48 protein-coding genes (1 of these 48 only partly in view) are annotated in these 54,811 nt (G+C 65.6%); 23 read left to right on the top strand and 25 right to left on the bottom strand.

The window, feature by feature from the left end; genetic code table 11:
* Positions 1 to 16 precede the first annotated feature (16 nt).
* Positions 17 to 370, bottom strand: a complete 354-nt coding sequence (locus tag PF66_RS18710; RefSeq protein WP_054056376.1) for a YkgJ family cysteine cluster protein — start codon at positions 368 to 370, stop codon at positions 17 to 19.
* A gap of 160 nt (positions 371 to 530) precedes the next feature.
* Here PF66_RS18710 and PF66_RS18705 point away from each other — a divergent pair, with 160 nt between their 5' ends.
* A complete protein-coding gene (locus PF66_RS18705; RefSeq protein ID WP_054056375.1) occupies positions 531 to 1,823 on the top strand; it encodes an NAD(P)/FAD-dependent oxidoreductase in 1,293 nt (430 codons plus the stop codon).
* A 7-nt stretch (positions 1,824 to 1,830) separates the two neighbouring features.
* Here PF66_RS18705 and PF66_RS18700 read toward each other — a convergent pair whose 3' ends face one another.
* Positions 1,831 to 2,076 (bottom strand): DUF1127 domain-containing protein, encoded by a 246-nt coding sequence (locus tag PF66_RS18700; protein ID WP_054056374.1) that lies wholly within the window; start codon positions 2,074 to 2,076, stop codon positions 1,831 to 1,833.
* 181 nt (positions 2,077 to 2,257) lie between these two features.
* Here PF66_RS18700 and PF66_RS18695 point away from each other — a divergent pair, with 181 nt between their 5' ends.
* Both PF66_RS18695 and PF66_RS18690 read left to right on the top strand, forming a co-directional pair.
* Positions 2,258 to 3,691 (top strand): PLP-dependent aminotransferase family protein, encoded by a 1,434-nt coding sequence (locus tag PF66_RS18695; RefSeq protein WP_054063496.1) that lies wholly within the window; start codon positions 2,258 to 2,260, stop codon positions 3,689 to 3,691.
* A 64-nt stretch (positions 3,692 to 3,755) separates the two neighbouring features.
* Positions 3,756 to 5,309, top strand: a complete 1,554-nt coding sequence (locus tag PF66_RS18690) for a phospholipase D family protein (RefSeq protein ID WP_193394215.1) — start codon at positions 3,756 to 3,758, stop codon at positions 5,307 to 5,309.
* Here PF66_RS18690 and PF66_RS18685 read toward each other — a convergent pair.
* Positions 5,306 to 6,454, bottom strand: coding sequence for an MFS transporter (locus tag PF66_RS18685; protein WP_054056371.1), 1,149 nt, complete (start codon positions 6,452 to 6,454; stop codon positions 5,306 to 5,308). The genes PF66_RS18690 and PF66_RS18685 overlap by 4 nt on opposite strands.
* Positions 6,455 to 6,718: 264 nt before the next feature.
* Positions 6,719 to 8,212 (bottom strand): aldehyde dehydrogenase, encoded by a 1,494-nt coding sequence (locus tag PF66_RS18680; protein ID WP_054056370.1) that lies wholly within the window; start codon positions 8,210 to 8,212, stop codon positions 6,719 to 6,721.
* 238 nt (positions 8,213 to 8,450) lie between these two features.
* Here PF66_RS18680 and PF66_RS18675 point away from each other — a divergent pair, with 238 nt between their 5' ends.
* Positions 8,451 to 8,813 carry a cupin domain-containing protein gene (locus PF66_RS18675; protein WP_054063494.1) on the top strand — a complete coding sequence of 121 codons (363 nt, stop codon included), beginning with the start codon at positions 8,451 to 8,453 and terminating at the stop codon, positions 8,811 to 8,813.
* Here the strand turns inward: PF66_RS18675 and PF66_RS18670 are convergent, their stop codons facing one another.
* From PF66_RS18670 to rpmB, 3 genes are all read right to left on the bottom strand, one after another.
* Entirely contained in the window at positions 8,814 to 10,196 is a 1,383-nt protein-coding gene (locus PF66_RS18670) for a hypothetical protein (RefSeq protein WP_054063493.1), read from the bottom strand.
* 161 nt (positions 10,197 to 10,357) lie between these two features.
* Complete coding sequence (gene rpmG / locus PF66_RS18665; protein ID WP_003177274.1) at positions 10,358 to 10,513, bottom strand: 50S ribosomal protein L33; 156 nt, start codon at positions 10,511 to 10,513, stop codon at positions 10,358 to 10,360.
* Positions 10,514 to 10,524: 11 nt separating this feature from the next.
* Positions 10,525 to 10,758, bottom strand: a complete 234-nt coding sequence (rpmB, locus tag PF66_RS18660) for a 50S ribosomal protein L28 (protein ID WP_026144812.1) — start codon at positions 10,756 to 10,758, stop codon at positions 10,525 to 10,527.
* Between the two features lie 452 nt (positions 10,759 to 11,210).
* Between rpmB and PF66_RS18655 the strand changes: the two genes are divergently transcribed.
* Positions 11,211 to 12,800, top strand: a complete 1,590-nt coding sequence (locus PF66_RS18655) for an ABC transporter substrate-binding protein (RefSeq protein WP_054063492.1) — start codon at positions 11,211 to 11,213, stop codon at positions 12,798 to 12,800.
* A gap of 139 nt (positions 12,801 to 12,939) precedes the next feature.
* On the opposite strand, the gene radC is transcribed toward PF66_RS18655, so the two are convergent.
* Complete coding sequence (radC, locus tag PF66_RS18650; RefSeq protein WP_054063491.1) at positions 12,940 to 13,614, bottom strand: RadC family protein; 675 nt, start codon at positions 13,612 to 13,614, stop codon at positions 12,940 to 12,942.
* Positions 13,615 to 13,750: 136 nt separating this feature from the next.
* Between radC and coaBC the strand changes: the two genes are divergently transcribed.
* The 4 genes from coaBC (at position 13,751) to argB (ending at position 19,056) form a co-directional block, all read left to right on the top strand.
* Positions 13,751 to 14,959, top strand: coding sequence for a bifunctional phosphopantothenoylcysteine decarboxylase/phosphopantothenate--cysteine ligase CoaBC (coaBC, locus tag PF66_RS18645; RefSeq protein WP_054056365.1), 1,209 nt, complete (start codon positions 13,751 to 13,753; stop codon positions 14,957 to 14,959).
* Between the two features lie 5 nt (positions 14,960 to 14,964).
* Entirely contained in the window at positions 14,965 to 15,420 is a 456-nt protein-coding gene (dut, locus tag PF66_RS18640; RefSeq protein ID WP_054056364.1) for a dUTP diphosphatase, read from the top strand.
* A gap of 1,292 nt (positions 15,421 to 16,712) precedes the next feature.
* The gene (gene algC, locus PF66_RS33300) at positions 16,713 to 18,098 is read left to right on the top strand and encodes a phosphomannomutase/phosphoglucomutase (protein WP_204375717.1); all 1,386 of its coding nucleotides are present in this window, start codon (positions 16,713 to 16,715) and stop codon (positions 18,096 to 18,098) included.
* 52 nt (positions 18,099 to 18,150) lie between these two features.
* Complete coding sequence (gene argB, locus PF66_RS18630) at positions 18,151 to 19,056, top strand: acetylglutamate kinase (RefSeq protein WP_017901683.1); 906 nt, start codon at positions 18,151 to 18,153, stop codon at positions 19,054 to 19,056.
* Positions 19,057 to 19,123: 67 nt separating this feature from the next.
* Here argB and PF66_RS18625 read toward each other — a convergent pair whose 3' ends face one another.
* Complete coding sequence (locus PF66_RS18625) at positions 19,124 to 19,705, bottom strand: hypothetical protein (RefSeq protein WP_054056362.1); 582 nt, start codon at positions 19,703 to 19,705, stop codon at positions 19,124 to 19,126.
* 6 nt (positions 19,706 to 19,711) lie between these two features.
* Complete coding sequence (pyrE, locus tag PF66_RS18620) at positions 19,712 to 20,356, bottom strand: orotate phosphoribosyltransferase (protein WP_054056361.1); 645 nt, start codon at positions 20,354 to 20,356, stop codon at positions 19,712 to 19,714.
* A gap of 81 nt (positions 20,357 to 20,437) precedes the next feature.
* Between pyrE and PF66_RS18615 the strand changes: the two genes are divergently transcribed.
* Positions 20,438 to 21,217 (top strand): exodeoxyribonuclease III, encoded by a 780-nt coding sequence (locus PF66_RS18615; protein ID WP_017901686.1) that lies wholly within the window; start codon positions 20,438 to 20,440, stop codon positions 21,215 to 21,217.
* 89 nt (positions 21,218 to 21,306) lie between these two features.
* On the opposite strand, the gene rph is transcribed toward PF66_RS18615, so the two are convergent.
* Positions 21,307 to 22,029 carry a ribonuclease PH gene (gene rph / locus PF66_RS18610; protein ID WP_054056360.1) on the bottom strand — a complete coding sequence of 241 codons (723 nt, stop codon included), beginning with the start codon at positions 22,027 to 22,029 and terminating at the stop codon, positions 21,307 to 21,309.
* Positions 22,030 to 22,270: 241 nt separating this feature from the next.
* Between rph and PF66_RS18605 the strand changes: the two genes are divergently transcribed.
* From PF66_RS18605 to PF66_RS18580, 6 genes are all read left to right on the top strand, one after another.
* Entirely contained in the window at positions 22,271 to 23,134 is an 864-nt protein-coding gene (locus tag PF66_RS18605) for a YicC/YloC family endoribonuclease (RefSeq protein WP_054056359.1), read from the top strand.
* Positions 23,135 to 23,146: 12 nt separating this feature from the next.
* Entirely contained in the window at positions 23,147 to 23,767 is a 621-nt protein-coding gene (gmk, locus tag PF66_RS18600; RefSeq protein ID WP_054056358.1) for a guanylate kinase, read from the top strand.
* A gap of 169 nt (positions 23,768 to 23,936) precedes the next feature.
* Positions 23,937 to 24,200, top strand: coding sequence for a DNA-directed RNA polymerase subunit omega (rpoZ, locus tag PF66_RS18595; protein WP_026144814.1), 264 nt, complete (start codon positions 23,937 to 23,939; stop codon positions 24,198 to 24,200).
* Positions 24,201 to 24,260: 60 nt separating this feature from the next.
* Positions 24,261 to 26,366 (top strand): bifunctional GTP diphosphokinase/guanosine-3',5'-bis pyrophosphate 3'-pyrophosphohydrolase, encoded by a 2,106-nt coding sequence (gene spoT, locus PF66_RS18590; RefSeq protein ID WP_054056357.1) that lies wholly within the window; start codon positions 24,261 to 24,263, stop codon positions 26,364 to 26,366.
* A 33-nt stretch (positions 26,367 to 26,399) separates the two neighbouring features.
* A complete protein-coding gene (locus PF66_RS18585; protein WP_054056356.1) occupies positions 26,400 to 26,780 on the top strand; it encodes a RidA family protein in 381 nt (126 codons plus the stop codon).
* A gap of 73 nt (positions 26,781 to 26,853) precedes the next feature.
* Positions 26,854 to 27,588 (top strand): hypothetical protein, encoded by a 735-nt coding sequence (locus PF66_RS18580; RefSeq protein WP_054056355.1) that lies wholly within the window; start codon positions 26,854 to 26,856, stop codon positions 27,586 to 27,588.
* Positions 27,589 to 27,684: 96 nt separating this feature from the next.
* Here the strand turns inward: PF66_RS18580 and PF66_RS18575 are convergent, their stop codons facing one another.
* Positions 27,685 to 28,539, bottom strand: coding sequence for an SDR family oxidoreductase (locus tag PF66_RS18575; RefSeq protein WP_054056354.1), 855 nt, complete (start codon positions 28,537 to 28,539; stop codon positions 27,685 to 27,687).
* A gap of 190 nt (positions 28,540 to 28,729) precedes the next feature.
* Between PF66_RS18575 and exbB the strand changes: the two genes are divergently transcribed.
* From exbB to PF66_RS18545, 6 genes are all read left to right on the top strand, one after another.
* Positions 28,730 to 29,704, top strand: coding sequence for a tonB-system energizer ExbB (gene exbB, locus PF66_RS18570; RefSeq protein ID WP_054063489.1), 975 nt, complete (start codon positions 28,730 to 28,732; stop codon positions 29,702 to 29,704).
* 6 nt (positions 29,705 to 29,710) lie between these two features.
* Positions 29,711 to 30,139, top strand: coding sequence for a TonB system transport protein ExbD (gene exbD / locus PF66_RS18565; RefSeq protein WP_054061276.1), 429 nt, complete (start codon positions 29,711 to 29,713; stop codon positions 30,137 to 30,139).
* Complete coding sequence (locus PF66_RS18560) at positions 30,136 to 30,888, top strand: energy transducer TonB family protein (RefSeq protein WP_054061277.1); 753 nt, start codon at positions 30,136 to 30,138, stop codon at positions 30,886 to 30,888. The genes exbD and PF66_RS18560 overlap by 4 nt, the downstream gene beginning before the upstream one ends.
* 220 nt (positions 30,889 to 31,108) lie before the next feature.
* Positions 31,109 to 32,029: a hydrogen peroxide-inducible genes activator gene (locus PF66_RS18555; protein ID WP_054061278.1), complete on the top strand. Its 921-nt coding sequence runs from the start codon at positions 31,109 to 31,111 to the stop codon at positions 32,027 to 32,029.
* 5 nt (positions 32,030 to 32,034) lie between these two features.
* The gene (recG, locus tag PF66_RS18550; RefSeq protein WP_054063505.1) at positions 32,035 to 34,110 is read left to right on the top strand and encodes an ATP-dependent DNA helicase RecG; all 2,076 of its coding nucleotides are present in this window, start codon (positions 32,035 to 32,037) and stop codon (positions 34,108 to 34,110) included.
* A gap of 78 nt (positions 34,111 to 34,188) precedes the next feature.
* A complete protein-coding gene (locus tag PF66_RS18545) occupies positions 34,189 to 35,589 on the top strand; it encodes an aminoacyl-tRNA deacylase and HDOD domain-containing protein (protein ID WP_054061279.1) in 1,401 nt (466 codons plus the stop codon).
* A gap of 125 nt (positions 35,590 to 35,714) precedes the next feature.
* Here the strand turns inward: PF66_RS18545 and PF66_RS18540 are convergent, their stop codons facing one another.
* The 13 genes from PF66_RS18540 to tagH all read right to left on the bottom strand — a co-directional run bounded on the left by PF66_RS18540 (position 35,715) and on the right by tagH (position 53,737).
* Complete coding sequence (locus tag PF66_RS18540; RefSeq protein WP_054061280.1) at positions 35,715 to 36,092, bottom strand: hypothetical protein; 378 nt, start codon at positions 36,090 to 36,092, stop codon at positions 35,715 to 35,717.
* A gap of 139 nt (positions 36,093 to 36,231) precedes the next feature.
* The gene (gene tagQ / locus PF66_RS18535) at positions 36,232 to 37,185 is read right to left on the bottom strand and encodes a type VI secretion system-associated lipoprotein TagQ (protein ID WP_054063504.1); all 954 of its coding nucleotides are present in this window, start codon (positions 37,183 to 37,185) and stop codon (positions 36,232 to 36,234) included.
* A gap of 84 nt (positions 37,186 to 37,269) precedes the next feature.
* Positions 37,270 to 39,012 (bottom strand): formylglycine-generating enzyme family protein, encoded by a 1,743-nt coding sequence (locus tag PF66_RS18530; RefSeq protein WP_054063488.1) that lies wholly within the window; start codon positions 39,010 to 39,012, stop codon positions 37,270 to 37,272.
* Positions 39,005 to 40,207, bottom strand: coding sequence for an FtsX-like permease family protein (locus tag PF66_RS18525; protein WP_054063487.1), 1,203 nt, complete (start codon positions 40,205 to 40,207; stop codon positions 39,005 to 39,007). Before PF66_RS18525 ends, PF66_RS18530 begins: the two co-directional genes overlap by 8 nt.
* Entirely contained in the window at positions 40,207 to 40,923 is a 717-nt protein-coding gene (locus PF66_RS18520; protein ID WP_054063486.1) for an ABC transporter ATP-binding protein, read from the bottom strand. The genes PF66_RS18525 and PF66_RS18520 overlap by 1 nt, the downstream gene beginning before the upstream one ends.
* Positions 40,923 to 44,024, bottom strand: coding sequence for a serine/threonine-protein kinase (locus PF66_RS18515; protein ID WP_054063485.1), 3,102 nt, complete (start codon positions 44,022 to 44,024; stop codon positions 40,923 to 40,925). Before PF66_RS18515 ends, PF66_RS18520 begins: the two co-directional genes overlap by 1 nt.
* 14 nt (positions 44,025 to 44,038) lie before the next feature.
* Complete coding sequence (locus tag PF66_RS18510; protein WP_054063484.1) at positions 44,039 to 44,767, bottom strand: PP2C family protein-serine/threonine phosphatase; 729 nt, start codon at positions 44,765 to 44,767, stop codon at positions 44,039 to 44,041.
* On the bottom strand, positions 44,768 to 45,421 hold the full coding sequence (gene tagF, locus PF66_RS18505) for a type VI secretion system-associated protein TagF (protein WP_054063483.1): 654 nt from the start codon (positions 45,419 to 45,421) through the stop codon (positions 44,768 to 44,770).
* A complete protein-coding gene (tssM, locus tag PF66_RS18500; protein WP_054063482.1) occupies positions 45,418 to 48,921 on the bottom strand; it encodes a type VI secretion system membrane subunit TssM in 3,504 nt (1,167 codons plus the stop codon). The genes tagF and tssM overlap by 4 nt, the downstream gene beginning before the upstream one ends.
* Positions 48,918 to 50,243, bottom strand: coding sequence for a DotU family type VI secretion system protein (locus PF66_RS18495; protein ID WP_054063481.1), 1,326 nt, complete (start codon positions 50,241 to 50,243; stop codon positions 48,918 to 48,920). The genes tssM and PF66_RS18495 overlap by 4 nt, the downstream gene beginning before the upstream one ends.
* 6 nt (positions 50,244 to 50,249) lie before the next feature.
* Positions 50,250 to 51,584 carry a type VI secretion system baseplate subunit TssK gene (gene tssK / locus PF66_RS18490; RefSeq protein WP_054063480.1) on the bottom strand — a complete coding sequence of 445 codons (1,335 nt, stop codon included), beginning with the start codon at positions 51,582 to 51,584 and terminating at the stop codon, positions 50,250 to 50,252.
* Between the two features lie 15 nt (positions 51,585 to 51,599).
* On the bottom strand, positions 51,600 to 52,097 hold the full coding sequence (tssJ, locus tag PF66_RS18485) for a type VI secretion system lipoprotein TssJ (RefSeq protein ID WP_054061550.1): 498 nt from the start codon (positions 52,095 to 52,097) through the stop codon (positions 51,600 to 51,602).
* 137 nt (positions 52,098 to 52,234) lie between these two features.
* Positions 52,235 to 53,737: a type VI secretion system-associated FHA domain protein TagH gene (gene tagH, locus PF66_RS18480; RefSeq protein ID WP_054063479.1), complete on the bottom strand. Its 1,503-nt coding sequence runs from the start codon at positions 53,735 to 53,737 to the stop codon at positions 52,235 to 52,237.
* Between the two features lie 393 nt (positions 53,738 to 54,130).
* Between tagH and tssA the strand changes: the two genes are divergently transcribed.
* Positions 54,131 to 54,811 carry the 5' portion of a type VI secretion system protein TssA gene (tssA, locus tag PF66_RS18475; RefSeq protein WP_054063503.1) on the top strand. The gene runs 345 nt beyond the window's last position, so the window shows 681 of its 1,026 coding nt (coding positions 1-681); the start codon lies at positions 54,131 to 54,133; its stop codon lies off the right edge, out of view.

Here is a 54,811-nt window from a genome sequence, read left to right as displayed (position 1 = left end):
CGATTTCGTACATAGCCTAGACCAGCACCTGCCGGGTGCTGGCGATGTACTCATGAACCTGTTTCTCGATCCGCGGGTGAATCATCTCCACCGGTCGCCGGCCATTGGGGCATGGCAGGCTCGGCGTGGTGCCGAACAGCCGGCAGATCAACGGCCGCTCGTCATACACCGTGCAGCCATTCGGCCCCAGGTGTACGCAATTGAGTTCGTTCAGTGCCGCTTCCTGCTCGGCAGCGGTCTTGCGGGGCAGGCGGGCCATTTCCTCCGAGGAGGTGGTCACCGGCCCACAGCAGTCATGACAGCCCGGCACACATTCGAAGGACGGGATCTGCTGCCGCAGAAAGCGGATTTTCTGGCTGTTGCAGCTCATCGAGGCCTTACCAAATACCGGGAAAGACCTGGATTCTGCCTGAAAAGGCCCATCCCAGACAGCACCTCCTCTAGCCATGCAGGCCATCAAGTTGCCCGTGCGAGGGGCTGCGGCTTATCCTCCGTCAAATTTTCCAAACACGATCATCAGGACCACGCACATGAACGCCCCTGCCCGGCATACCGCTTCCTACTACGCCGCCAGCAGCCACCCGCAACCGGAATATCCACCGTTGCAGGGCGAGGTGCAGGCCGACGTCTGCGTGGTGGGCGGCGGTTTCTCCGGGCTCAATACCGCCATCGAACTGGCCGAACGCGGCCTCGCCGTGGTCCTGCTGGAAGCCCGCAGGATCGGCTGGGGCGCCAGCGGGCGCAACGGCGGGCAACTGATCCGCGGCGTCGGCCATGGCCTGGAGCAGTTCGCCCCGGTCATCGGCCAGGACGGTGTGCACCGCCTGAAACTGCTGGGACTGGAAGCGGTGGAAATCGTCCGCCAGCGCATCGAGCGGTTCCGGATCGACTGCGACCTGACCTGGGGCTACTGCGACCTGGCGAACAAGCCCCGTGAACTGGAAGGTTTCGCCGAGGACGCCGAAGAACTCCGGCAACTGGGCTACCGCCACGAAACCCGCCTGCTGCAGGCCCACGAAATGCACAGCGTGGTCGGCTCCGACCGCTACGTCGGTGGCCTGGTCGACATGGGCTCGGGGCACCTGCACCCGCTGAACCTGGCCCTCGGCGAAGCGGCGGCGGCCGAACAACTGGGCGTGAAGCTGTTCGAACAGTCCGCCGTCACCCGCATCGACTACGGCCCGCAGGTGCGGGTCCATACGGCACAGGGAGTGGTGCGCGCCACGACCCTGGTGCTGGCCTGCAACGCCTACATCAACGGGCTCAACGAGGAACTGGGCGGCAAGGTGCTGCCCGCCGGCAGCTACATCATCGCCACCGAGCCGTTGAGCGAGGAGCAGGCCCGCTCGGTGTTGCCGCAGAACATGGCGGTCTGCGACCAGCGGGTCGCGCTGGACTACTACCGGCTATCGGCCGACCGCCGCCTGCTGTTCGGCGGCGCCTGTCACTACTCCGGTCGCGACCCGCAGGATATCGCCGGCTACATGCGGCCCAAGATGCTCAAGGTATTCCCGCAACTGGCCGGGGTGAAGATCGACTACCACTGGGGCGGGATGATCGGCATCGGTGCCAACCGCCTGCCGCAGATCGGCCGCTTGCAGGCGCAGCCCAACGTCTATTACGCCCAGGCCTATGCCGGACATGGCCTCAACGCCACCCATCTGGCCGGTCGCTTGCTGGCCGAGGCCATCAGCGGCCAGCAACACGATGACTTCGACCTGTTCGCCCGGGTCCCGCATATCACCTTCCCGGGCGGCAGATACCTGCGTTCGCCGCTGCTGGCGCTGGGGATGCTCTGGCATCGCCTCAAGGAATTGCGCTAATCGGCCACTAGTCACGCCAGAAAGGTTTCAGCCCTTCGGCCAGGGCCTCGCTGCGGGTCAGGCCGATATCACGCAACTCGTCGGCCGTGAGTTCGAGCAGCACCTTGCGGGTACGCAGGCGATGCCAGAACAGGCCCATCCGACTCAACTCGGGAGCGCGCGGGGCAACGCAGGAAACCGCCCCCGCCCGCTCCTGCCCGGTCATCAGTTCCTGGTCACGCAAAACCAGACGCACATCGCTCAAGCCGTTCATTGCCATTGCTCCTTCGTTACTCGGTTGCCCTGAGTCGCAAGGATGGCCTTTGGCGCAAAACCATTACAGATTCAAACAACCTGTATTATTTCCATACAGATTTGGCGAAATCGTGACTGAATCCTGTATTTTCTGGCAATCTGTACCGGTATCCCGTTCGCACCCTGATCGAGCAGCCGCCATGAGCCTTTACGTCAACCTCGCCGAATTGCTGGGAACCCGCATAGAACAAGGCTTCTACCGTCCGGGCGACCGCCTGCCGTCTGTACGGGCATTGAGCGTGGAACATGGTGTCAGCCTGAGTACGGTGCAGCAGGCCTATCGGCTGCTGGAAGACAACGGACTGGCCCTGCCCAAGCCCAAGTCCGGTTATTTCGTGCCGGCCAGCCGGGAATTGCCGGCGTTGCCGATCGCCGGTCGCCCGGCACAGCGGCCGGTGGAAATCTCCCAGTGGGACCAGGTGCTGGACCTGATCCGCGCGGTGCCACGCAAGGACACCGTACAGTTGGGCCGCGGCATCCCCGACATCGGCAGCCCGACCATGAAGCCGCTGCTGCGCAGCCTGGCGCAGATCAGCCGTCGCCAGGACCTGCCAGGGCTGGCCTACGACAACATTTACGGCAACCTCGGCCTGCGCGAGCAGATCGCCCGGCTGCTGCTCGATTCCGGCTGCCACCTAGGCGCCCAGGACCTGGTGGTCACCACCGGCTGCCACGAGGCGCTGTCGGCCAGTATCCGTGCCACCTGCAACCATGGCGACATCGTCGCGGTGGACTCGCCCAGCTTCCATGGCGCCATGCAGACCCTCAAGGGCCTGGGCATGAAAGCCCTGGAGATTCCCACCGACCCGCTCACCGGCATCAGCCTCGACGCCCTCGAACTGGCCCTGGAACAGTGGCCGATCAAGGCCATACAGTTGACCCCCAACTGCAACAACCCGCTGGGCTACATCATGCCGGAGTCGCGCAAGCGGGCACTGCTGCAGCTGGCGCAGCGCTTCGACGTGGCGATCATCGAGGACGATGTGTATGGCGAACTGTCCTACACCTACCCGCGACCGCGGACCATCAAGTCGTTCGATGACGATGGCCGGGTGCTGCTCTGCAGTTCGTTCTCCAAGACCCTGGCCCCGGGCCTGCGGGTCGGCTGGGTCGCGCCCGGCCGCTACCTGGAACGCGTGCTGCACATGAAGTACATCAGTACCGGCGCCAGCGCCCCACAACCGCAACTGGCGGTCGCCGACTTCCTGCGCAACGGCCATTTCGAGCCGCATTTGCGGCGGATGCGCACGCAATACCAGCGCAATCGCGACCTGATGCTCGATTGGGTCAGCCGCTACTTCCCCGCCGGTACCCGTGCCAGCCGGCCCCAGGGCAGCTTCATGCTGTGGGTCGAGCTGCCGGAGGGCTTCGACACCCTGCGGCTCAATCGCGCCCTGGCCGACCAGGGGGTCCAGGTCGCGGTGGGCAGCATCTTCTCGGCCTCGGGCAAGTACCGCAATTGCCTGCGGATGAACTACGCTGCCAAGCCAACGGCGCAGATCGAGGAGGCGGTCCGCAAGGTTGGCGCGACAGCGATCCGCCTGTTGAACGAAGATTCGTGCAGCGACGATTGACCTTTATCCGCCGGCCAGCGTCCATATCCCGACACTGGCCAGACTCGACCTGGGGCGACCGCGCTTGAAATCCTGCTTCCTGTTGCTCGCCCTGCTGCTGGGCGGATGTGCCTCGTTGGACGCGCCCCGGGTTCCCAGCCAGGCACTGCCGGCCGCGGACTCGGCCTTCGGTCGCGACCTCCAGGCCCAGGCCGCGCCCTACCAGGGGCGCTCGGGCTTCCGTCTGCTGCCCAACGGCGGCGAGGCCTTCAGGGCCCGCGCCGAGCTGATCCGCAACGCCCGGAGCAGCCTCGATCTGCAGTACTACATCGTCCATGACGGCCTGAGCACCCGGCTGCTGGTGGACGAACTGCTCAAGGCCGCCGACCGCGGCGTACGGGTGCGTATCCTGCTGGACGACACCACCAGCGACGGCCTCGACGACCTCATCGCCACCCTGGCCGCCCACCCGCATATCCAGATCCGCCTGTTCAACCCGCTGGACCTGGGCCGCAGCACCCTGGCCACGCGCACCCTCGGCCGGCTGTTCAACCTCAACCTGCAGCACCGGCGCATGCACAACAAGCTGTGGCTGGCCGACAACAGCGCGGCCATCGTCGGCGGACGCAACCTGGGCGACGAGTATTTCGGCGCACAACAGGACCTGAACTTCACCGACATCGACATGCTCAGCATCGGGCCGGTGGCCGAGCAGCTCGGCCACAGCTTCGACCAGTACTGGAACAGCGCCCTGAGCAAACCCATCGGCGAGTTCCTCTCGCGCCAGCCCACCGCCAGCGACCTGGCCGACACCCGCGAGCGCCTGCAGCGTTCCCTGGCCGACTGGCGCCAGCGCAATGCCGCGCTGTACCAGCGCCTGGCCGACTACCAGTACCACCCCCGGCTGGACACCTGGCGCCGCGAACTGATCTGGGCCTGGAACCAGGCGCTGTGGGATGCGCCGAGCAAGGTACTGGCCCGGGACGAACCCGACCCGCGCCTGCTGCTGACCACCCAGCTGTCACCCGTGCTGAGCAGCGTGCACAGCGAGCTGATGATGATTTCCGCCTACTTCGTCCCCGGCCAGCCGGGGCTGGTGTACCTGACGGGGCGGGCCGACGCCGGGGTTTCGGTGAGCCTGCTGACCAACTCACTGGAGGCCACCGACGTGCCGGCCGTGCACGGCGGCTACGCACCCTATCGCAAGGCGTTGCTGGAACACGGGGTGAAACTCTTCGAACTGCGACGCCAGCCCGGCGCCCCTGGCGGCAGCGGTCCGCGCCTGTTCCACAGCGGTTCGTCCAAGGGCTCGGACTCCAGCCTGCACAGCAAGGCGATGATCTTCGACCGGCAGAAAGCCTTTATCGGCTCGTTCAATTTCGACCCGCGCTCAGTGCTGTGGAACACCGAGGTCGGGGTGCTGGTGGACAGCCCGCAACTGGCCGAGCACGTGCGCACCCTGGCCCTGCAGGGCATGGCCCCGGCGCTGAGCTACGAGCCGCGCCTGGAGGCCGGGCAACTGGTGTGGGTCACCGAAGACAACGGCCAGATCCATGTCCTTCACCGCGAACCCGGCAGCTGGTGGCGCCGGATCAACGCCTGGCTGACCAACCGCGTCGGCCTGGAGCGCATGCTCTAGACCGACAGGGGCTCGACCCGACCGAACGCCCCCTGGCGCAACACCAGCATCACTAGGCCAAGCGCCCCCGCCGCCATGAACAGCGGCAAGGCATGCCCGCTGATCCACTGGCTGCCCGCCCCTGCCGCCAGCGGCCCGAGCAGGCAACCGATACCCCACAACTGGGCCACGTGGGCGTTGGCACGAACCAGCGCGTCATCACGATAACGTTCGCCGATCAGAATCAGCGACAGCGTGAACAAGCCTCCCGCGCTCGCCCCGAACAGCACCCACAACGGCCAGATCAGCAGGGTGTCGATCAGCAGCGGCACAGCCAGGCTCGACAGCATCAGCACCACCGCGCAACCGACGAACATCGCCCGCCGCGAAATACGGTCGGCCAAGGCCCCGATGGGCAACTGCAGCAGCGCATCGCCGACCACCACGGTGCTGACCATCGCCAGGGCGATGTCCGCCGTGAAACCCTGGCGCAGGCAGTAAACCGGCAGCAGCGTCAGGATCATCGCCTCGAAGGCAGCGAACAGCGAAATGGCCCAGGCGATCGCCGGCAGGCCGCGACAGAAACCCAGCAGGTCGGCCAGGGTCACGCGCCCGGACTCCGCGCTCGGCGCTCCGGTACGCCCCAGCAACAGGAACGGCGAGGTCACCAGCAGCGCCACGCCGACCCAGAAGCCATAGTCACGCTCGGTGCCCACCGCCGCCAGCAGCAGCGGCCCGGCCAGTTGGCTCAAGGCGTAGCTGCTGCCGTAGAGCGCTACCAGGCGTCCGCGCCATTGCTCGACCACCAGCTGGTTGATCCAGCTTTCGCCGAGAATGAACACGATGGTCAGAATCACCCCGATCATCAGGCGCAGCACCAGCCATACCGGATAGCTGGGCAACAGCGCCAGCAGCCCGATGGAAAAGGCCCCGGCCCACAGACACGAGGCCATCAGCCGGGCAGTGCCCAGCCGCGCCGCCAGCCGACTGGACAGGCTGGCACCGACCAGCACGCCGATGGCCGGCATCGCCGCCATGACGCCGATGGCGAACGCGCCATAACCCCAGCTTTCCAGGCGCAACGACACCAGCGGCATGCTCACCCCCAGCGCCAGGCCGACGCTGAGCACCGAGGCCAGGACGGCGAAATAAGTCGCCCAACGCATTTCCACGCTCCTGTGGACAAGTTCTTGTCAAAGACGACGCAGCCGGGCCTCCTCGCGCAAAGCCCGGCTGCATCATGGATGCACCACATCCTTGGATCGCTCCCACGCTCCGAGTGGGAAAGCAGCCCGCGACACGACGCGTCCCAAGAGCGGACGCCGAGTGTCCGGGGAGGCATTCCCACGCCGAGCGTGGGAAAGATCGGTAGGAGACAGATGGCAATCGCCAGCAGGCCGGCCCCTACAGGCCAAGGCGCCCTGAAGAGGTTACAGCTTGATCCAGGTCGCCTTCAGTTCGGTGTACTTGTCGAACGCATGCAGCGACTTGTCGCGGCCATTACCCGACTGCTTGAAGCCACCGAACGGCGCGGTCATGTCGCCGCCATCGTACTGGTTGACCCATACGCTGCCGGCCCGCAGGGCCTTGGCGGTCAGGTGCGCCTTGGAGATGTTCGCGGTCCAGACGGCAGCGGCCAGGCCATACGGCGTGTCGTTGGCGATCTGGATGGCCTGCTCGACGGTATCGAAGGTGAGCACCGACAGCACCGGGCCAAAGATCTCTTCCTGGGCGATCTTCATCGCGTTGGTCACGCCGTCGAAAATCGTCGGTTCGACGTAGGTCCCGCCGGTTTCCTGCAGGGTACGCTTGCCACCGACCACCAGCTTGGCGCCGTCGGCATGCCCGGCGTCGATGTAGGACAGCACGGTATTCATCTGCTGGGTGTCCACCAGCGCCCCGACGTTGGTCTGCGGGTCCAGCGGGTTGCCCGGCTTCCAGGCCTTGAGGGCCTCGACCACCAGCGGCAGGAACGTGTCCTTGATCGAACGCTCGACCAGCAGGCGCGAGCCGGCGGTGCACACCTCGCCCTGGTTGAAGGCGATCGCACTGGCCGCGGCCTCGGCGGCGGCCTGCAGGTCCGGGGCATCGGCAAAGACGATGTTCGGGCTCTTGCCGCCGGCCTCGAGCCAGACGCGCTTCATGTTCGACTCGCCGGAGTAGACCAGCAGTTGCTTGGCGATTCTGGTCGAACCCGTGAACACCAGGGTGTCGACATCCATGTGCAGGGCCAGGGCCTTGCCGACGGTGTGACCGTAGCCGGGCAGCACGTTCAGCACACCGGCCGGGATACCGGCCTCGACGGCCAGGGCGGCGATGCGGATGGCGGTCAGCGGGGATTTTTCCGAAGGCTTGAGGATCACCGAGTTACCGGTGGCCAGGGCCGGGCCGAGCTTCCAGCAGGCCATCAGCAGCGGGAAGTTCCACGGCACGATGGCGCCCACCACGCCGACCGGCTCGCGAGTCACCAGGCCCAGCTGGTCATGGGGCGTCGCGGCGACTTCGTCGTAGAGCTTGTCGATGGCCTCGCCGCTCCAGCTCAGTGCCTGGGCGGCGCCGGGTACGTCGATGAACAGCGAGTCGGTGATCGGCTTGCCCATGTCGAGGGTTTCGAGCAGGGCCAGCTCTTCGGCATTGGTTTTCAGCAACGCGGCGAAACGGATCATGGTCGCCTTGCGCTTGGCCGGGGCCAGGCGCGACCAGATCCCGGAATCGAAGGTGGCACGGGCATTTTCCACCGCACGCTGGGCGTCGGCGCTGTCGCAACTGGCAACCTGGGCCAGCAGCCGGCCATCGACCGGGCTGATGCACTCAAAGGTTTCGTTCGAAACGGCGGCGGTGTATTGGCCATTGATGTAGGCGCGGCCTTCAATCTTCAGCTCACGGGCGCGTTGTTCCCAGTCGGCACGAGTCAGGGTGGTCATGCGAGTGTCCTCCTCTTATTGAAATAGAAGCGCCACGCGCTCGCGCGCAAGCACCGTCGAGAATCCTGTTCGATGGCCCATTTTTTCGGCCCACGACACCCACCACCCTAAACCAGCGGCCCCTGAACTTTCAATATATTTGACAGCAGCTGGGCAAACGCCGTTGCCATGTTCATTTTAATAAACATAGACTCCAGACATTCGAGTACCCGCCCTGTCACTGCCGAGGAAAAGCAGCATGAACATCCAGGACATCGTCGATTTCAGCGAAGCCACCACCGCCCCCGAACGCTTCCGCCCGGCGCCGGAGAAGGTGCTCAAGGGCGATCCGGAGCAGACGATCTTCAATCACTACGACAGCCCTTGCGGGCAGATGAATGCCGGCGTCTGGGAAGGCGCGGTCGGCCAGTGGACCGTGAACTACACCGAACACGAATACTGCGAAATCGTCCAGGGTGTGTCGGTATTGCGCGACAACGATGGCAACACCAAAACCTTGCGCGCTGGCGACCGCTTCGTGATCCCGGCCGGCTTCAAGGGTACCTGGGAGGTGCTGGAGCACTGCCGCAAGATCTATGTGGTGTTCGAACAGAAAGCCTGATCAGGCGGCCACGCACCAGTTGCGCGACTCCCCGGCGGCGCGCTGCGGATAGGGGATGTCGAGGCTGAGGTCGGCGCGCTCGACACGCAGCCGGCCATCGGCGGTTTTCTCCAGCTCGGTCGGGGCCAGCGCGAGGATCCAGTAGAGATCCTCGCGGCCGCAGGCGGATGTCAGCTGGGTGGCAACCGTGGCCGCGTGGAGATCGATTCGGCCGTCGCCCAGGACGAAGCCGGCCCGCACCCCGACCTCGATGGTCCCCGGCTGCATGGCCAGGTGGTAGGAATCGCCCATCTCGAAACTGTCCGGCAGGGCCCGGTTCGGCACCAGCAGGCGCCCGCCCGCCGGGTCGTGGAAACGCTGCACGAAAGGCTCCAGGGCTTGCGCCGCCTGGTGGTTGGCAGCGGCGACAGCCTTGCGGATGCGCCGCTCCATGCGTTCATCGGCGGGCGCGACAACCGGCGCCACCGGTTCCAGCAGGATCGCCAGCGGTGTTTCGCCCCGAGCCACACGGGGCAACCAGTCCACGCCCTGGCGTTCGAGCAGGTAGCCAGCGAGATCCCCCAGCACATAGCTCTCCAGGTCAGGAGCCAGGTAGTCCTCCTGTGCCTGGCGGGTCAATGCCTCCAGCATCGACTCCGACCACTCGGCCGAGCCGAGGCGCACTCCCCGGGCCAGCAGGCCGGCAACCGTCTCCACGTGGCGCGCACTGCCCTCGGAGCGGTCGACCTGGCGAAGACGTACCGCCTCCTCGGCATGTTCGTCCAGCCAGCGGCGATACCAGTAGCTGGCCCGAGCCAGCCCCTCGGGCTGCCCCCGGGCCGCCGCCAGCAACTGGCGAATGATCCGATTGCGCAGCAGCCTTGGCTCGGCGCTGGCGGGATAGGCGATGCTGCGCTGCGCCCCCGGCAGGCGTAGCCAGGCGGCTTCGACATGGAAGTGAAAGGCCTCGTGGGTCGCCAGAGCGAACAGCTCGGGCAACGCCTTCGGGTCCTGCAGCCGTTGTCGCTCACGCTCCGGCACCGTCTCACCCAGGCCGACGAAGATCGCCGGGCGCCCTTCCCAGGCAATCCGCCGATAGCGCTGGTACTCATGGCTGACACCCAGCGCCCTGACCTTCGCCATTTCCACCTCCTGCCCTTCGCGCATCCCCATCACAAAGGCCCGCCGCCCATCGCTGACCACCAACCGGATGTCGGCGAATATCCGGGTAGCGTGGTTGAACCCGGCCAGCGCCGGCCAGGCCGTCCGCGTCGCCTGGATCAGCCGTTGCACATAGGCTTCGGTGGTGATTTCGACAGCGGCCAGGGGGGCCGCCGAGACCGCGACACTGGCTGCCGCCAGGAACACCAGCAGCAACAATAAAAACATCCTTGCGATAACCATGAACGTCCTCCCTGACTGTGTTTTCTGGTTGCCCAGGCAGTCTAGGAAAGGCAAAACGGAAAAAACGCAGGAAATGGCGGAGCGCTGCGCAGGAAAAGGCCGGAAAAAAGGCGAAAAAAAACCCCGAACCAGTCGGGGTTTTTTTCGAAAAACAAAATCAATTACTTGATTTTGCCTTCCTTGTAGATCACGTGCTTGCGAACAACCGGATCATATTTCTTGATCTCGATCTTGTCCGGAGTAGTGCGCTTGTTCTTGTCAGTCGTGTAGAAATGACCAGTACCGGCGCTCGAGATCAGACGAATCAATTCACGCATGATTTAGCTCCTTATACCTTGCCATCACGGCGCAGTTCGGCCAGCACGGCGTCGATGCCGCGCTTGTCGATGATACGCATGCCCTTGGCGGAAACGCGCAGGCGCACGAAACGCTTCTCCGACTCGACCCAGAAGCGGTGATGCTGCAGGTTCGGCAGGAAACGACGACGGGTTTTGTTGTTTGCGTGGGAAATGTTATTCCCAGTCACCGGACCCTTACCGGTAACTTGACAGACTCTAGACATGCCTCAGCCCTCTAAAACCACATGCCCAACCCGGCATGGGTTGGCCGCTTAATCTCTCAGTCATTTGGCGCCAGGCGCCGCGTTTCTTTAAGGGTCTTACCGGCTACACCTACAAGCGAAGGAACCGGGCCCCTAGAAAAGAGCGCTGCTTTATACCAGAAAGACTACGGTGCAACAACATCAAGTGCGATTAAAACCGTGTCGAGTGCCCGAAAACCTGGGTACGAGACCCCAATGCCGGGGCTCGGGACGAAAAATGCCGCTCGTCGCACAAAATTCGCCACACACGGCAGGAGTCCGCAAATCTCTTACGGACAAGAGCGCCGGATTCTACAGCAACCCAGGCCGGCCGAGTAAAAATGGGATAGTCAATTGCCGTCCGGGGTACTAGGGTAGAGGTTTTTCCAGACTGCACTCGCAGATGGGACAACGACCTGCAAAGGAAACTGAACATGCGCTTCGCTGCCCTGCCGCTATTGCTCGTCCCGTTTTTCGGCCCGCTGGCCCATGCCGCGACCTCGTTGAGCGTCTGCACCGAGGCCAGCCCCGAAGGCTTCGACGTCGTGCAGTACAACTCGCTGACCACCACCAACGCCTCGGCGGACGTGCTGATGAACCGCCTGGTGGACTTCGATGCCGCCAGCGGCAAGCTGGTACCGAGCCTGGCCGACAGCTGGACCGTCTCCGATGACGGCCTGACCTACGATTTCAAGCTGCATCCGGGCGTGAAGTTCCATCACACCGACTACTTCAAGCCGACCCGCGACCTGAGCGCGGCCGACGTGCGCTTCAGCTTCGAGCGCATGCTCGACCCGGCCAACCCCTGGCACAAGATTGCCCAGAGCGGCTTCCCCCACGCCCAGTCACTGCAACTGCCGGCGCTGATCAAGCGTGTCGAGGCCACCGATCCGCTGACCGTGCGCTTCACCCTCGATCACCCGGACTCGACCTTCCTCGCCGCCCTGAGCATGGGCTTCGCCTCCATCTACTCGGCGGAGTACGCCGACAAGCTGATGGCGGCCAACACCCCGGAAAAACTCAACAGCCAGCCGATCGGCACCGGCCCGTTCGTGTTCGGCCGCTTCCAGAAGGACGCCTCGATCCGCTACAGCGCCAACCCGGACTACTTCGCCGGCAAGCCGGCGGTCGACACCCTGGTGTTCGCGATCACCCCGGACGCCAACGTGCGCCTGCAGAAACTCAAGCGCAACGAATGCCAGATCGCCCTCTCGCCCAAGCCCCTGGATGTCGGCTCGGCGAGCAAGGACCCGGCACTCAAGGTGGAGAAGACCGCTGCCTTCATGACCGCGTTCGTCGCCATCAACAGCCAGCACCCGCCATTGGACAAGCCTGAGGTGCGCCAGGCGATCAACCTGGCCTTCGACAAGACCAGCTACCTCAAGGCCGTCTTCGAAGATACCGCCGAAGCCGCCAACGGCCCGTATCCGCCCAACACCTGGAGCTACGCCGGGGACCTGCCCGGCTACGCCCACGACCCGGAGAAGGCCAAGGCGCTGCTGGCCAAGGCCGGGCTGAAGAACGGCTTCCAGACCACCCTCTGGACCCGGCCATCCGGCAGCCTGCTCAACCCGAACCCGAGCCTCGGTGCGCAACTGCTGCAGGCCGACCTCGCCGAAGTGGGCATCCAGGCGGAAATCCGCGTGATCGAATGGGGCGAACTGATCCGTCGCGCCAAGGCTGGCGAACATGACCTGCTGTTCATGGGCTGGGCCGGCGACAACGGCGACCCGGACAACTTCCTGACCCCGCAATTCTCCTGCGCCGCCGTGAAGTCCGGGACCAACTTCGCCCGCTACTGCGACGCCAACCTGGACAAGCTGATCAGCGCCGGGAAAACCACCAGCGAGCAGGGCGTGCGCAGCAAGCTCTACCAGCAGGCCCAGGCCCAGATCCAGCAGCAGGCACTCTGGCTGCCGCTGGCCCATCCGACCGCCTTCGCCCTGGTGCGCAAGGACGTCCACGGCTACCAGGTAAGCCCGTTCGGGCGCCAGGACTTCGCCAAGGTCAGCGTCAAGCCCTGATCCGCCTAGTGGCCTGTACGGTTAATTCGAATACTCAAATTCGGGTCCAGCAGCGCAGTCTGGCGAGGCCCTGGACCCGGAGTCGAGTGTGCGAATTAGCCACACAGGCCACTAGCGGCCCCGGAAACGGGGCCGTGCGCTACATCATCCCATGCTCCATCATCGAGAACGGCTCGCCATCGCCGATCACGAAATGATCGAGCACCCGCACGTCCACCCGTTCCAGTGCATCGCGCAGGCGGCCGGTCAGCAGCCGATCGGAGTGACTGGGCTCGGCCACCCCCGACGGGTGGTTGTGACAGAGGATCAAGGCCGCCGCATTGTGCGCCAGCGCCCGCTTGACCACCTGCCGTGGATACACGCTGGCATTGTCGATGGTGCCGCGAAACAGCGCTTCGAAGGCCAACACCCGGTGCTTGGCATCCAGGAACAGGCAGCCGAACACTTCGTGGGCCTCATGGCGCAACATCGCCTTCAGGTAATCGCGTACCGCCCGCGGACTCTCCAGTACCGACTCGCGCCGCAGACGCTCGGCCAGATGCCGGCGGGCCATTTCCAGCACCGCCTGCAACTGGGCGAACTTCGCCGGCCCCAGGCCCAGCTCCAGGCTGAATTCCCGCTGGCCTGCCTCCAACAGACTACGCAAACTACCGAATTGCCCTAACAGATGCCGCGCCAGATCCACCGCGCTCTTGCCGCACACACCGGTGCGCAGGAAGATCGCCAGCAACTCGGCATCGGACAGACTGGCCGCTCCCAACTCCAGCAATTTCTCCCGCGGCCGCTCCGCCGCCGGCCAATCACGAATACTCATCACACCTCCCTGTGCCCCTGGGGCCCGCTGTTCCATGACGGGCGCTGTGTTATCGTAGTCCATCTTTTTCACCCCCGAACCGGCCTGGGGAGGCGTCCTCGGGGGAAGTAATCACTGGACACTAAAAGGCAGGCCTATGCAGCGGCTGTATCGGAAACGCATCGTTCTCGGCGTCGGCGGCGGCATTGCCGCCTACAAAAGCGCCGAGCTGGTTCGCCGACTTCTCGACCAGGGCGCCGAAGTACGCGTGGTCATGACCCGTGGCGGCAGCGAATTCATCACCCCGCTGACCATGCAGGCGCTGTCCGGGCACCCGGTGCACCTGGACCTGCTCGATCCGGCGGCCGAAGCCGCCATGGGCCACATCGAACTGGCGAAATGGGCCGACCTGGTGCTGATCGCACCGGCCACCGCCGACCTGATCGCCCGCCTGGCCCAGGGTATCGCCGATGACCTGCTGACCACCCTGGTGCTCGCCACCGATGCCACCGTCGCCATCGCACCGGCCATGAACCAGGCCATGTGGCGCGACCCGGCGACCCAGGCCAACACCCAGCTGCTGCAAAGCCGCGGCTTCAAGGTCTTCGGTCCGGCCGCCGGCAGTCAAGCCTGTGGCGACGTCGGCCTGGGCCGCATGCTCGAGGCCACCGACCTGGCCCAGCGCGCCGCCGACTGCTTCCAGCACCTGGCCCTGACCGGCCGGCATGTGCTGATCACCGCCGGCCCGACCCAGGAAAACATCGACCCGGTTCGCTACATCACCAATCACAGCTCCGGAAAAATGGGCTTCGCCCTGGCCGAGGCCGCGGTCGAAGCCGGCGCCCGGGTGACATTGATCACCGGCCCGGTGCACCTGCCGACACCGGACCGGGTCAGCCGTATCGATGTGGTCAGTGCCCGCGACATGCTCGCCGCCTGCGAGGCCGCGATTCCCTGTGACCTGTTCATCGCCTCCGCCGCGGTAGCGGACTACCGCCCGGAAGTCGTTGCCCCGCAAAAACTCAAGAAAGACCCTACGACCGGCGACGGCCTGCTGCTGCAGATGGTGCGCAACCCGGACATCCTGGCAACCATCGCCGGCCGCCCCGACCGCCCCTTCAGTGTCGGCTTCGCCGCCGAGACCGAGCACCTGCTCGACTACGCCGCGCGCAAGCTCAAGGACAAGAACCTCGACCTGATCGTCGCCAATGACGTGGCCAACCCCAGCATCGGCTTCAACAGCGAGGAGAACGCCTGCAGCGTGATCGACCGCGACCTGCAGGCCACCGTTTTCACCCAGACCAGCAAGGGCAAGATCGCCCGCCAGCTGATCTCTTTCATCGCTTCACGACTGAACCAGGTTTAATCCCCATGCACGCTTTGCAAGCCAAGATCCTCGACCCGCGCATCGGCAGCGAATTCCCCCTGCCGCAGTACGCCACGCCCGGCTCCGCCGGCCTCGACCTGCGCGCCATGCTGCAGCAGGACACCGTACTGGAACCGGGCCAGACCTTGCTGATTCCCACCGGCCTGTCGGTCTACATCGGTGACCCGGGCCTGGCCGCACTGATCCTGCCGCGCTCGGGCCTGGGCCACAAACACGGTATCGTCCTCGGCAACTTGGTGGGCCTGATCGATTCGGACTACCAGGGCGAACTGATGGTCTCCTGCTGGAACCGCGGCCAGAGCGCCTTCACCATCGCCGTCGGCGAACGCATCGCCCAACTGGTACTGGTACCGGTGGTCCAGGCGCACTTCGAACTGGTCCAGGAGTTCGACGAAACCCAGCGCGGTGCTGGCGGTTTCGGGCATTCGGGCAGCCATTGACCTACGCTGATCCTGGCCGGTGCCGAGAAACCGGCCAGGATGATTCGCGCGGCATTTCAGGATGAGTTTCGCGGAGGCGGTATTTGAAAGGCTTCAAGCGCAGTGCAAAGGCCGGCAACGGACCCGGACATCATGACCAGCCGTCTTCGAACGAGGCCGCCCATCCACTGCTGCCAGGCCTGAAAATCGCGCTCGGCGGCGTGCTTCTGGCGGCCGCACTGCTCTGGTTCGGCGTACTGGCCCCCACCCATCAGTTCTTTCGCTCGCAAATGGCGCAATCGGCCGGTAGCACGGCTGCGTCCAGGCTGAGCCAGGTCACCAACGACCTGATCGCCGAGACCGACGCCGCCGCGCTCAACCCTGCCCTGCTCAAGGCCCTGCAAAACCCGGACGGCAATGCCGTGAAAGCGGCGGAAAACAGCCTGCGCTACCTGCCCGGCCTGGTGGATGCGCAACTGAACCTGCGCGACGCCGCCCAGCCTCTCACCGATCGTGCGGCACCGCTCAATTTCTCGGCACTGGACCTGATCCGGCGCGCCGAGCGTGGCGTCAAACCCCCACCGGAAGCCTACAAGGTCGGCCAGCGCTGGCTGGTCTACAGCGTCGCGGCGCTGCACGAGACAACGGACGCGCCAGTGGCCGGCACCCTGCTGCTGGTCTTCGACCTGCAACGGCTGCTGCAACCCCTGAGCTATTGGCAAGAGAACATCGGCTCGCTACACCTGACCCAGAGCATTCTCGGCAGCCCGGAGCAGGTGCTCGATCAGCGCGGTATCGGCGCCTCGACCGAAAGCTACCCACTCGGCACCGGCAATGGCAACTGGACACTGAAGTTCGTCCCGGGAACGGCCTTCCAGTTCGGCTATCCGCTCCAGGTCTACGGCTTCCTGCTGCTGGCCATCGCGCTGGCGCTCGGCAGCGCCGCACTGGCGATCCGGCTGACCCACCGGCGCCTGCAACAGCGTCTCGACGACGATGCCCGACAGCTGGAACAACTGCTTCACGAACTCTCCAGCGGAAAAGCCGTCAAAGCCTTCAGTTTGAGCCTGCCGGCCCTGAATGGACTGGCGCAGGAACTGGCGCGCTTCTCCCAGCGCAACGCCCAGCCTGTCGCCACCACGGACCACACCGGCATTGACCCGGGCCAGACGACCAGCAGTGCCCCGGAGCCGATCCAGCCCGTCACCCACGGTGCCAACTGGACCGATCCGCTATTCCAAGGTGTCGACATCCTTGATATCGACATTCTCGACGAAAACCAGGACTTCCTGAGAACGGAGCACCCTCAACCCATGAACAGCACCGTACCGACCTTTCCAGACAGCATCTTCCGCGCCTACGACATCCGCGGCACCGTCCCGGAAACCCTGAACGGCGAGACCGCCTACTGGATCGGCCGCGCCATCGGCTCCCAGAGCCTGGCCCAGGGCGAACCGAATGTCTCGGTCGGCCGCGACGGCCGCCTGTCCGGCCCGGAACTGGTCCAGCAACTGATCCAGGGCCTGCATGACAGCGGCTGCCACGTCAGCGACGTCGGCCTGGTGCCGACCCCGGCCCTGTACTACGCGGCCAACGTGCTGGCGGGCAAGTCCGGGGTGATGCTGACCGGCAGCCACAACCCGTCGAACTACAACGGCTTCAAGATCATCATCGCCGGCGACACCCTGGCCAACGAACAGATCCAGGCCCTGCACACCCGCCTCAAGACCAACGACCTGAGCAGCGGCAAGGGCAGCATCGAGAAGGTCGAGATCCTCGACCGCTATTTCAGCCAGATCCGCGAGGACATCGTCCTGGCGAAAAAACTCAAGGTGGTGGTCGACTGCGGCAACGGCGCCGCCGGCGTGATCGCGCCCCGGTTGATTGAAGCGCTGGGCTGCGAGGTGATCCCGCTGTTCTGCGAAGTCGACGGCAACTTCCCGAACCACCACCCGGACCCGGGCAAGCCGGAAAACCTCGAGGACCTGATCGCCAAGGTCAAGGAAACCAACGCCGACGTGGGCCTGGCCTTCGATGGCGACGGCGACCGCGTGGGCGTGGTGACCAACACCGGCAGCATCGTGTTTCCCGACCGCCTGCTGATGCTGTTCGCCAAGGACGTGGTGTCACGCAACCCTGGCGCGGATATCATCTTCGACGTCAAATGCACCCGCCGCCTGACCCCGCTGATCCAGGAATATGGCGGTCGCCCGGTCATGTGGAAAACCGGTCATTCGTTGATCAAGAAGAAAATGAAGCAGAGCGGTGCCCTGCTCGCCGGCGAGATGAGCGGCCATATCTTCTTCAAGGAACGCTGGTTCGGTTTCGACGACGGCATCTACAGCGCGGCACGCCTGCTGGAGATCCTCAGCCAGGAGAAATCCAGCGCCGAGGAGCTGTTCGCGACCTTCCCGAACGATATTTCCACGCCGGAGATCAACATTAATGTGACCGACGAGGGCAAATTCAGCATCATTGAAGCCCTGCACGACGCACAATGGGGCGATGCCAACCTGACCACCATCGACGGGGTCCGGGTCGACTACCCCAAAGGCTGGGGCCTGGTTCGCGCGTCCAACACCACACCGGTGCTGGTACTGCGCTTCGAGGCCGATACCGAGGACGAGCTGCAGCGTATCAAGGACGTGTTCCACGCCCAGCTCAAACGTGTTGCACCCGATCTCCAATTACCGTTCTGACATCCGGGCGGTGTAGAACACCGCCTGACCACTTGTTTCACCGGAGCCCTGAATGACCCTCGAACGCGAAGCCGCTGCCAACACCGCCAAGGTTCTTTCCGAAGCATTGCCCTACATCCGCCGATACGTCGGCAAGACGCTGGTGATCAAGTACGGCGGCAACGCTATGGAAAGCGAAGAGCTCAAGACCGGCTTCGCCCGCGATATCGTGCTGATGAAGGCCGTGGGCATCAACCCGGTGGTCGTGCACGGCGGTGGCCCGCAGATCGGCGACCTGCTCAAGCGCCTGTCCATCGAAAGCCATTTCGTCGACGGCATGCGCGTCACCGATGCGCAGACCATGGACGTGGTGGAAATGGTCCTCGGCGGCCAGGTGAACAAGAGCATCGTCAACCTGATCAACCGCCACGGCGGCAGCGCCATCGGCCTGACCGGCAAGGACGCGGAACTGATCCGGGCGAAGAAACTCACCGTCACCCGCCAGACCCCGGAGATGACCGCACCGGAAATCATCGACTACGGCCAGGTGGGTGAAGTGGTCGGGATCAACACCGACCTGCTGAACCTGCTGGTCAAGGGCGATTTCATTCCGGTGATCGCGCCGATCGGCGTCGGCGCCAACGGTGAGTCCTACAACATCAACGCCGACCTGGTGGCCGGCAAGATCGCCGAGGCGCTGAAGGCCGAGAAGCTGATGCTGCTGACCAACATCGCCGGCCTGCTGGACAAGGAAGGCAAGGTGCTGACCGGCCTGAGCACCGACCAGGTCAACGCGCTGATCGCCGACGGCACCATCTACGGTGGCATGCTGCCGAAGATCCAGTGTGCACTGGAAGCGGTCCAGGGCGGCGTGGGCAGCTCGCTGATCATCGACGGCCGGGTACCGAATGCGGTGCTGCTGGAGATCTTCACCGACACCGGCATGGGCACCCTGATCAGCAACCGCAAGCGTCACTGATCCGGACACCCCTAATGAAAAAGCCCCGCTCCGGGAAACCGGGCGGGGCTTTTTCATGGCCGAGATCTCAGCGCAACAACTGCTCGACCCGCGCCCGATCCGCGGCGAAGTCCTGCTGAACCCGGACCCGCGCCGCCTGATACCTGGCGATATCGGCCTTCATCCGCACCTGCTCGTCGCGCAGGCCGCCGAGCTGCGCCAGCAACTCGGGAGCAACCTCCTTGCCGGCACGCTCCTGCTCCGCCGCCTGGCCCTGCAGGCCCGCCTGCTGGGCCAGCAGCGCCTGGAGGTTGTTCTGCACGTTGGCAATCAGCGCATCCAGCTCGGCCAGCCTGCGGGCCTGGGCCTTGTCGACGTCCTCGACACTGGAATAGCGCTGCAGCAACTGGGCATTGGCATCCGCCTGGGCCTTCTCGGCCTGCTTGCGCTGCTGCTGTTCGGGCGTGAGCGCCGGAGCCACGGTCTGCACCACCCGGCCCTGCTGGTTCAGCACCTGGTAGCCCTTGCCGACGTACTCCGGCGGCACACCCTGGCGGTCCAGCACGGTGACGCCCTTGTCATCGACATACCGATAGAACAGCACCTCGTCCGCCTGTACGGCGAACGGGGCGCCAAGCGCCAGGGCCAGAAACAGGCAGACCGGGCGCAAGGGGAATCAGATCCCGTACTGCGCGCGGTAGGCCTCCACCGCGGGCAGGTGCTGCTTGAGCTGCTCGTCACCGGCGAGGAATTCCAGTACCTGGTTCAGCGAGACGATGCTCACCACCGGGATACCGAAATCGCGCTCGACTTCCTGGATCGCCGACAACTCGCCGTTGCCACGCTCCTGGCGATTCAGTGCGATCAGCACGCCCGCGGCCTTCGCGCCGTCCTGGGACTCGATGATCTGCATCACCTCACGGATCGCGGTGCCGGCGGTGATCACGTCGTCGATGATCAGCACATTGCCGGTCAGTGGCGCGCCCACCAGGCTGCCGCCTTCGCCATGGGCCTTGGCTTCCTTGCGGTTGAAGCACCAGGGCAGGTCGCGCTGGTGATGCTCGGCCAGGGCCACGGCGGTCGCGGCCGCCAGCGGGATACCCTTGTAGGCCGGGCCGAACAGTACGTCGAAGGGAATGCCGCTGTCGACGATCGCCGCGGCATAGAAACGCCCCAGCTGGGCCAGCGCGGAACCTGAGTTGAACAGGCCGGCATTGAAGAAGTACGGGCTGGTACGCCCCGACTTCAGGGTGAACTCACCGAAGCGCAAAACCCCGCGATCGATGGCAAAACGGATGAAATCGCGCTGATACGCCTGCATGAAAAAACCCCAAATACCACGAATTTAGCTAATTAGGTAGACCTCGGGTATCATACACGCACGTGATTTTTGGGGCCATTTATGCGGATCATCAGTGTGAACGTCAATGGTATTCAGGCTGCAGTCGAGCGCGGTTTGCTCAGTTGGCTGCAAGCCCAGAATGCCGACGTCATCTGCCTGCAGGACACCCGCGCCTCCGCCTTTGAACTGGATGATCCAGCCTTCCAACTGGATGGCTACTTCCTTTATGCCTGCGATGCCGAAGTCCCCGCCCAGGGTGGCGTGGCTCTGTACTCGCGGTTGCAACCGAAGGCCGTCATCAGCGGTCTCGGTTTCGAGACGGCGGACCGCTACGGGCGCTACCTGCAAGCCGATTTCGACAAGGTCAGCATCGCGACCTTGCTGCTTCCATCAGGGCAGAACGGCGATGAAGACTTGAACCAGAAGTTCAAGCTCATGGACGACTTCGCCCGCTATCTGGACAAGCAGCGGCGCAAACGTCGTGAATACATCTATTGCGGCTCGCTGTACGTGGCGCAACAGAAGCTCGATATCAAGAACTGGCGCGACAGCCAGCAGTCTCCGGGCTTCCTGGCTCCGGAACGGGCCTGGATGGACGAAATTCTCGGCAACATGGGCTATGTCGACGCCCTGCGCGAAGTCAGCCGTGAAGGTGACCAGTACAGCTGGTGGCCGGATAACGAACAAGCCGAGATGCTCAACCTCGGCTGGCGTTTCGACTACCAGATCCTGACGCCGGGTCTGCGTCGCTCCGTGCGCAGCGCCCGCCTGCCACGCCAGCCGCGCTTCTCGCAGCACGCGCCGCTGATCGTGGACTACGACTGGACGCTGACCATCTGAGCCAGTGAGACAGGGTCCCGGCGGGAACCTGGACAGCGCCCACAAAAAAGCCGACATCCTGTCGGCTTTTTTGCATCTGCTCGTACCGGTCAGTCAGCCAGGGCGGCGTTCTGCAATTCGAAAATCTCGCCCATGCCCTTCTTCGCCAGCTCCAGCATCGCATTCAGCTCTTCAGGCTGGAACGGCGCACCTTCGGCGGTGCCCTGCACTTCGATGAAACCGCCCGTGCTGGTCATCACCACGTTCAGATCGGTTTCGGCAGCGGAGTCTTCCAGGTAGTCCAGGTCCAGCACCGGTTCGCCCTGGTACATGCCCACCGACACGGCGGCGATCATCTGCTTGAGCGGGTTACCGGCCTTGAGGCCACCGCGCTTCTTGATCACCTTCAGCGCGTCGGCCAGCGCCACCATGGAGCCGGTGATCGACGCCGTGCGGGTGCCGCCATCGGCCTGGATCACATCGCAGTCGACATACAGGGTGATGTCGCCGAGCTTGGACATGTCCAGCGCTGCGCGCAGCGAACGCCCGATCAGACGCTGGATCTCCAGGGTCCGGCCACCTTGCTTGCCACGGCTGGCTTCGCGCTGGGTGCGCTCACCGGTCGCCCGCGGCAACATGCCGTACTCGGCGGTCAGCCAGCCCTGGCCCTGCCCCTTGAGGAAGCGCGGCACCCCATTCTCGACACTGACCGTGCAGATCACTTTGGTGTCGCCGAACTCGACCAGTACAGATCCCTCGGCGTGTTTGGTGTAGTTGCGGGTGATGCGGATCGAGCGAAGCTGATCGGCGGCGCGACCACTTGGACGTTTCATCTGGGAATACCTGTACAGGGACGGAAATCTACCCGGCATTATAGAGGTCATGGCCGGCGCTGGGCACTTCTAAAAATCCAACAGCATACTTCCGGCGTCTACAACCCAACCACAGGGCAGGAGACCTTCGTCCTGCCCGCCACACTGCGCTACAATCCTGCGCCTTTGCTGCCAGTCGGCTTCAATCTACCCATCAGGCCCGCCCGACAACGTCGGCAGGCCCGAACAGCGAGGTACTTCCATGGTCCATAGCATGACCGCCTTCGCCCGTGTCGAAAGTGCCGGAACCCGGGGCACCCTGAGCTGGGAGCTGCGCTCGGTCAACAGCCGCTACCTGGAACCGCACCTGCGCCTGCCGGAATCGTTCCGCGACCTCGAGGGCGCCGTGCGCGAAGCCCTGCGCCAGGGCCTGTCCCGCGGCAAGCTGGAATGCACCCTACGCTACACCGAGGAAACCGGCGGCCAGCCGCTGCAGATCGACCGCGAGCGCGCCACGCAACTGATCGCCGCCGCCGAGACCGTCGCCAGCCTGATCAAGCAGCCGGCTGCCCTGAACCCGCTGGAAGTCCTGGCCTGGCCCGGCGTGCTGGTGGCCGACGCCAGCGACCCGCAGGCCCTGAACAACCAGGCCCTGGCCCTGTTCGCCGATGGTTTGAAAGAACTCAGGAAAGGTCGCGAGCGCGAAGGTGCGGAACTGGCCCGCCTGATCAACGAGCGCCTGGCCGCGATCGAGGAGGATGTCGCCACCCTGCGCGAGCAGGTGCCGCAGATGCTCGCCACCCAGCGCCAGAAGATTCTCGACCGCTTCGCCGACATGCAGGCCGAACTGGACCCGCTGCGCCTGGAACAGGAAATGGTCCTGCTGGCGCAGAAGAGCGACGTCGCCGAAGAGCTCGACCGCCTGAGCACCCACATCATCGAAGTACGCCGGGTGCTCAAGTCCGGCGGTGCCGCCGGAAGGCGCCTGGACTTCCTGATGCAGGAGCTCAACCGCGAAGCCAACACCCTGGGCTCCAAGGCCTTCGACCCGCGCAGCACCGCCGCCGCGGTCAACCTCAAGGTGTTGATCGAACAGATGCGCGAACAAGTACAGAATATCGAGTAAGGCTACCCCGACATGACCCAAAGCACTGGCACCCTCTACATCATTTCCGCACCGTCGGGCGCAGGCAAGACCAGCCTGGTCAAGGCCCTGATCGACGCCCAGCCGCAGATCCGCGTGTCGGTCTCGCACACCACCCGCGCCATGCGCCCGGGCGAGACCAACGGAGTGAACTACCACTTCGTCGACCGCGCCGAGTTCGTGCGCCTGACCGAACAGGGCGACTTCCTCGAACAGGCCGAAGTCTTCGGCAACCTCTACGGCACCTCCCAGAGCAGCCTGCAGCAGACCCTCGACGCCGGCCACGACCTGATCCTGGAGATCGACTGGCAAGGCGCCCAGCAGGTCCGCCGGCAGATGCCCCAGGCCCGCTCGATCTTCATCCTGCCGCCGAGCCAGCAGGCCCTGCGCCAGCGCCTGAACAACCGCGGCCAGGACAGCGACGAAATCATCGAAGGCCGGATGCGCGAAGCGGTCAGCGAAATGAGCCACTACGTCGAGTACGATTTCCTGATCATCAACGACGATTTCGCCCACGCCCTGGACGATCTCAAGGCGATCTTCCGCGCCAACCGGCTGCAACAGCAGCCGCAGCAACAGCAGCATGCCGCCCTGTTGAGCGAGTTGCTGGCCTGAAACAAAGACTTTCCAAAAGCGTCGCAAGGGCTTTACATTGCACCTTGTGGCGCAACGGAATCTCTGCTGAAAAAAACAGCGCTTCCCTAATCGCTGGTGATTTTTTAAACTGTTGAGTCCGCTCGCCCATCCGGGCAGCCCGCCTACCGCATTTGCTACGAGGAACACCATGGCCCGCGTAACCGTTGAAGACTGCCTAGAACACGTGGATAACCGTTTCGAGCTGGTCATGCTCTCCACCAAGCGTGCTCGTCAACTGGCGACCGGCGGCAAAGAGCCGAAAGTGGCATGGGAAAACGACAAGCCTACCGTCGTTGCCCTGCGTGAAATCGCCGAAGGCCTGGTGAACTACGAAATGATCGCCAACGAGGAGATCGTCGAAGACGAACCTCTGTTCGCGGCTTTCGAGGACGAGTCCAACGAGGCCGTCTAAGCCTATGCCTGGTCGACGTAGCACGGCGCAGGGTACAAGGCTTCGGCCGGGGGAAACCTCATGCCGAGCATAGACGCCCTCGCCGATCGCTTATCGACCTACCTCGGTGCCGACCAGGTCAACCTGGTCCGCCGGGCGTACTTCTACGCCGAACAGGCCCACGACGGCCAGCGCCGTCGCAGCGGCGAAGCCTACGTCACGCACCCGCTGGCGGTGGCGAGCATTCTTGCCGACATGCACATGGACCATCAGAGCCTGATGGCCGCGATGCTGCATGACGTGATCGAAGACACCGGGATCGCCAAGGAAGCGCTGCAGGCGCAGTTCGGCGAGACCGTGGCCGAACTGGTCGACGGGGTCAGCAAGCTGACCCAGATGAACTTCGAGACCAAGGCCGAAGCCCAGGCGGAAAACTTCCAGAAGATGGCCATGGCCATGGCCCGCGATATCCGCGTGATCCTGGTCAAGCTCGCCGACCGCCTGCACAACATGCGCACCCTGGAAGTGCTGTCCGGGGAAAAACGCCGGCGCATCGCCAAGGAAACCCTCGAGATCTACGCGCCCATCGCCAACCGCCTGGGCATGCACGCGGTGCGTATCGAGTTCGAGGACCTGGGTTTCAAGGCCATGCACCCGATGCGCTCGGCGCGCATCTACCAGGCGGTCAAGCGCGCCCGCGGCAACCGCAAGGAAATCGTCAACAAGATCGAGGAATCCTTGAGCCACTGCCTGGCGGTGGACGGTATCCAGGGCGAAGTCAGCGGCCGGCAGAAACACCTCTACGGCATCTACAAGAAGATGCGCGGCAAGCGCCGGGCCTTCAACGAGATCATGGACGTCTATGCGTTCCGGGTCATCGTCGACAAGGTCGACACCTGCTATCGCGTGCTCGGCGCCGTGCACAACCTGTACAAGCCGCTGCCCGGCCGTTTCAAGGACTACATCGCGATTCCCAAGGCCAACGGCTACCAGTCGCTGCATACCACGCTGTTCGGCATGCACGGCGTACCGATCGAGATCCAGATCCGCACCCGCGAAATGGAAGAGATGGCCAACAACGGCATCGCCGCCCACTGGCTGTACAAGTCCAGCGGCGACGAGCAGCCCAAGGGCACCCATGCCCGCGCCCGCCAGTGGGTCAAGGGCGTGCTGGAGATGCAGCAACGCGCGGGCAACTCCCTGGAATTCATCGAGAGCGTGAAGATCGACCTGTTCCCGGACGAGGTCTACGTGTTCACGCCCAAGGGCCGGATCATGGAGCTGCCCAAGGGCTCCACGGCGGTCGACTTCGCCTACGCGGTGCACACCGACGTGGGCAACAGCTGTATTGCCTGTCGGATCAATCGCCGTCTCGCCCCGCTGTCCGAACCGCTGCAAAGTGGCTCCACGGTCGAGATCGTCAGCGCCCCCGGCGCCCGGCCGAACCCGGCATGGCTCAACTTCGTGGTCACCGGCAAGGCCCGTACCCATATCCGCCACGCCCTGAAGCTGCAACGCCGCTCGGAATCCATCGCCCTCGGCGAGCGCCTGCTGAACAAGGTGCTCAACGGTTTCGACAGTGCCCTGGACAGGATTCCGGCCGAGCGCGTGCAATCGATCCTCCACGAGTACCGCCTGGAGTTGATCGAGGACCTGCTCGAGGACATCGGCCTGGGCAACCGCATGGCCTACGTGGTGGCCCGACGCATGCTGGGCGAGGGCGAACAGCTGCCGAGCCCCGAGGGCCCGCTGGCGATTCGCGGCACCGAAGGCCTGGTGCTCAGCTATGCCAAGTGCTGTACGCCGATTCCGGGCGACCCGATCGTCGGCCACCTGTCGGCGGGCAAGGGCATGGTCGTGCACCTGGAAAACTGTCGCAATATCAGCGAAATCCGCCACAACCCGGAAAAATGCATCCAGCTCTCCTGGGCCAAGGATGTCACCGGCGAATTCAACGTCGAGCTGCGTGTCGAACTGGAACACCAGCGCGGCCTGATCGCCCTGCTGGCCAGCAGCGTCAACGCGGCCGACGGCAATATCGAGAAGATCAGCATGGACGAACGCGATGGTCGCATCAGCGTGGTCCAGCTGGTGGTCAGCGTGCACGACCGCGTGCACCTGGCCCGGGTGATCAAGAAACTGCGCGCCCTGGCCGGAGTGATCCGCATCACCCGCATGCGTGCGTAGCCTCCCGCGGCCGGACATTACAAGGAGTCATTCATGACCAAGAGCGTTATCAGCACCGACAAGGCCCCTGCTGCCATCGGCACCTACTCCCAGGCGATCAAGGCCGGCAACACCGTGTACATGTCCGGCCAGATTCCCCTGGACCCCAGGACCATGGAACTGGTGGAAGGCTTCGAGGCCCAGACCGTGCAGGTGTTCGAGAACCTCAAGGCCGTGGCCGAAGCCGCCGGCGGCTCGTTCCGGGACATCGTCAAGCTGAACATCTTTCTCACCGACCTGAGCCACTTCGCCAAGGTCAACGAGATCATGGGCAGGTACTTCGAACAGCCGTACCCGGCGCGAGCCGCCATCGGCGTTGCCTCGCTGCCACGCGGCGCGCAAGTCGAGATGGACGCCGTCCTGGTCATCGAATAAGCCCCCGGAACCACACCGCACTGCCTGGCGCGACCCCCGACAGCGCGCCAGCCTCGCCTGCAAGGATTTCACCATGCGCAAAGCGCTAGCCCTCCCGCTGTTCGCCCTCCTGCTTGGCGGTTGCGCCAGCGATCCCGCCAAATATGACGTCAGCGGTACCTGGATCAACCAGGCCGCCATCGACGCGGCCGTGAAAAAGGGCAGCCTGCGCGAAGCCCTGGCCACTTATGGGCCGAACCTGGAGTGGAGTGTCGACACCCGCACCGGCCAGGCCAAATACAGCAACGGTTTCGAGCGCCCTGAAGGGCAAGTGCGTGCCGATGGCAAGCAGTGGCATGTCGACTTCTATGGCAGCGCCGGCACCTCGCTGGCCCGCGACGGCAAGGAGCTGATCCAGGGCGCCAGCGATTACGAGCCCGAGCAGCCGTTCGTCCGCGCCCCGACCGAACTGCCGGCCAACGCCCCGGTCGGTGCCAGCTTCGAGCAGGCGCTGTATTCGGCGTTCATGGGCGGCGACTGGAAAATCGTCAGTGGCCCGGGTGAAGGCAGCGAGGTGAAATTCCTTCCGGACGGACGCCTCGAAGGCCTGCCGGGCGCCGATCGTTACGCCTTGTGCCTGGCGGGCGACTGCGCCTCGATGAGCGGCGACAACGACAGCATCTGGCTGCAGCAGGGCGACCGCGGCAATGCCTGGATCTTCGTCCGCAAGGGCAAGCAACTGGAGATCTTCCAGGCGCTGAACTCGGCGGCCGCCGACGAGAAGCCACAGCTCTATCCCGGCAATCGCCAGTGGCTGCTGGAAAAGTGACAACACCGTTCCTGTAGGAGCCCGACTTGCCGGCGAAGACGCACTCAAGGCCTGGCAAGCCAGGCTCCTGTGGGAGCGGGCTTGCCGACGAAGCTTTCAGCGCCCTTCGAGAATCGCCGCATACCCCTCGCGATAACTGGGATAACGCGGAACCCAGCCCAGCGCCCGTGCCCGGGCGTTGCTGCAACGCTTGCTGCCAGTACGACGCACGCTGGCCTCGGCATCCCATTCGGTGACCCCCAGGTATTCGCGCAACCAGGCCACCACCTCGGCCAACGGAGCTGGCGCATCATCGACACCGATGTAGCAATCCTCCAGCACCCGGCCCGCCCGATCGGCCTCCAGCAGGAATGCCAGCAACCCGGCCGCGTCGTCGGCATGAATGCGATTGCCGTAGAGCGGTGGCTCGACAGCCACCCGATAACCCCGGCGCACCTGAGTCAGCAGCCACTCGCGGCCCGGCCCGTAGATCCCGGTCAGGCGCACCCGGCTCGCCGCAATGCCACTGTCGAGTGCCAGTTGCTCGGCCTCGAGCATCAATCGCCCGGAGTAACCCTCGGCTTCGGTCGCCGACGTTTCATCCACCCACTCGCCCTGCTGCTGCACGTAGACGCTGCTGCTGGAGACGAACAACAGCCGCCGTGGCCGCTGCCCGGACTCCCCGAGCCAGCCCAGGACATGCCGCAGACCGTCGACATAGGCCGCCCGATAGCCGGCCTCGTCGTGCTCGGTCGCCGCCGCGCAATACACCACATAGTCCAGTGAACCGGTCGGCCAGCCCGCAGGGCGCTGCGCACTGAACAGATCGCCCGCCACCCCCTGCACGCCCTCCGGCAGACGGGAAATCGAGCGGCGCAGACCGTAGACCTGCCAGCCCCGGCCCAGCAGTTGGCTGGCCAGGCGAGAACCGACATCCCCGCAGCCGGCAATCAGAACAGAAGGAGCGGACATCGGAAACCTCCACGCAAAGGGCCACAGCCTAGCGTCAGGAATGGACGAACGGCCAGCAATCGAAGAAAAAAAGATACTCTATTACTTCTGTTAACAAGAATTACTTGCAATAATGACCACCCATTTGTTCTCGGCCCAACGAGGCCTGGAAGGACAAGACCCACTTTTACTTCGCTCAGGTCCGGCCAGCATGACACGCATTCACTCCTCCGCCTCGCCAACCCAGTTCCACAGCCCGTCGCGCGTCTGGCGCTCGGTGGCAGCGGTGCTGTTCAGCCTGTTGCTGGCCCCGACCGCCGCATTCGCCGATGAGCCGGCCAACCACGCCGCACCGGCCGCCACCGCAGCAGCACCGGCCGCGACCGCGCCGATCGCGGCCGACCAGGCCCCCGTGGAGAACGCCGCCCCGGCCGAGGCCTCCGATACCGACGCACTGCCAGCCGAAGGCAACAGCCTGGGCATGTCCCACGACCTGTCTCCGTGGGGCATGTACCAGAACGCCGACATCATCGTGAAGCTGGTCATGATCGGCCTGGCCATCGCCTCGATCATCACCTGGACCATCTGGATCGCCAAGGGCTTCGAACTGCTGGGCGCCAAGCGTCGCCTGCGCGGTGAAATCGCCAGCCTGAAGAAAGCCGTGACCCTCAAGGACGCCAGCGCCACCGCCGCCAAGGAAGGTACCCTGGCCAACCTGCTGGTGCACGATGCCCTCGAGGAAATGCGTCTGTCGGCCAACAGCCGCGAGAAGGAAGGTATCAAGGAACGCGTCAGCTTCCGCCTGGAGCGCCTGGTGGCCGCCTGCGGCCGCAACATGAGCAGCGGCACCGGCGTACTGGCCACCATCGGCTCCACCGCACCGTTCGTCGGTCTGTTCGGTACCGTATGGGGCATCATGAACAGCTTCATCGGCATCGCCAAGACCCAGACCACCAACCTCGCCGTGGTTGCCCCGGGTATCGCCGAAGCCCTGCTGGCGACCGCCCTCGGCCTGGTCGCCGCCATTCCGGCGGTGGTCATCTACAACGTCTTCGCCCGCTCCATCGCCGGCTACAAGGCCCAGGTTTCCGACGCTTCGGCCCAGGTTCTGCTGCTGGTCAGCCGTGACCTGGACCACCTGCCGTCCGAGCGCGCCAGCCAGCCGCACATGGTCAAGGTAGGTTAATCCGCCATGGGTCTGCATTTGAAGGAAGGCGCGGACGACGAGCTGTCCGAGAACCACGAAATCAACGTCACGCCGTTCATCGACGTGATGCTGGTACTGCTGATCATCTTCATGGTGGCGGCGCCCCTCGCCACCGTGGACATCAAGGTTGACCTGCCGGCCTCGACCGCCAAGCCGTCGCCACGGCCCGAGAAACCGGTGTTCCTCAGCGTCAAGGCCGACCAGAAGCTGTTCCTCGGCGAGGAAGAGGTCAAGGCCGAGTCCCTGGGCCCGGCCCTGGACGCCAAGACCCATGGCAAGAAGGACACCACCATCTTCTTCCAGGCCGACAAGGGTGTGGACTACGGCGACCTGATGCACGTCATGGACGCGCTGCGCGCGGCCGGTTACCTGAAGGTCGGCCTGGTCGGACTTGAGACGGCAGCCAAGAAATGATCACGACGCGCCAAAAACTGACGCGTTACGGCGGTAGCCTGGCCCTGGTGCTGGGCGTTCACGCGGTGGCGATCCTCGCCGCCCTGAACTGGTCGGTGTCCAAGCCGATCGAACTGCCGCCGCAGGCGATGATGGTCGAGCTGGCCCCGCTGCCGCCCGCGCCGCCCCCACCGGCCCCGCCCAAGGTGGTGACCCCGCCGAAGCCGCCGGAGCCGGAGGAAGAGCTGCCGCTGCCGAAGCTGGCCGAGGCACCGAAACCGACGATCTCGGTCCCCAAGCCGGTCAAGCCCAAACCCAAGCCACAGCCGCCCAAGCCGGAAGTGAAGAAGGAACCGGAGAAGGAAAAGCCCAAGGAAGAGGAGAAACCTTCCGAGGAGCCGCCGACCACCCGTCCGCCGGAGAAATCCGCGGCGCCGGCACCGGGCCCATCGCCCCAGCAGCTCGCCGCCAAGGCCAGCTGGGAAGGCACCCTGCTGGCGCACCTGGGCAAGTACAAGAAGTACCCGCCTGCCGCCCAGTCGCGCGGCAAGGAAGGCCTGAACCGTCTGCGCTTCGTCGTCGACGCCGAAGGCAAGGTGCTCTCGTACGAACTGGTGGGCCGTTCGGGCAACGCCGACCTGGACCGGGCCACCCTGGAAATGATCCGTCGTGCCCAGCCGCTGCCCAAGCCGCCGGCCGACATGCTGACCAACGGCAGCATCGAGATCGTTGCGCCCTTCGTCTACTCGATCGACAAGCGCAACCGCTAGCCCTTCCCGAATCCCACGCAACCCGTGGGATTCTTCCTTTTTTCATATAGAAACTGACAGCGGCTTTGGCTCGCCCCTTGTGGGAGCGGGCTTCCACAGCGCCTCCCTGCCGCCCCCTCCGATCGACATTGACGACAATCTTCACCAAACCTTCACCTGATAACGTGCGTCTATCGATTGCAGCCGTTATGCTTGGTTGGCAACTTCATGGACGCCCACTATGACCCTGACAGAATTACGCTACATCGTTACCCTCGCCCAAGAGCAGCACTTCGGCCACGCGGCCGAGCGCTGCCATGTCAGCCAGCCGACGCTGTCAGTGGGCGTGAAGAAGCTGGAAGACGAGCTGGGCGTACTGATTTTCGAGCGCAGCAAGAGTGCCGTGCGCCTGACGCCGGTTGGCGAAAGCATCGTGGCCCAGGCCCAGAAGGTCCTGGAACAGGCCCAGGGCATCCGTGAGCTGGCCCAGGCCGGGAAGAACCAGCTGACCGCACCGCTGAAGGTCGGCGCGATCTACACCGTCGGCCCGTACCTGTTCCCGCACCTGATCCCGCAACTGCACCGGGTCGCCCCGCAGATGCCGTTGTACATCGAGGAAAACTTCACCCACGTGCTGCGCGACAAGCTGCGCAACGGCGAACTGGACGCGGTGATCATCGCCCTGCCGTTCAACGAGGCCGATGTGCTGACCCTGCCGCTGTACGACGAGCCGTTCTACGTGCTGATGCCGGCCACGCACCCCTGGACCCGCAAGGAAACCATCGACAGTACCCTGCTCAACGACAAGAGCCTGCTGCTGCTCGGCGAAGGCCACTGCTTCCGCGACCAGGTCCTCGAAGCCTGCCCGACCCTGGGCAAGGGCACCGAAGCGTCCAAGCACACCACGGTCGAGTCCAGTTCGCTGGAAACCATCCGCCACATGGTGGCCTCGGGCCTGGGCGTGTCGGTACTGCCGCTGTCGGCCGTGGACAGCCATCACTATGCGCCCGGCGTCATCGAGGTGCGTCCGCTGACGCCGCCGACACCGTTCCGCACCGTGGCCATCGCCTGGCGCGCCAGCTTCCCGCGACCCAAGGCGATCGAGATCCTCGCCGATTCGATCCGCCTGTGCTCGGTGGCCAAGCCGCCCGTTGCGAGCTGAATGCCGTGACCGAGCTGTCGCAGGTCTCAGTCACGGCACTCAAGGGTGTCGGCGAAGCCATGGCCGAGAAACTGGCCAGGGTCGGCCTGGAAACCATCCAGGATGTACTGTTCCACCTGCCCCTGCGCTACCAGGACCGCACCCGCGTGGTTCCCATCGGCGCCCTGCGCCCCGGCCAGGACGCGGTGATCGAGGGCGTGGTCAGCGGCGCCGATGTGGTCATGGGCAAGCGCCGCAGCCTGCTGGTGCGCCTCAATGACGGCACCGGCAGCCTGAGCCTGCGCTTCTACCACTTCAGCAACGCCCAGAAGGAAGGCCTCAAGCGCGGCACCCATGTGCGCTGCTACGGTGAGGCCCGCCCCGGCGCTTCGGGGCTGGAAATCTACCACCCGGAATACCGCGCGCTGACCGGCGACGAGCCACCGCCGGTGGACCAGACCCTGACGCCGATCTACCCCCTGACCGAGGGCCTGACCCAGCAACGCCTGCGCCTGCTGAGCCAGCAGAGCCTGGCCATGCTCGGCCCGCGCAGCCTGCCGGACTGGCTGCCGCGGGAGTTGGCCAGCGACTACCAGCTGGCACCGCTGGACGATGCGATCCGTTACCTGCACCAGCCGCCGGCCGATGCCGACGTCGAGGAACTCGCCCTCGGTCACCACTGGGCCCAGCATCGGCTGGCCTTCGAAGAATTGCTCACTCACCAACTGTCCCAGCAGCGCCTGCGCGAAAGCCTGCGGGCCCTGCGGGCCCCGGCGCTACCGAAAGCGCGCAGGCTGCCCGCACAGTTTCTCGCCAACCTCGGTTTCCCGCCGACCGGCGCCCAGCAGCGGGTGGGCAACGAGGTCGCCTATGACCTCAGCCAGCCCGAGCCGATGCTGCGACTGATCCAGGGCGATGTCGGCGCGGGCAAGACCGTGGTCGCCGCCCTGGCCGCCCTGCAGGCGCTGGAAGCCGGCTACCAGGTGGCGCTGATGGCGCCGACCGAGATTCTTGCCGAGCAGCATTTCATCAATTTCCAGCGCTGGCTGGCACCGCTGGGCATCGAGACCGCCTGGCTGGCCGGCAAGCTCAAGGGCAAGGCCCGCGCCAACGCCCTCGAACAGATCGCCAACGGTACACCGATGGTGGTCGGCACCCACGCCCTGTTCCAGGACGAAGTGCAGTTCAGGAACCTGGCCCTGGTGATCATCGACGAACAGCACCGCTTCGGCGTCCAGCAGCGCCTGGCATTGCGCCAGAAAGGCGTTGGCGGGCAGATGTGCCCGCACCAGCTGATCATGACCGCCACACCGATCCCGCGCACGCTGGCGATGAGCGCCTACGCCGATCTCGACACCTCGATCCTCGACGAACTGCCACCCGGCCGGACGCCGGTGAACACCGTGCTGGTCGCCGACAGCCGGCGCTTCGAGGTGGTGGAACGGGTCCGCGCCGCCTGCGCCGAAGGGCGGCAGGCCTACTGGGTCTGCACGCTGATCGAGGAGTCCGAGGAACTGACCTGCCAGGCCGCCGAGACCACCTTCGAAGAGCTGACCGCCGCCCTCGGCGAACTGCGGGTCGGGCTGATCCACGGGCGCATGAAAGCCGCGGAGAAAGCCGCGGTGATGGCCGAATTCAAGGTCGGCAACCTGCAACTGCTGGTCGCCACCACGGTGATCGAAGTCGGTGTCGACGTGCCCAACGCCAGCCTGATGATCATCGAGAACCCCGAACGCCTGGGCCTGGCGCAGTTGCACCAGTTGCGCGGTCGGGTCGGTCGCGGCAGCGCCGTCAGCCACTGCGTGATGCTCTACCACCCGCCACTGTCGCAGATCGGCCGCCAGCGCCTGGGGATCATGCGCGAGACCAACGATGGCTTCGTCATCGCCGAAAAGGACCTGGAGCTGCGCGGTCCCGGGGAAATGCTCGGCACTCGCCAGACCGGGCTGCTGCAGTTCAAGGTCGCCGACCTGATGCGCGACGCCGACCTGCTTCCGGCCGTGCGCGATGCGGCTCAAGCCCTGCTGGCACGCTGGCCGCAGCACGTCAGCCCGCTGCTGGAACGCTGGCTGCGCCACGGCCAACAATACGGCCAAGTGTGATAGACCTCACATTTCGTGGACCAATGACCGGGACAAGCTGGTTATACTGCTGAAATTGTAGGAAGCCGGATACAGACCATGACTGAAGTTGCCCTCATCGATGCAACCCCGCACACCCCGTCTGTGGTTCGAATGCTGCTCGACAAGCTCGCCATCAACTACCGTGAAGTCACCGACTCCCCGAGTCTGCCGGCGGCGCGCAAGGTTCAGGCGGTGCTGCTCGATGACGCAGTCGGTGCGCTCATGGTGCTGTTCCCGCAGAACCAACTGCTCGACCTCAACCGCCTGGCCGAACTCACCGGTCGGCGCCTGACGGCGGTGTCGACCGAACGCCTGGAGCGCATGCTCGGCAAGCACAGCCTGCACCTGTTGCCCGGCCTGCCAGCGCTGACCAGTTCGCCCTGCCTGTACGAAGAACAGCTGCTGCGCGAGCCGAGCCTGCTGATCAACTCCGGCGAAACCGGCCTGCTGCTGGAAATCGCCACCGACGACTTCAGGAGCATGCTTACCAAGGCCAGCGCCGCCAGCTTCGGCGAAGCCCTGGGCAACATTCGTCCGAACCTCGACCGTCCGGACGACGATCGCAAGGAAATCACCCAGGCGGTCCAGGTGTTCACCGCCCGGCGCATCCAGCAGCGCCTGGAAGCGACCATCGAGATTCCACCGCTGGCGGAGACTGCGCAGAAAATCATCAAGCTGCGGGTCGACCCTGACGCAACCATCGACGACATCACCGGCGTGGTCGAGACCGACCCGGCCCTGGCCGCCCAGGTGGTGAGCTGGGCGGCGTCACCGTACTACGCCTCGCCGGGCAAGATCCGCTCGGTGGAAGACGCGATCGTACGGGTGCTGGGCTTCGACCTGGTGATCAACCTGGCGCTCGGCCTGGCCCTGGGCAAGACCCTGAGCCTGCCCAAGGACCAGCCACAGCACAGCACGCCGTACTGGCAGCAATCGATCTACACCGCCGCGGTGATCGAGGGCCTGACCCGCGCCATGCCGCGCACCCAGCGCCCGGAAGCCGGCCTGACCTACCTGGCCGGCCTGCTGCACAACTTCGGCTACCTGCTGCTGGCCCACGTGTTCCCGCCGCATTTCTCGCTGATCTGCCGGCACCTGGAGGTCAACCCGCACCTGTGCCACAGCTATGTCGAGCAGCATCTGCTGGGTATCAGCCGCGAGCAGATCGGCGCCTGGCTGATGCGCTACTGGGACATGCCGGACGAACTGGCCACCGCCCTGCGCTTCCAGCACGACCCGCACTACGATGGCGTGTATGCCGAGTATCCGAACCTGGTGTGCCTGGCGGTGCGCCTGCTGCGCAGCCGCAACATCGGTTCCGGGCCGGACGAAGAAATCCCCGACGCCCTGCTCGATCGCCTGGGCCTGAGCCGCGACAAGGCCGAGGACGTGGTGAACAAGGTGCTCGAAGCCGAAGTACTGCTGCGCGAGCTGGCTTCGCAGTTCAGCCAGCACTGAATCCCCCCGACGACTGCAGACCCGGACACCGATCGTTCCCACGCTCGGCGTCCGCTCTTGTGACGCACAGCGTCACGGGCTGTATTCCCACGCGGAGCGTGGGAACGATCAAGAGAGGTGACGCTTCAGGCCTTCTTTTTCTTCGGCTTGAGGTACTTGGTCAGCCCCTGGAACCAGATCACCAGGGCCGGATTGCCCTTGATCTGGATCGACTTGTCCTGAATCCCCGTCATGAACGCCAGTTGCTTGTTCTTCGCCTGCAGCGTGGCGAAGCCGTACGCGGCATCCTTGAAGCCGATGGCGAACGCCGGCTCCGGATGGGTTCCGGACTTGCTGCTGATACGCAGGTCCCTGACGATGAAGTGACGGGCGATCCTGCCGTCCAGGGTCTGCAGCTGGAACACCAGCGCCTTGTCGGCCAGTTGCTGCTGGAACGCGGGGTTATTGCGACTGGCCCGGGCCATCAGCAGGCCCATCGCCCAGAGAAGAAAACGGAATTTCATGCACAACGCCTCGGCAGAAAAATGAAAGGGCCGGCGCAGTGTAGCGGTTTGTTCGAGGAACGCCACCGATCTCCTTGTTTGCAAGAAGATCGGCTGGCGTTTGCCGCTTATATCAGCACGTTCGTGACCAGGCAGTCACTCAGACGTTCGGGCAGGGGACCGGAGCCCAGTCGCCCAGGTCCGGGTTCTTGCACATGCTGTTGACCTGCGACTGGCCGGCGGTGGCGACTTCCTGGCTCGCCGCTTTCTTGGCATTGGCGTCCTGCAGGGTCTTCTCGGTGGCGACCGCTTCGCTCGGCACCGTCGGCAGCTGCTTCTTGGCGACCTTCACGGGCGGCTTCTTGCCCTTGGTCTTGCCGGTGGTCGGTGCGACCACCGGATCGGTATCGGCGGTCGCCACGGTGACCACGTCGGTACGCTGCACACCCACCTGGCGCAGGTCCTGCTCGTAGGCCTGGGTGTAGTTGTTCAGGTCTTCGGCGTTGCGACCGTTGACCGCGACGATCAGGTCATTGGACTCCTTCAGGCCGGCGACGATTTCCGCCAGGCGCTTGCGACCTTCGGCATCGCCGATGGTCTTGGCCTTGCGGGCCGAGACCAGGTTGGCGAACTCACGCTGGTAGCAGCTCTGCGAAGCACGGGCATAAGCCGTGTTGCGATCCATCTCGGCCGCGCTCTTGCTGATGTCGCCGGCATAGGAGCTGATCCGCTGCTTGTCGTCGGCGATCTGCTTCTGCTTCTCGGTGTAGTAGCCCGCCGCACCACCGGCCAGCGCGCCGCCCGCAGCGCCAATGGCGGCGTTACGGCCGCGCTTGCTCGAATCGTCGCCGGTCAGCGCGCCGAGCGCGGCGCCGCCCAGGGCACCGAGCACCGCACCGGTGGCGATGGAGCGGGTCATGTCCGAATCGGTGGCACGCAGGTGCTGCACCGGCTCGTAGCAGGTCGGGTAGTACTCGACCTTGGTGCTGGCGCCGACCTTGGAGGTTGGCGAGGTGGCGCAACCGCCCATCAGCACGGTGCTGAATCCGGCGGCAACCCACAGCGCGGCGCGGCACCGCGAGGTTGAAACAAGGGGTTTGCTGGAGAAAATCATGTTCATGTTTCCTTTCTTGGTTTGACTTGGCCGATGCGGCACCTACCGCCCGGATCCCCTCTACACTCGCCGGATTCCCAACACTCAGGGCTTCTGGGCGTTGGATGCGAGTAACGCTTTCAAGATCGTCGCCGGGTCGGCCCGCTGCTGCTTGCGATAATCGCCGACATGACGAACGAACAGGGTCGCCCGTGCCACCAGGCTGTTGCCGAGCACGGGTTTGCGACTGAGTTCTTCCTTGACCCGCTGGAACTGCGCCTGGATCACCGCATCGGTGTACCGCGTGGCCGTTGCCAGGTTGTCGATGTAGATCGCCACCGCGCCGTCCAGCGCGCTGGTGCCGTTGTCGATGGCGGTGGCGAACAGCGCGGCGCTGGCCTCGTCCTTGGCGTCGACGGCCTGCTGGCGGCTCTTCTTCAGGTTGGTCAGGCGGATGTTGTAGTTGTTGACGGTTTCGGCCACCAGCGCCGCCGACTGGATCAGGTTGCCGGCCGCTTCCTCGCGCTGGCGGGCGATCAGCGAGACGTTGCGCTTGAGCTCTTCGTTCACCAGCCCCAGTTCGGCCTGCAGCCGCGGGTCGGTGGTGCCGGAAATGATGCTGTCCAGGCGCTTGGTCGGATCCTGGACGTCGTCGATGGCATCGGTCAGGGCAGCCAGGCGGCCCTCCTTCTGCCACTGCTCGAACAGCTCCTTGTAGCGCGAGCGCGGCGCCGACAGCGCGCCGATGGCGACCCGGAAACCGGTGGTCTCGTTGCTCTGCTCGGTACCATCGGCGGCGAACAGCGGGTACTCGCGGCGCATGCCGGTGAACAGCGTGCCCTCGCCTTCCAGGTAGTTGCCCCCCTTGACCACGAAGCCGCCGTAGGCGCCCTGGCGGCGCCCGGCATGAACCAGCTGGAACGACTCCTGGACCATCTGCGCAGCGTTGCCGATCACGTCGAACAGGCCGATCGGGTTCGGCAGCTTGGTGCCTACCGGCATCAGCCGTGGCGCCTGGCCGGTGCCGCCGGCGACCTGGTTGAACACCGCATAGTCGGACAGCGGGCCGTCCGTGTCACTGCCCGGCTGCCGGCGCGGGAACAACCGGCCTTCCAGTTCCTGGCGGCTGACCGCCTGGGCACCGCGGGCGGCGTACTCCCACTCGACCTCGGTCGGCAGGCGAACGAAACCGGCGCCACCGTCCTCGGCCGAGCGGCCACGACCGCTGACCGGCAGCCGGTCACGGTGGTACTTCATCAGCCAGGCACTGTAGACCGCGGAGAAACGCTCGGCATCGAAGCGCGACACCTTGACCTTGGGCAGGCGCCCGGCAATCCCCTCGGGCGCTTCGCAGGCCGGGGCCGGTTCGCCACTGGCCAGCGAGGGCGCCTGGGACATGACCAGTGCGTACTGGCGCGCCGTCACCGGGTACTTGCCCATGAAATAGAACATCGGTTTCAACGGCGAGCCGGCATCGGTCTTGGGCAGGGCCGGCGAGATCGCCTTCTGCCAATCGGCAGGCAGGTCCTTGAGGGTGAACTGGCCGTTGATGAAGTCCCGGCGGTAACCGGAAATGAACGACTGCTTGTAGCCCGGCTCGTCTTCGCTGAACGGGTAGCCGAGGCTGATCTCGCGGTCGTCCAGGGTGCCTTGGGCGAGGATGTAGACGTAGCGGAACACCATCTCGCCATCGCACGGCAGCGGCAGGCTGATATCGCCGCTCAGCGGCTTGGGGTTGTCCAGTTTGTTGGTGTCGTCGTCGGCCCACGCCAGGCCGCCTGCCCCCAGAGAAGCAAGGCCCAGGGAGCCGATCAACACCATGAAGGCCGCGCTGCGCAGCTTAAACATCTCTGATTCCTTCCGAAGCTTCTATCTGTGCCACTCGCCAGCCACCGAGGGCCGCAGCCAGAGCACAGACCGCCAACACCGAAAAAAGTGCCAGCATGTAATGGCGCCCTAGCAACTGGCTGGCGTATTCGCCGGCCACCTGCACGAACAGATGATTCAGGCCCTGCTCCGCGACGACGTACAACAGCACACTCAAGCCGGCGGCGAACAACCCGCTGTAGAGCGCCTGCAGCACCACGAACAGCAACAGGGCGCCGGTGCCCAGGCCGAGCAGGCGCAGCACCGACAGCTCGCGGCGCTTGCGCTCGACCGCCGCCAGCGCGCCGGCGAAGATCGCCGCGAAGGCCCCGGCCAGGGCCAGGGTGGCGATGATCCAGAATACGATGGACAGGTTGCGACTCAGCGACTGCACCTGGGCGATGGTCTGGGCCTGGGTCGAGACCAGCAGGCCACGTTCGGCGAAATAGCGGCGCAGCGGCTCGACGTCGTCAAGTTCGCGGGCGTACAGCCGGAAGGCCGGATACACCCGCTGCGCGGCGGAACCGGCCGGCTCGCCGCTCCAGCCGAGCATCGGCACACCACGGCCATCGCGATAATCCTCGGCAGCCTCCAGCAGCGCCAGCGGGGCGAACAGCGCATCGCGACCGAAGGCCTCCAGCGGCAGCACCGCCTGCACCTGGATCTGCGTGTGCTGGCTTTCCACCCGGCCGGCCACCTGACGCCCGAAGGACACTTCGAGCCAGTCACCGGCCTTGACCCCGAGCTTTTCCGCCGCGGTATGGCTCAACAGCATCGCCGCCAGCCCGGTCGGCGCCGGCAGGCCGCCGAGCAACGGGTCGCCTTCGGCGGTCGGCAGCATCTCGACGTTCAACGCCGGGCCCTGGCGACTGATCGACAGGTCGGCGGTCGCGGCGATCTGCCGGGTGCGCGGCAGGGCGAACGCCACGTCGTCGCGGCGCCCCAACTCGGCGATGTAGGCCGCGCCGAAGCGCCCGCCACCCAGGGGAATGATCTCGCGCACCAGCGGGTCACGCTCCAGCCGCTCGGTCAGGCTGCTGACCAGGCCGAACTTGAGCCCGAACAGCACCAGCAGGGGTGCGATCACCGCCACCAGGGCCAACACCGAGCAGGCCGACAGCCGCGCATCGGCGCGGTAGTCCTGCCAGGCCAGGGCCGCCACCAGCGAAGCGCGCATCACGGCTGGCCTCCCAGGGTCGCGGTCACGCCGCCATCGGCGTCGCGCTGGCAGGTAATGCGCAGCACGTTCATGCCCAGGTCGCGCACCAGCACCTCATCATGGCTGGCGATCACGCAGCAGGCGCCCTGCTCCGCCACCTGCCCGAGCAGCAATTGCATGACCCGCCCGGCATTCAGCGGGTCGAGTGCGGCCGTCGGCTCGTCGGCCAGCAACAGCCGCGGCGCATGGGCCAGGGCCCGGGCACAGCCGACCCGCTGACGCTGGCCGACCGACAGGGCCTGGGGTTTCTTGTCCAACTGATCGGCGATTTCCAACTGCTCGGCCAGCCGCCGCACGCTGCCGTCGTCGGCCATGCCCAGCAACTTGCGCGACAGCTCGATATTCCCGCGCACGTCGAGAAAGCCCAGCAGCCCGCCGGTCTGCAGCACATAGCCGAGATAGCGGCTGCGCAGTTGCGCCAGCGCGTCCTGCCGTCCTTCGCGCCAGAGCGCGGCAATATCCTGCGCGCCGGCGGGCCCCTCGAAGGCGAACAACCCGGCGCGGTCAGGGGCCGAGACCAGCGCCAGCAGGTCGAGCAAGGTACTCTTGCCGCAGCCGCTGGGGCCGACCACCGCCCACTGCTGCCCAGGCGCCAGGCTCAGGCGCGGGATCACCAGGCTGTAGCGCTGGGCACCCTCACCCCGCGTCTTGCGTACGTCGCGCAGGCTGATCATCACGGCAGCGTCGACAATGGCACGCGGTACAGCGCGTCACCCGGCTCGGCATCGCCGAACCGGACCCAGTTGGCCACATCGTTGTGGAACGTCTCGTAGAGGCGGATCTTCGACTCCAGTTCGTCGATGAAATCCTCCTGTTCGGCCACGCTGAGCGACAGCCACAGATCCTGGGTCATGCTCAACGACTTGCTGCGGTACGGCAGGCCTTCGAGGTATTCGCCGAGCACTCCGCCATCGGCCAGGTTGCCGCCCTTGCGCAGGGCCGAGGGGTCGCGGCTCATGTAGGCACTGGCGCTGGCGATTTCCTGGAAGAAATCCTTCGGCGAGCTCTGGGTCTTGCGGGCGGCATCGACGATCAGCTTCAGCGACTGCTGCAGGTCGTTGAGCTGCAGCTTGGTCAGCATCACGCAGACCTGGAACGCCGGCAGCGCCGGGTTGGTCAGGTCGCGGTCGGCGGTCCAGGCGCTGACCAGTTGCGGTGCCTGGCTGGCACCCTTGCGACCGAGGAAGTCCATGTGCATGGCATAACCGATGGCCGCCGACTTGTCCGCCAGGCTCGGTGCCGAAGCCAGCAACGGCGCTGCCTGGGCCTGGTTGCTGCGCACCTGGTGCACCAGGTTGGCGAACACCGAACCGATCTCCTCGACCCGCTCGCCGAGCTTGTGCGCATCGCCGCCCTGGACCGGGATGTAGAGGTCGCCGATCTTCGGGTTGGCGTCGGCGGTCAGGGTGCGGTACTGCTGCTCGGCGAAGGCGTGGTTCTTCTTGCCGGCCTCGCTGCGCAGGTGCAGCGCATAGATCTTGATCTGCTTGCTCAGCGCCGCCTGGCGGATCTCCGCCTCGTTCATCCGGGTGCTGCTGTAGGGGTCGTTCTTGCGCAGCGAACCGGCGTCGCTGACCAGCAGGATCAGGCGCCCGCCGTAGCCGGACCAGTCCATGCCGTCGACCGCCTGCATGATCCCGGCGAACGAGTCCTCGTTGAACGAATGGCTCGACACCGTGGAGGCCTTGACCTGCCGCGCCAGCTCCAGGAAACGCTCGGGATCGCGGCCCTGGTCGAGGGTGATCAGGGTCTTGCTCAGGTACTCAAGGCCAGGGGTTTTCTGGATGCTGTTGCGAAAGCCCACCATGCCGAAGCTGACGCTGTCCAGCTCGCCGCGCTCGGCGATCTTGCTCTGCAGCTCATGGACCACGTCGCGGACCTGGTCGATGTACGGCTGCATCGACACCGTGGTGTCGACCACCAGCACGATCGCGGTGCGGAACTTGTCCGCCGTCGCCACAGCCGCGCTACCGTTGCCGGTTTTCTGCGCGGCGCTGCCCGGGTCGATCGAGGCGACATTGAGCAACTGCACCGGCTGGCCGTTTTCGTCGAAGCTTTCCCGCGAACCGAAGATCGGCAGCAGGTAGAACTGGTTCTGCGGCACCGCGCTGGCCGCCGGCTCCAGGGCCAGCACCCGCTGGTTGTCGGCCGGGTTCTTCTGCGCGTTCAGCAACAGGTTCTTCGCCGAGGCCGGATTGGCCAGCAGCTTGTCGATATCGGCGGCATCGCGCAGGAACATCACCGGCTCACGCCCGGAGCGCTCGGTGAACTTGAGCACCAGGCTCTGCTTCCACTCGCTGACCTTGGCGCCCGGCAGCCAGCCTTCGCTGCGCCCGTCGCTGGCGGCACCGACGCGCAGCCAGGGCGCACCGTCGACGGTCTTGCGCTGGTAGACGTACAGCACCGAGAACGCCGGCAGCGCCTTGTCGGCCTGGCCACCGGGCGAGTTGTACAACTGCGCTCCGGGCTGGCTCAACACGCGCTGGAACAGGGTTTTCTTGCCGACCATGAGCAACGGGCGGTTGCCACCGTCCGCCTCGCCCGGCGAAGCCTGGGCAACCGGCGTCGTGCTCACCGGGTCTGCCGGCCTGTCCGAGGCGGGCGGCGTGCTCGACAGGGCAGGCGTCCCCGCCACCGGCGTGCCGGACGCCGGCGGCGTGGTGCTGGTGGTCGCTGGCGCCCTCAGCGGTTTGTCACTGCCCAGCCACCAGTAGCCGGCACCGGCGACGCCGATGGCCGCCGCCACCGCGACGGCCAGCAGGGCCAGTACCGGACCACGGCGCTGCTGCGAGTCGCGCAGCACCGGCTGTGGACTCGGTGGCGGCGCGGGCTGGGGCGTTGGCCGCGAGGCCGGTTGCGCCGGCGGCGGGTTGGGAATTTCGATCGAGACCGGCGTCAGCCCGCCCAGGTCGGGGGTCGCCGGTTTCTCGGGCACCTTGGACAGGGCCAGGGGCTGGATCAGGGTCGACTCCAGCGCCTCCTCGGCCGGCAGATTGTCCAGCGCCGCCTGCAAGGCCGCGGCGTCGGCGAAGCGCTCCGCTGGATCCTTGGCCAGCAGCCGCTGCAGGATGTGCTGGTAGCGACCGTGCTGGATCGGCAGTTCCGGCAGCGGTTCGGTGAGGTGCGCCAGCGCCGTCGACAGCGCGTCGGTGCCGGTGTAGGGCAGCTTGCCGACGAGGATTTCGTAGAGCACCACGCCCAAGGCATAGAGGTCGGCACGGCCGTCGATCTCCTGGCCGCGCGCCTGTTCCGGGCTCATGTAGCTCGGCGTACCGACGGCGAAGCCGGCCTGGGTGAACTGGGTGCGGTCGTCCAGCGACTTGGCGATGCCGAAGTCCGAGAGCACCGCGGTGCCGTCGGCGCGGAACAGGATGTTGGCCGGCTTCACGTCGCGGTGCACCAGCCCCTGGGCATGGGCATAGCCCAGTGCCGAGGCGATCTGGCGGATGTACTGCACGCCCTGCTCCGGGCTCAGGCCGGCGGCGATGCGCTCCTTGAGCGTGCCGTTGGGCAGGTACTCCATGGCCATGTAGTACAGCTCGCCGACATTGCCGATATCGTGGATGGTCACGGTATGCGGGTGCGACAGCCGCGCCAGGGTCCGACCTTCGCGCAGGAAGCGCTCGCAGAAGGTCGGGTCGGCAGCCAGCGCGGCCGCCATGACTTTCAGCGCCACCTTGCGCTCCAGCGACCGTTGGGTCGCCAGATAGACGGTGGCCATGGCGCCTTCGCCAATCTCGCCGTCTATGTCGAATCCGGGAATCAGTATGTCCATGTGGGGAAGTGTCTTCAGGTGGCTTTGACGACGATCGCCGTAATGTTGTCGGGGGCGCCCCGGGTCAGGCCCAGGTGGACCAGGCTGCGCACCACGGCATAGGGTTCCGGATGAGCGAGCACGTCGCGGATCTCGGCGTCCTCGGCGGTCTTGTTCAGGCCGTCGCTGCACAGCAGAAAGCTGTCGCCGGGGAGCACCTGGAAGTTGCTCGTCGACAGTTCCAGTTGCGCCTCGACGCCAATCGCCCGGGTGACGATATTGGCCCGCGGGTGCACCCGTGCCTCGGCTTCACTGAGCAGGCCGCTGTCCTGCAGGTCCTGGACGTAGCTGTGATCGCGGGAAATGCTCTCCAGCTGGCCATCGCGCAGGCGATACAGGCGGCTGTCACCGGCCCACAGGCAGATCGCGGCGTCACCGCGAACCGCCAGCAGCACCACGGTGCTGCCCATCATCGACACCCCGCGGTTGCCGGCCTCTTCGCGAACCGCCGCGTTGACCTCGGCCAGGCGCGTGCGCAGGGCATTGCTGTAGATCGCCAGCGAGTCCGACGGCGGAATACGCCGCAGGGTGTCGACGATCAGGCTGGCGACATAGTCGCCCGCCGCATGCCCGCCCATGCCGTCGGCCACGGCCCACAGGCCGGCATCGGGCAGGTCGAGGCAGGCGTCCTCGTTGATCTGGCGCACCATGCCGACATGGCTGTAGCTGGCCGACTTGTAGGTGATTTCAGGAGTATTGGCCATTTAGCTCGCCACTCCCTTGCCCAGCAGGAAACTGCCGAAATCGGCGGTGGCCGGCAGCCCCTGGCAACGCATCAGGCCCGCGTCGATCCGCTGCGACCCCCGCCCCCACCACAGGCTCGAACCGACACAGGCCTGTTCGGCCAGGGCCTGGGCGCGGCTCTGGGCATCGAGCGCGGCAAAGCGCTGCAGACCGGCGAACTCGCTGCCCGGCGTCTTGTTGGCGTACACCAGCCGGCCGAGGTTCTGCACACCGTGCTCGAACGCCTCGAAACTGGCGCCCTCCTCCAGGGTCGCCAGCAACAGCGCTTCGGCCCGCTCGAACCAGTCATCGGCACCGCCGACCACCGTCGCCAGGGCATGCCCATCATCCAGCGGCTGGGCGATGGTCAACGGAAAGTAGCGTCCGACCCGATCGATGCTCGGCATCAGCACACCGGCCACCGCCTCCGGGCCGCAGACCCCCGCTGCCAGCACGAAGCGCCAGAGCGGGCTGACCAGGTACACGTTCAACCATTCGCTGCCCAACTGCTGCTGGCTGGCATGCAGCCCGGACGCCAGCCAGGCGTCCCACGGCTGCACGAAATCCTGAGGCAGTCCACGGCTGACGAAATCGCCGCGGCTGGCCAGCTTGCCGTAGTAACCGACTGTCGTCATAGGCGCTCCGGCAGGCTGAAGCCGCTGAGCACGCGGCTCTTGAACGGGTTGAAGGCACTGTTGGCGCGCAGCTCGTAGGAGATGCTCGCACCATCGACCCGCAGGCGCAGGTTGAAGCGGTCCGGCGAGTTGCCGGCCACCAGGTCCGACTGCTCCAGCAGGCGGAACCAGGCCCACGGACCGTCCAGGGTCACGCCGGAACGGCCGGTGGCCGAAGGAGGCGAGATCGACAGGCGCACCACGCCGATGCTGCCCGGATTCGGCCACTGCATCGCCACCGGGCGGCTCGGGCCGTGGTCGTAGCTGATCTGCTGGCCGTCGAGGTCGAGCAGGAACTGGGTGATCGAAGCATCCATCGCCACCGGCTTGAGCTCGAAGCGTACGATCGGCTGGGTGCCACCGGAGCGGAAGAACGCATCGCGAATCGCCGCGGCGCGCTGGAAGGTCTGCAGCACGCCCGGAGAAATCCCCAGCTTCTGCGCCGCCCCCGGCTGCCAGCGCCAGGTCGCCGTCGAGGTGTCGACATAGGGTTGCAGGTACTTGCGGAAGTAGTTGTCCATCACCCCGCCGACGCCGAAGAACTGGCCGAAGTCGTCGAGGGTCGCATCCCGGGAACTGCCGGGGGACAACGGATAACGCCCGCTGAGGGACTGCCGGTAGACGTTCACCACCTCGCTGACCCAGGCCGCGTTCAATTGGTTGCGCACCCCGCCCATCATGCTGTTGGTGGTCGAGCTGACCACCGACTTGACCAGGCCCTGCACCAGCGGTGGCTGCCGCTCGGCATTCAGGCTGACCCGGGCGGCGGCACCCGCGGCCTGGTTCTTGGCCTCACCGAGCAGGGCATCGCCACTGGCCCCGACCATGGCGCTGACCTGCACATACAGCGCGTTCATGTCCGCCAGCAGGCCATCGATGGCTGCCGGCTCGCCCTCGCCCTTGCTGACCAGCGCATTGAGTTCGGCGAAATGCGCGCTGACCGGGTCTTCGGCCGGTGCCGTCGGCGCGTCGCTGGCCGGCTGTTCCTGACCGAGCATCGAGCCCAGGCGCTGCTTGATCTGGTCGACGCCGCTGTCGACCTTCTTGCCCTGGGCCGCCAGCAGGCGCTCTTCCTGCTGCAAGTCGGTTTCCTTGGCCACCGCCACCAGCAGCTTCTTCAATGGCGAGGTCGGCCCGGAAATCACCCGCAGCACGTCGGCCGCCTGGGCCACGCTGGTGATCGGCACGAAGTCGATATCGGCCAGCAGCGCATCCCACTGCCGCAGGTAATCCTGGAAGTACAGCCGGCGCACATCCGCCGCCAGGCTGGCGACGTTCTGCTGCTCCCCCTGATCGCGGCCCAGCACCCACTGCTCTTCCGCCAGGGTCCCGGCCTGGTTCAGGCTGGCCAGCAGAAACGCCTCGCGGTAGCCCTTGGCGGTGAAGAACCCGCTGAGGGGTTCGCTCAGCGGCTTGCCGCTCTTGCGGCTGAACACCAGCGCGGCATCGCGGCCGGCGGCGTCGCTGATGCGGAAGTCACTGACTCCGGCCGGCAGCTTCTGGCGCTTGACCCGGTCATAGACCCGTTGCGCCACCGGCAGTTGTTGCAACTGCCGCCGCAGGTCATCGATCAGCCGCTCGTCCAGTCGCGCATTCGGCGGATGCCGGTCGAACAGCGCCTTGAGGTGCTCGCCCAGGGCCAGACGCTGATCCGGCGGCAGGTCGCGCGGCAGATTGCGGTCCCAGTCGAGGGCGATCCAGGCCTTGATGAACTCCGGGTCGTAGTGCTCGTTATCGGCCAGCATCAGATAGGCCTTCAGGCCCTCGTAGAGGAAGTCCGAGCTGCCCCCACTGCGCAACTGTTCCTCGACACGGGTCACCAGACGTGGCGCGAACACCGCGATCAGCAGCTTGCGATAGACGCTGGCGGACTCGGCCTCGAGCATGTCGCCCTGGTACAGCCCCAGCCCCTCGGACCAGCCCGGCGCATCGCCGGCCAGGTGCCGGACCGCATTGAGCAGCGGCAGCACCGCCAGCACGTCGCGTTGCGCCGGGCTGAGGTTCTGCACGCTCTGGCCCAGCGGTGCGACCTTCTGGTCGACCTGGGCGATATAGGCCTGGTTGGCCTTGTAGCTGATCAGCCACAGGGTGCTGACCAGCAGCACCACCGCCACCGTCGCCGCCAGTACGCCACGGGCCAGCCACTTGCGCCGCCGCTCGACCTTGGGGTTGACCCCGACCAGGCCGCGCTCGGCGAAGGCCACCGCGGTGAACAGCTTCTCGATGAAGTAACTGCGCCCGGTGCCGCTCTGGCGGGCCAGGTGCTGGCGGTCCAGGCTCATGCTCTGGGCCATGGCACCGATCAGACGGTCGATCGGGCTGCCTTCCTGGGTGCCGCTGGTAAAGTACACCCCGCGCAGCAGCGCGCGGTCTTCATAGGCGTTGGGCTTGAACACACCGTCGAGGAAGCTCTGCAGGCACTCGCGCAGCGCGCCGAACTGTTGCGGGAAACCATAGATCAGGTCACGCCGGGCCGGGTCGCGCTCCTGCTGCAGACGCTCCACCAGGCGCTCGTTGAGCCGCTGCTCCAGAGCCGCGAATTCGCCCTTGAAGTGCACCAGCGGGCTTTCGGCGTTCTTGCCGTCGTCCAGGGTGAAGGTCGTGCCCCACACCTGTGCCCGCTCTTCCTTGCTCAGGGAGTCGAAGAACTCCATGAAACCCGGCACCAGGTCGAGCTTGGTCAGCATCAGGTAGATCGGGAAGCGCACGCCGAGCTGGGTGTACAACTCCTGGATCCGGGCGCGGATCGCCGCGGCATGGGCCGCCCGTTCGGCGTCGGTGCCGAGCAGCAGGTCGGACAGGCTGATGGCGATGAACGCACCATCGATCGGCCGGCGCGAACGCTGGGTCTTGAGCAGGTCGAGGAAACCCAGCCAGGCCGCCTTGTCCACCTGGGCATGGCTGTCCTGGGTGGTGTAGCGGCCGGCGGTATCGAGCAGCACGGCCTCGTCGGTGAACCACCAGTCGCAGTTGCGGGTACCGCCGACACCGCGGATCGCCCCGGCGCCCAGTTGCGCGGCCAGGGGGAAATGCAGGCCGGAGTTGACCAGCGCGGTGGTCTTGCCCGAACCGGGCGGGCCGATGATCACGTACCACGGCAGCTCGTACAGGTTACGGCGCTCGTCGCCACCGAGCCGGGCCTTTTTCAGCAGGGCCAGGGCCTCGTCCATGCGTTGGCGCAGGGTCGCCAGCTCTTCGGCGGTGGCGACGCTGGCCGCATCCGGCGGCGTATCCGCGGCCAGGCTCTGCATGACCTTCGCCGCCTGGCGGCGGGCCTGGATCAGGCGGAACACGCGATAAGCGATCCAGATCGCGAAGATCAGGATGATCAGCGCCCAGCGCCGCCCTTCCGGCACCAGCACTTCCAGCAACGGGCCGACGAACCAGATGATCAGGCTCAGGGCGATCAGCCCCAGCACCGGGATCACCCAGCGAATGACAAAACCGAAAAAAGCCTTCACTCGACTCCCTCCGCAAAGACTGTGATTTCCACCCGGCGATTCTTCGCCCGGCCTTCGGCCGTGGCGTTCGACGCCAGCGGCTCGGTGTCGCTGCGCCCTTCGGCACTGAAGCGCTCGGGCTGGCCGGTCTTCGCCGCGAGGATCTGCAGCACCTGCTCGGCCCGCGCCTGGGACAACGCCCAGTTCGACGGGAAGCGCAGGGTGGCGATCGGACGGTTGTCGCTGTGGCCGGTGACCCGCACCTGGCCCTTGACCTTGCGGATCGCATCGGCGATGCGCAGCATCAGCGGCTGGAAGTCATCGACGATGCTGGCGCTGCCCGAGGCGAACAGTTCGTCGCCGCGGATGGTCACCACCGAACGGTCGACCTTGTCCTCCACCGCGACCTTGCCAGCCCTGATTTCCTCGGCGAGGAAACCGGCCAGGCGCGGCCGCTCGACCACCTTGGGCTGTACCACCGGCCGGTCGATGGTCTGCACCGGGATCTCGCCCAGGGCATGGATGTTCTTGAACACCGGCTCGGCGTCGGCGGCCAGCTTCATGCGCAGGCCGAACAGCAGGGCCAGCAGCAGCGCAAGGCCGATCGCCACGCCGACCCAGGGCGGCATGAACTGGCTGAGGCGGTCGCGGGCCACGGTCAGGCCGCGCCAGCGCGGCGACAGTTCACGCTCGTATTCGCCACGGGCACTGCGGATGGTCGCGGCGGTGCGCTCACGCAACGCCTCCAGCTGGCTGCGGCCGTCGTTCATGACCCGGTAGCGGCCTTCGAAGCCCAGGCACATGCACAGGTACAAGAGCTCCAGCAGGTACAGGCGCTCGCGCGGGCTCTGCAGGCAGTGTTCGAGCAGCTGGAACACCTTCTCGCCGCCCCAGGCCTCGTTGTGCACGGTGATCAGCAGACTCTGCTTGCCCCACTCGCTGGTACTGCCCCATGGGGTACTGAGCACCGCTTCGTCGAGGGCGGTGCACAGCGCATAACGCGCCAGCAGCACCTCGTTGCGCGCCACGCCGGCGGCCTCGGCACGCTCCTCGAACTGCCGCAGGTAACCCAGCAACTGCGCCCGCAGGCTGGCCGGGGCCGGATGGGCGATGGTGTTGCGCAGCCGGGTGAGCAGCGCCAGCAACGGGCCGGCGGCGCTTTCCAGCGGGTTCAGGCCCTGGGACTGGCCAATCGGCAGCGGCGCGGCCGGCATCGACAGCGGGGCGCTCGGCTCGGCCCGTGGCGCGGCCTGGGGCTCGCGGCCACCGGGCCGCGGCATGAACTGGGTACGGTCGTTGGGTACCGGGGCTGGCTGGCCCAGCGGATCTTCATTGGAGTGCATCGCCGCTTATCCTCGGATGGCCCAGAAAGCCAGGTTCAACCCCGGGAACTCCCCGGCGACATGGAACGCGAAGCCGCCGGAGTGCATCAGTTGCTTCCAGTGCTCGCTGCCACGATCGAGCTCGTAGTAGGTGGAGCCGGCGTGGAACGGGATCTGCCGCGGCGCCACCGGCAACGGCAGCAGGCCGATGCCCGGCAGTTGCAGGTTCACCAGGTCGCGGATGTGCTCCACCGAACCGATCTTGCTCTGCTGGACGAAACGCCCGCGCAGGGTTTCGCTGGGGATGTCGGCACGTACGACCAGGATGAAGCTTGCGTTGTCGATCAGCGTCCTGTCGGCCAGCATCGCCACATGGATGCCGTAGGCCTTTTCCACGATCGGGATCGGCGTCGCCTTACTGTCGATCAGCATCGACAGCGCCTCGCGCAGCGCCTGCATGACCGGGGCGAAGCTCAGCGCCAGGGCGTCGTGCTGGTACTGCGGATACTCGGCCGGGCGCCGGCCGGTCTGGGAAAAGGTGGAGAACTCGCCGGCCAGGCTCACCAGTTCGCTGTAGAAGCGTTCCGGGTGCAGCGGGCTCAACTGGCTCAGGTGGCTGATCAGCGGCTCGGCGCGGTTGACCAGTTGCAGCAGCATGAAATCGGCGATCTCCGAGGCGCCGCCGGCGCCCGAGGCGACCACGCGCCCGGCCAGCGCTTCACCACGCTGGTGCAGCAGGCCCAGCAGCTCGCTGCGAAACGCCGCCAGCGGCTTGCTCGCGGCCACGTCGAGCACCGGCGGGATATAGCTTTCGTCCAGCACCAGGGCGCGGTCGGCGCGTTTTTCCTTGATCCGTACCAGGCCGATGGCGGCGTAGTCGCTCAGGCCATCGCCCCCGGTCAGCAGGCGCAGGGCCCGGGAACCGACGGCCACCGGCGCCCGGTTCTCGAACGGCGCGTTGTCGTCACGCACCTCGCGCACCTGGCTCAGGTAACGCGCCCCGCCCAGCTCCTCGCCCTCGTCCACGGTGTCACGGGCACCGGCGCGCTTGAGCGGCAGCGCCAGGTAGATCACCCCGTCACGCAGGCTGTCCTCGATGCTCAGCGGGCTCGGCGCCAGGTCATCGTGGGGAATGTTGAACGGCGTGCCGTCCGGCAGCAGGCCCTTGGCGGAAACGATGGCCAGCTTGCCCTGGGCCAGCAGGCCCTGGTCGATCAACAGTTCGGAGAACCCCCAGGCACCGGCGGACAGCGGACGGCTGCGGGCGTCGATCAGGTTTTCCAGGTAACGGTCATGCTGCTGGAAGTGCTGCGTTCCGATGAACATGCCTTCCGACCAGACCACTCGATTGTTCCAGGACATGGCTTCTCCGTTTGCCTAAGGGGCGGAGCCTTCGACGGCGCTGCGCACGGCACGCACATCGAGGCTGATCTGATAGTCGGTGACCTGCCGGGGCTGGACGCTGAGTACGCTGCGCCACAACGCCTGGTCGATCTCGCGATAACCCACCACCAGCCCGACATGGCGGGTCGCGGGGTTGAGCGGCCGCTCGACGCTCAACTGTTCGCCGGGCTGCACCAGCACTTCGTCCTGGTCGATCAGGTCGGCGCCGAGGGTCGCCTGGGCCCGTTCGGCCAGGGCGAAATAGTCGGCTCGATTGAAGTTGGCGGTGTTCTTCAGCTCGAAAATGCGCACCCGCACCGGAGCCGGGGCCCCGTTGGCGCCGGGGTTGAGACCGCTGATGGCATGAAAGTTCAGGACAGCGGTGGCGCTGTCGGCCGCCGGCTCATCGGCAGGCGCTGGTGCGGCCGCGTCCTTGCTGCACGCATTGAGCAGCAGCGTCATGGCCGCTGCCAGTAAAACTCGGTGAATCATCCTGCGTCCTCAGTGACGGTCTGGCTTTCCGTTGAATCCGTTTGTTGCCTTCAGCCTTCAGAACCTGCCGGGGGACTGGCCCTTGTGGGAGCGGGCTTGCCCGCGAAAGCGCCCTCAAGGCCGTCACCCGCCTCAACCTATCCCCTGCCCAGCCGCGCGCTGTGTTCCTCGTACGCCCGACTGAACTCGCGTCCGAACAGGTCCTGGAAGTCGTCCTCGGCCTCGCGGGAAATCCGCGAATACAGCTCGGTGAACTGCTGCCAGTACTGCGCCTGGCGCGAACCGCCGAACAGGTTCGACAGGCCGCCCGGGCGGCTCATGCGCGCCTCCAGTTCGGCCGGTTCGAAACGCTTGAGCAAATGCTTGATCGCCGCTTCCACCCCGGCCATGACCGCCAGCTGGTGCGCCCGCAGGTCGTCGAAGCTGTCGCGGACCGCCTGGTCCGGCGCCATGAATGCCTGATTGCCGTGGCGCAGCAGAAGCAGCAGCGCCTCATCGGCATTCGGCGCGAACTTCAGCGGGTTGTTCTCCACCGGCCGGATCATCGTCTGCTGCATGCGGAACTCGCCCTTGAGGCTGCTGCGGGCACGCAGGACGTCGATCAGGCCCTCGACCATCAGCCGGTAGCTGCGGCCGACCGCCTCCATCTGCGCTTCCACCTGGGCACCGTCGATGCGTAGCTGGTCGAGCCCGGCGCCCCGCAGGAAGGCCTGCAGCAGGTCGGCCTGCGGGCTTCCCGGTGGCACCGGGGCGGCCACCGGAGCAGGCTGCGATACGGGCTGCGGTGCGGGGATGGGCGCAGGCTCGGGTGCGGCGACTGGAGCCGGAGCCGGAGCCGGAGCCGGAGCCGGAGCCGGAGCCGGAGCCGGGAAAGGCTCCACCGCCAGGGGTGCCGGAGCAACGACATCGGGCATCACCACCGGGATCGGCGCCGGTTGGCCGACCGGGGCCTTGGGTGTATCGCCGAACAGGTCCCAGTCTTCCGGAATCATGTTCATACCGGGGCTGGCGACCGGGGCCGAGGGAATCGGCGGGGTCGGCGCAATCACCGGAGCAGGCGGAGCCACTGGCGTCGGCGGGCGAAAATCATGCTGTTGCGCCGGCACATGATCCGGCACGGTCGCCGGCGGCACGCTCGCGGGCGTCAGGAAGTCGAACAGATCGGGGAAGGTGTCCATCGCCGAGCCGCCCTGGAAATGCGCCGGGATGCTCGCCGGCTGGGGCGTCGGCGTGGGAGCGGCCGCGGCACGCCCCATCAGGGCCTCGAAACTGTTGGAGGTGTCCACCCCGGACAGGGGCGAATCGGCCAGTTGCAGGTTGAAGTCGATCCGTACACGGATTTCATACTCGCCGATCCGGATGATTTCGCCATCCTGCAACAGCTCGCTGTTGCCCCGGCGCAGACGGATACCGGAATTGACCAGTTCCACGCCATTGGTACTGTTATCCGTCAGATAGTAACGACCCTCCCTGTATTGGATAACACAATGTCGTGAAGAAACCAGCCGCTCCGGATCGGGCAGCACCCAGTCATTCTCAGAACTGCGGCCAATTGCCATCACGCCCTTGTCCATGGTCTTTTCGGGACATTGGCCAGGGGTGATCTTGTGATAACTAGTAATAGTCAAGCACAGCGACATTGCGCCTCCTTGCAGTACTTCCACGCACAGCCGGCCCGCTGCGGTGTTCCTGCAGCAAGCGCGGTCCGGGCCTTCCGGCCCCGGGGTAAAACCCCATTATTTTCAGCCATTTCGGCGAAACTGGAAGATTCTACCCACAATTTTCCCACAATCGTACAGGTCATGACCCGGCAGTCGACGGCCTTGCCGAGCCCGTCACAACTGTAACAAAGGGTGAGTAGCTTACCTTGACAAGCCCCAAGTACTACACCAAAAATGCACAACTTCCTGTTTATACATGATGGCCGTGTGATATCAAAGTCCCTATATCCACGAGAATTATGAGAATTTCCCCGAGGGAACTTTCTCGGGAAATAGCTGGCACTTTGCCAGGCGATAAGGAGATCGAACTTGCTGGACCTGCCGTTGTTGCTTGCTGCTGTTTCCGCGAACTCGCCCTGCGGCGAGGACTTGGAATATGACGCGCAATTCCTGCAATTGGAACGTGATGCCCAGGGTAAACCCGAGCGCATCATGGGCGACTCCGTGCAACCGGCAGAACCGCCCGCCTGGCGTGTCATCGAGCAATCGAGCACGGCCCTGCTGCAACGCAGCAAAGACCTGCGCATCACCCATTTCCTGGCGCAAAGCAGCCTGGCCCTCGAAGGCTTCGCCGGCCTGCGCGACGCCCTCGAACTGATTCACCAGTTGCTCCAGCAATACTGGGGCGAACTCTATCCCTTGCTCGACGCCGACGACGACAATGACCCCACGGTGCGGGTCAACGCCTTGTCCGGCCTGGCCTGCGACACCAACGTGCGGTTGTTGCGCGAAAGCGTGCTGACCCGCTCGCGGGCCTTCGGCACCGTAACCCTGCGCGCCGCACTGAACGCCAGCGGCCTGTTGAGCTTCGCCGACGAGAGCCTGAGCCCCGACGAACTGAGCGGCGCCCTGCGCGATACCGACCCGGATGAACTGGAGGCCGTGCGCAACGCCATCACCGAGGCCCGCAGCACGCTGGAAGCCATCGAGCGCTTCGTTTCCGAACAGGTCGGCTCGGCCCAGGGGGTCGACCTCAGCGCCCTGCGCCAACCG

Origin of the sequence: Pseudomonas asplenii, assembly GCF_001293465.1 — a bacterium.
In the GTDB taxonomy this organism is placed as follows: domain Bacteria; phylum Pseudomonadota; class Gammaproteobacteria; order Pseudomonadales; family Pseudomonadaceae; genus Aquipseudomonas; species Aquipseudomonas fuscovaginae_B.
This window is presented reverse-complemented; position numbering and strand designations above follow the sequence as displayed.

Bases quoted from the DNA above. Each gene is read 5' to 3' on its own strand.
- rpmB (WP_026144812.1), bottom strand. From the start codon at position 10,758: ATGTCTAGAGTCTGTCAAGTTACCGGTAAGGGTCCGGTGACTGGGAAT.
- argB (WP_017901683.1), top strand. From the start codon at position 18,151: ATGACCCTCGAACGCGAAGCCGCTGCCAACACCGCCAAGGTTCTTTCC.
- PF66_RS18585 (WP_054056356.1), top strand. From the start codon at position 26,400: ATGACCAAGAGCGTTATCAGCACCGACAAGGCCCCTGCTGCCATCGGC.
- PF66_RS18700 (WP_054056374.1), bottom strand. From the start codon at position 2,076: ATGAACGGCTTGAGCGATGTGCGTCTGGTTTTGCGTGACCAGGAACTG.
- PF66_RS18580 (WP_054056355.1), top strand. From the start codon at position 26,854: ATGCGCAAAGCGCTAGCCCTCCCGCTGTTCGCCCTCCTGCTTGGCGGT.
- radC (WP_054063491.1), bottom strand. From the start codon at position 13,614: ATGAGTATTCGTGATTGGCCGGCGGCGGAGCGGCCGCGGGAGAAATTG.
- tagH (WP_054063479.1), bottom strand. From the start codon at position 53,737: ATGTCGCTGTGCTTGACTATTACTAGTTATCACAAGATCACCCCTGGC.
- PF66_RS18520 (WP_054063486.1), bottom strand. From the start codon at position 40,923: ATGATCAGCCTGCGCGACGTACGCAAGACGCGGGGTGAGGGTGCCCAG.
- PF66_RS18670 (WP_054063493.1), bottom strand. From the start codon at position 10,196: ATGGTTATCGCAAGGATGTTTTTATTGTTGCTGCTGGTGTTCCTGGCG.
- coaBC (WP_054056365.1), top strand. From the start codon at position 13,751: ATGCAGCGGCTGTATCGGAAACGCATCGTTCTCGGCGTCGGCGGCGGC.
- PF66_RS18510 (WP_054063484.1), bottom strand. From the start codon at position 44,767: ATGGCCAATACTCCTGAAATCACCTACAAGTCGGCCAGCTACAGCCAT.
- PF66_RS18530 (WP_054063488.1), bottom strand. From the start codon at position 39,012: ATGTTTAAGCTGCGCAGCGCGGCCTTCATGGTGTTGATCGGCTCCCTG.
- PF66_RS18655 (WP_054063492.1), top strand. From the start codon at position 11,211: ATGCGCTTCGCTGCCCTGCCGCTATTGCTCGTCCCGTTTTTCGGCCCG.
- PF66_RS18680 (WP_054056370.1), bottom strand. From the start codon at position 8,212: ATGACCACCCTGACTCGTGCCGACTGGGAACAACGCGCCCGTGAGCTG.
- PF66_RS18705 (WP_054056375.1), top strand. From the start codon at position 531: ATGAACGCCCCTGCCCGGCATACCGCTTCCTACTACGCCGCCAGCAGC.
- PF66_RS18605 (WP_054056359.1), top strand. From the start codon at position 22,271: ATGGTCCATAGCATGACCGCCTTCGCCCGTGTCGAAAGTGCCGGAACC.
- rpmG (WP_003177274.1), bottom strand. From the start codon at position 10,513: ATGCGTGAATTGATTCGTCTGATCTCGAGCGCCGGTACTGGTCATTTC.
- PF66_RS18555 (WP_054061278.1), top strand. From the start codon at position 31,109: ATGACCCTGACAGAATTACGCTACATCGTTACCCTCGCCCAAGAGCAG.
- algC (WP_204375717.1), top strand. From the start codon at position 16,713: ATGAACAGCACCGTACCGACCTTTCCAGACAGCATCTTCCGCGCCTAC.
- PF66_RS18710 (WP_054056376.1), bottom strand. From the start codon at position 370: ATGAGCTGCAACAGCCAGAAAATCCGCTTTCTGCGGCAGCAGATCCCG.
- PF66_RS18675 (WP_054063494.1), top strand. From the start codon at position 8,451: ATGAACATCCAGGACATCGTCGATTTCAGCGAAGCCACCACCGCCCCC.
- PF66_RS18515 (WP_054063485.1), bottom strand. From the start codon at position 44,024: ATGGACATACTGATTCCCGGATTCGACATAGACGGCGAGATTGGCGAA.
- spoT (WP_054056357.1), top strand. From the start codon at position 24,261: ATGCCGAGCATAGACGCCCTCGCCGATCGCTTATCGACCTACCTCGGT.
- PF66_RS18695 (WP_054063496.1), top strand. From the start codon at position 2,258: ATGAGCCTTTACGTCAACCTCGCCGAATTGCTGGGAACCCGCATAGAA.
- tssJ (WP_054061550.1), bottom strand. From the start codon at position 52,097: ATGATTCACCGAGTTTTACTGGCAGCGGCCATGACGCTGCTGCTCAAT.
- PF66_RS18545 (WP_054061279.1), top strand. From the start codon at position 34,189: ATGACTGAAGTTGCCCTCATCGATGCAACCCCGCACACCCCGTCTGTG.
- PF66_RS18615 (WP_017901686.1), top strand. From the start codon at position 20,438: ATGCGGATCATCAGTGTGAACGTCAATGGTATTCAGGCTGCAGTCGAG.
- PF66_RS18575 (WP_054056354.1), bottom strand. From the start codon at position 28,539: ATGTCCGCTCCTTCTGTTCTGATTGCCGGCTGCGGGGATGTCGGTTCT.
- dut (WP_054056364.1), top strand. From the start codon at position 14,965: ATGCACGCTTTGCAAGCCAAGATCCTCGACCCGCGCATCGGCAGCGAA.
- rpoZ (WP_026144814.1), top strand. From the start codon at position 23,937: ATGGCCCGCGTAACCGTTGAAGACTGCCTAGAACACGTGGATAACCGT.
- exbB (WP_054063489.1), top strand. From the start codon at position 28,730: ATGACACGCATTCACTCCTCCGCCTCGCCAACCCAGTTCCACAGCCCG.
- PF66_RS18685 (WP_054056371.1), bottom strand. From the start codon at position 6,454: ATGCGTTGGGCGACTTATTTCGCCGTCCTGGCCTCGGTGCTCAGCGTC.
- gmk (WP_054056358.1), top strand. From the start codon at position 23,147: ATGACCCAAAGCACTGGCACCCTCTACATCATTTCCGCACCGTCGGGC.
- rph (WP_054056360.1), bottom strand. From the start codon at position 22,029: ATGAAACGTCCAAGTGGTCGCGCCGCCGATCAGCTTCGCTCGATCCGC.
- PF66_RS18540 (WP_054061280.1), bottom strand. From the start codon at position 36,092: ATGAAATTCCGTTTTCTTCTCTGGGCGATGGGCCTGCTGATGGCCCGG.
- exbD (WP_054061276.1), top strand. From the start codon at position 29,711: ATGGGTCTGCATTTGAAGGAAGGCGCGGACGACGAGCTGTCCGAGAAC.
- PF66_RS18525 (WP_054063487.1), bottom strand. From the start codon at position 40,207: ATGCGCGCTTCGCTGGTGGCGGCCCTGGCCTGGCAGGACTACCGCGCC.
- PF66_RS18560 (WP_054061277.1), top strand. From the start codon at position 30,136: ATGATCACGACGCGCCAAAAACTGACGCGTTACGGCGGTAGCCTGGCC.
- tagQ (WP_054063504.1), bottom strand. From the start codon at position 37,185: ATGATTTTCTCCAGCAAACCCCTTGTTTCAACCTCGCGGTGCCGCGCC.
- PF66_RS18495 (WP_054063481.1), bottom strand. From the start codon at position 50,243: ATGCACTCCAATGAAGATCCGCTGGGCCAGCCAGCCCCGGTACCCAAC.
- tagF (WP_054063483.1), bottom strand. From the start codon at position 45,421: ATGACGACAGTCGGTTACTACGGCAAGCTGGCCAGCCGCGGCGATTTC.
- pyrE (WP_054056361.1), bottom strand. From the start codon at position 20,356: ATGCAGGCGTATCAGCGCGATTTCATCCGTTTTGCCATCGATCGCGGG.
- tssK (WP_054063480.1), bottom strand. From the start codon at position 51,584: ATGTCCTGGAACAATCGAGTGGTCTGGTCGGAAGGCATGTTCATCGGA.